Annotated in this window: 53 protein-coding genes, 1 tRNA gene and 1 riboswitch (2 of these 55 running past the window's edge); of the genes, 14 read left to right on the top strand and 40 right to left on the bottom strand. The window is 65.4% G+C overall.

Translation table 11 applies throughout. The features are described from left to right. The 6 genes from ARTH_RS12465 to ARTH_RS12490 form a co-directional block, all read right to left on the bottom strand. Positions 1-321: the 5' end (the start) of an IclR family transcriptional regulator gene (locus tag ARTH_RS12465; protein ID WP_011692301.1), read on the bottom strand. It extends 477 nt beyond the left edge of the window; 321 of the gene's 798 nt are visible here — the first part of the coding sequence; it begins with the start codon at positions 319-321; the stop codon falls past the left edge of the window. 323 nt (positions 322-644) lie between these two features. After that, entirely contained in the window at positions 645-935 is a 291-nt protein-coding gene (locus tag ARTH_RS12470) for a hypothetical protein (protein WP_011692302.1), read from the bottom strand. Positions 936-1,035: 100 nt separating this feature from the next. After that, positions 1,036-1,111 (bottom strand) — tRNA-Val (locus ARTH_RS12475). A gap of 110 nt (positions 1,112-1,221) precedes the next feature. Then, entirely contained in the window at positions 1,222-2,142 is a 921-nt protein-coding gene (locus ARTH_RS12480; protein ID WP_011692303.1) for an NAD-dependent protein deacetylase, read from the bottom strand. 4 nt (positions 2,143-2,146) lie between these two features. Then, on the bottom strand, positions 2,147-2,659 hold the full coding sequence (locus tag ARTH_RS12485) for a peroxiredoxin (protein WP_011692304.1): 513 nt from the start codon (positions 2,657-2,659) through the stop codon (positions 2,147-2,149). Beyond that, entirely contained in the window at positions 2,656-3,075 is a 420-nt protein-coding gene (locus tag ARTH_RS12490) for a DUF3052 domain-containing protein (protein ID WP_011692305.1), read from the bottom strand. The genes ARTH_RS12485 and ARTH_RS12490 overlap by 4 nt, the downstream gene beginning before the upstream one ends. 396 nt (positions 3,076-3,471) lie before the next feature. Between ARTH_RS12490 and aceE the strand changes: the two genes are divergently transcribed. From aceE to fabF, 6 genes are all read left to right on the top strand, one after another. Next, complete coding sequence (gene aceE, locus ARTH_RS12495; RefSeq protein WP_011692306.1) at positions 3,472-6,240, top strand: pyruvate dehydrogenase (acetyl-transferring), homodimeric type; 2,769 nt, start codon at positions 3,472-3,474, stop codon at positions 6,238-6,240. Positions 6,241-6,414: 174 nt separating this feature from the next. Then, complete coding sequence (locus ARTH_RS12500) at positions 6,415-7,659, top strand: PucR family transcriptional regulator (protein ID WP_043429848.1); 1,245 nt, start codon at positions 6,415-6,417, stop codon at positions 7,657-7,659. An 87-nt stretch (positions 7,660-7,746) separates the two neighbouring features. Next, positions 7,747-8,676, top strand: coding sequence for an ACP S-malonyltransferase (locus ARTH_RS12505; RefSeq protein WP_043429850.1), 930 nt, complete (start codon positions 7,747-7,749; stop codon positions 8,674-8,676). Continuing rightward, entirely contained in the window at positions 8,673-9,734 is a 1,062-nt protein-coding gene (locus ARTH_RS12510) for a beta-ketoacyl-ACP synthase III (RefSeq protein ID WP_011692309.1), read from the top strand. Before ARTH_RS12505 ends, ARTH_RS12510 begins: the two co-directional genes overlap by 4 nt. A gap of 122 nt (positions 9,735-9,856) precedes the next feature. Then, on the top strand, positions 9,857-10,102 hold the full coding sequence (locus tag ARTH_RS12515) for an acyl carrier protein (protein ID WP_011692310.1): 246 nt from the start codon (positions 9,857-9,859) through the stop codon (positions 10,100-10,102). A 159-nt stretch (positions 10,103-10,261) separates the two neighbouring features. After that, on the top strand, positions 10,262-11,500 hold the full coding sequence (gene fabF, locus ARTH_RS12520; protein ID WP_011692311.1) for a beta-ketoacyl-ACP synthase II: 1,239 nt from the start codon (positions 10,262-10,264) through the stop codon (positions 11,498-11,500). Positions 11,501-11,621: 121 nt separating this feature from the next. Here the strand turns inward: fabF and ARTH_RS12525 are convergent, their stop codons facing one another. The 17 genes from ARTH_RS12525 to ARTH_RS12605 all read right to left on the bottom strand — a co-directional run bounded on the left by ARTH_RS12525 (position 11,622) and on the right by ARTH_RS12605 (position 25,452). Next, a complete protein-coding gene (locus tag ARTH_RS12525; protein ID WP_011692312.1) occupies positions 11,622-12,125 on the bottom strand; it encodes a DUF3145 domain-containing protein in 504 nt (167 codons plus the stop codon). Positions 12,126-12,481: 356 nt separating this feature from the next. Beyond that, positions 12,482-13,408: a tyrosine recombinase XerC gene (locus ARTH_RS12530; protein WP_011692313.1), complete on the bottom strand. Its 927-nt coding sequence runs from the start codon at positions 13,406-13,408 to the stop codon at positions 12,482-12,484. Between the two features lie 125 nt (positions 13,409-13,533). Beyond that, on the bottom strand, positions 13,534-14,718 hold the full coding sequence (gene dprA / locus ARTH_RS12535) for a DNA-processing protein DprA (protein ID WP_011692314.1): 1,185 nt from the start codon (positions 14,716-14,718) through the stop codon (positions 13,534-13,536). 11 nt (positions 14,719-14,729) lie between these two features. Next, positions 14,730-16,274 (bottom strand): YifB family Mg chelatase-like AAA ATPase, encoded by a 1,545-nt coding sequence (locus tag ARTH_RS12540; protein ID WP_011692315.1) that lies wholly within the window; start codon positions 16,272-16,274, stop codon positions 14,730-14,732. Then, positions 16,275-16,631, bottom strand: coding sequence for a YraN family protein (locus ARTH_RS12545; protein WP_011692316.1), 357 nt, complete (start codon positions 16,629-16,631; stop codon positions 16,275-16,277). It lies immediately after the preceding gene. Between the two features lie 498 nt (positions 16,632-17,129). After that, positions 17,130-17,456: a DUF2469 domain-containing protein gene (locus ARTH_RS12550; RefSeq protein WP_003806068.1), complete on the bottom strand. Its 327-nt coding sequence runs from the start codon at positions 17,454-17,456 to the stop codon at positions 17,130-17,132. 54 nt (positions 17,457-17,510) lie between these two features. Continuing rightward, positions 17,511-18,176, bottom strand: coding sequence for a ribonuclease HII (locus ARTH_RS12555; protein WP_011692318.1), 666 nt, complete (start codon positions 18,174-18,176; stop codon positions 17,511-17,513). Beyond that, a complete protein-coding gene (lepB, locus tag ARTH_RS12560; RefSeq protein WP_011692319.1) occupies positions 18,177-19,091 on the bottom strand; it encodes a signal peptidase I in 915 nt (304 codons plus the stop codon). It lies immediately after the preceding gene. Next, positions 19,092-19,769, bottom strand: a complete 678-nt coding sequence (gene lepB, locus ARTH_RS12565) for a signal peptidase I (protein ID WP_011692320.1) — start codon at positions 19,767-19,769, stop codon at positions 19,092-19,094. A gap of 83 nt (positions 19,770-19,852) precedes the next feature. Then, positions 19,853-20,212 (bottom strand): 50S ribosomal protein L19, encoded by a 360-nt coding sequence (gene rplS, locus ARTH_RS12570; RefSeq protein ID WP_011692321.1) that lies wholly within the window; start codon positions 20,210-20,212, stop codon positions 19,853-19,855. A gap of 258 nt (positions 20,213-20,470) precedes the next feature. Next, complete coding sequence (trmD, locus tag ARTH_RS12575) at positions 20,471-21,295, bottom strand: tRNA (guanosine(37)-N1)-methyltransferase TrmD (protein ID WP_011692322.1); 825 nt, start codon at positions 21,293-21,295, stop codon at positions 20,471-20,473. Then, the gene (gene rimM / locus ARTH_RS12580) at positions 21,296-21,889 is read right to left on the bottom strand and encodes a ribosome maturation factor RimM (RefSeq protein WP_011692323.1); all 594 of its coding nucleotides are present in this window, start codon (positions 21,887-21,889) and stop codon (positions 21,296-21,298) included. A 121-nt stretch (positions 21,890-22,010) separates the two neighbouring features. Then, complete coding sequence (locus ARTH_RS12585; RefSeq protein ID WP_011692324.1) at positions 22,011-22,253, bottom strand: RNA-binding protein; 243 nt, start codon at positions 22,251-22,253, stop codon at positions 22,011-22,013. 1 nt (position 22,254) lies between these two features. Then, a complete protein-coding gene (gene rpsP, locus ARTH_RS12590) occupies positions 22,255-22,677 on the bottom strand; it encodes a 30S ribosomal protein S16 (protein WP_043429855.1) in 423 nt (140 codons plus the stop codon). Between the two features lie 184 nt (positions 22,678-22,861). Next, a complete protein-coding gene (locus tag ARTH_RS12595) occupies positions 22,862-23,299 on the bottom strand; it encodes a hypothetical protein (RefSeq protein WP_011692326.1) in 438 nt (145 codons plus the stop codon). Positions 23,300-23,410: 111 nt separating this feature from the next. Then, positions 23,411-24,286 carry a VOC family protein gene (locus tag ARTH_RS12600; RefSeq protein ID WP_011692327.1) on the bottom strand — a complete coding sequence of 292 codons (876 nt, stop codon included), beginning with the start codon at positions 24,284-24,286 and terminating at the stop codon, positions 23,411-23,413. An 83-nt stretch (positions 24,287-24,369) separates the two neighbouring features. Then, positions 24,370-25,452, bottom strand: coding sequence for an amidohydrolase family protein (locus ARTH_RS12605; protein WP_011692328.1), 1,083 nt, complete (start codon positions 25,450-25,452; stop codon positions 24,370-24,372). A gap of 85 nt (positions 25,453-25,537) precedes the next feature. Beyond that, positions 25,538-25,645, top strand: a riboswitch (TPP riboswitch). On the opposite strand from ARTH_RS12605, the gene thiC reads away from it, so the two are divergent. Then, entirely contained in the window at positions 25,640-27,520 is a 1,881-nt protein-coding gene (gene thiC, locus ARTH_RS12610) for a phosphomethylpyrimidine synthase ThiC (protein ID WP_011692329.1), read from the top strand. Its footprint overlaps the riboswitch before it by 6 nt. On the opposite strand, the gene ARTH_RS12615 is transcribed toward thiC, so the two are convergent. After that, positions 27,489-28,223, bottom strand: a complete 735-nt coding sequence (locus tag ARTH_RS12615; RefSeq protein WP_011692330.1) for a hypothetical protein — start codon at positions 28,221-28,223, stop codon at positions 27,489-27,491. The two genes, thiC and ARTH_RS12615, sit on opposite strands and share 32 nt — an antisense overlap. 96 nt (positions 28,224-28,319) lie before the next feature. Next, complete coding sequence (ffh, locus tag ARTH_RS12620; protein ID WP_011692331.1) at positions 28,320-29,909, bottom strand: signal recognition particle protein; 1,590 nt, start codon at positions 29,907-29,909, stop codon at positions 28,320-28,322. A 151-nt stretch (positions 29,910-30,060) separates the two neighbouring features. Here ffh and ARTH_RS12625 point away from each other — a divergent pair, with 151 nt between their 5' ends. Further along, the gene (locus ARTH_RS12625; RefSeq protein WP_011692332.1) at positions 30,061-31,449 is read left to right on the top strand and encodes a glucose-6-phosphate dehydrogenase; all 1,389 of its coding nucleotides are present in this window, start codon (positions 30,061-30,063) and stop codon (positions 31,447-31,449) included. Positions 31,450-31,517: 68 nt separating this feature from the next. On the opposite strand, the gene ARTH_RS12630 is transcribed toward ARTH_RS12625, so the two are convergent. Beyond that, on the bottom strand, positions 31,518-31,856 hold the full coding sequence (locus ARTH_RS12630) for a P-II family nitrogen regulator (RefSeq protein WP_011692333.1): 339 nt from the start codon (positions 31,854-31,856) through the stop codon (positions 31,518-31,520). Continuing rightward, positions 31,853-33,205, bottom strand: coding sequence for an ammonium transporter (locus tag ARTH_RS12635; RefSeq protein ID WP_011692334.1), 1,353 nt, complete (start codon positions 33,203-33,205; stop codon positions 31,853-31,855). The genes ARTH_RS12630 and ARTH_RS12635 overlap by 4 nt, the downstream gene beginning before the upstream one ends. A 354-nt stretch (positions 33,206-33,559) precedes the next feature. Between ARTH_RS12635 and ARTH_RS12640 the strand changes: the two genes are divergently transcribed. Continuing rightward, positions 33,560-34,705: an MFS transporter gene (locus ARTH_RS12640; protein WP_198011593.1), complete on the top strand. Its 1,146-nt coding sequence runs from the start codon at positions 33,560-33,562 to the stop codon at positions 34,703-34,705. Positions 34,706-34,750: 45 nt separating this feature from the next. On the opposite strand, the gene ftsY is transcribed toward ARTH_RS12640, so the two are convergent. Then, positions 34,751-35,965 (bottom strand): signal recognition particle-docking protein FtsY, encoded by a 1,215-nt coding sequence (ftsY, locus tag ARTH_RS12645; RefSeq protein ID WP_011692336.1) that lies wholly within the window; start codon positions 35,963-35,965, stop codon positions 34,751-34,753. A 63-nt stretch (positions 35,966-36,028) separates the two neighbouring features. Continuing rightward, positions 36,029-39,697 carry a chromosome segregation protein SMC gene (gene smc / locus ARTH_RS12650; protein ID WP_011692337.1) on the bottom strand — a complete coding sequence of 1,223 codons (3,669 nt, stop codon included), beginning with the start codon at positions 39,695-39,697 and terminating at the stop codon, positions 36,029-36,031. Positions 39,698-40,062: 365 nt separating this feature from the next. Between smc and ARTH_RS12655 the strand changes: the two genes are divergently transcribed. After that, a complete protein-coding gene (locus ARTH_RS12655; RefSeq protein ID WP_011692338.1) occupies positions 40,063-44,832 on the top strand; it encodes a DUF4082 domain-containing protein in 4,770 nt (1,589 codons plus the stop codon). A gap of 210 nt (positions 44,833-45,042) precedes the next feature. Here ARTH_RS12655 and ARTH_RS12660 read toward each other — a convergent pair whose 3' ends face one another. The 8 genes from ARTH_RS12660 to coaD all read right to left on the bottom strand — a co-directional run bounded on the left by ARTH_RS12660 (position 45,043) and on the right by coaD (position 51,382). Then, positions 45,043-46,071, bottom strand: coding sequence for a TolB family protein (locus ARTH_RS12660; RefSeq protein ID WP_043429858.1), 1,029 nt, complete (start codon positions 46,069-46,071; stop codon positions 45,043-45,045). Then, complete coding sequence (locus ARTH_RS12665) at positions 46,068-47,357, bottom strand: MFS transporter (protein WP_011692340.1); 1,290 nt, start codon at positions 47,355-47,357, stop codon at positions 46,068-46,070. The genes ARTH_RS12660 and ARTH_RS12665 overlap by 4 nt, the downstream gene beginning before the upstream one ends. Before the next feature lie 5 nt (positions 47,358-47,362). Continuing rightward, positions 47,363-48,079 (bottom strand): hypothetical protein, encoded by a 717-nt coding sequence (locus ARTH_RS12670; protein WP_011692341.1) that lies wholly within the window; start codon positions 48,077-48,079, stop codon positions 47,363-47,365. A 132-nt stretch (positions 48,080-48,211) separates the two neighbouring features. Beyond that, positions 48,212-49,192, bottom strand: a complete 981-nt coding sequence (gene mutM / locus ARTH_RS12675) for a bifunctional DNA-formamidopyrimidine glycosylase/DNA-(apurinic or apyrimidinic site) lyase (RefSeq protein ID WP_011692342.1) — start codon at positions 49,190-49,192, stop codon at positions 48,212-48,214. Between the two features lie 8 nt (positions 49,193-49,200). Then, the gene (gene rnc / locus ARTH_RS12680; RefSeq protein WP_011692343.1) at positions 49,201-49,923 is read right to left on the bottom strand and encodes a ribonuclease III; all 723 of its coding nucleotides are present in this window, start codon (positions 49,921-49,923) and stop codon (positions 49,201-49,203) included. Positions 49,924-49,941: 18 nt separating this feature from the next. Beyond that, positions 49,942-50,145 carry a 50S ribosomal protein L32 gene (gene rpmF, locus ARTH_RS12685; protein ID WP_009356569.1) on the bottom strand — a complete coding sequence of 68 codons (204 nt, stop codon included), beginning with the start codon at positions 50,143-50,145 and terminating at the stop codon, positions 49,942-49,944. Between the two features lie 36 nt (positions 50,146-50,181). Beyond that, a complete protein-coding gene (locus ARTH_RS23540; RefSeq protein ID WP_011692344.1) occupies positions 50,182-50,706 on the bottom strand; it encodes a YceD family protein in 525 nt (174 codons plus the stop codon). 196 nt (positions 50,707-50,902) lie between these two features. Then, positions 50,903-51,382, bottom strand: a complete 480-nt coding sequence (gene coaD, locus ARTH_RS12700; protein ID WP_011692345.1) for a pantetheine-phosphate adenylyltransferase — start codon at positions 51,380-51,382, stop codon at positions 50,903-50,905. A 43-nt stretch (positions 51,383-51,425) separates the two neighbouring features. Between coaD and ARTH_RS12705 the strand changes: the two genes are divergently transcribed. The 4 genes from ARTH_RS12705 to ARTH_RS12715 are packed head-to-tail and all read left to right on the top strand — an operon-like array spanning position 51,426 to position 54,295. Further along, the gene (locus tag ARTH_RS12705; protein WP_011692346.1) at positions 51,426-52,088 is read left to right on the top strand and encodes an SDR family NAD(P)-dependent oxidoreductase; all 663 of its coding nucleotides are present in this window, start codon (positions 51,426-51,428) and stop codon (positions 52,086-52,088) included. Further along, on the top strand, positions 52,075-52,302 hold the full coding sequence (locus ARTH_RS24480) for a hypothetical protein (protein WP_011692347.1): 228 nt from the start codon (positions 52,075-52,077) through the stop codon (positions 52,300-52,302). The genes ARTH_RS12705 and ARTH_RS24480 overlap by 14 nt, the downstream gene beginning before the upstream one ends. After that, the gene (locus ARTH_RS12710; RefSeq protein ID WP_011692348.1) at positions 52,299-53,507 is read left to right on the top strand and encodes an aminotransferase class I/II-fold pyridoxal phosphate-dependent enzyme; all 1,209 of its coding nucleotides are present in this window, start codon (positions 52,299-52,301) and stop codon (positions 53,505-53,507) included. Before ARTH_RS24480 ends, ARTH_RS12710 begins: the two co-directional genes overlap by 4 nt. Before the next feature lie 2 nt (positions 53,508-53,509). Next, positions 53,510-54,295, top strand: a complete 786-nt coding sequence (locus tag ARTH_RS12715; protein ID WP_011692349.1) for a spermidine synthase — start codon at positions 53,510-53,512, stop codon at positions 54,293-54,295. A gap of 1 nt (position 54,296) precedes the next feature. Here ARTH_RS12715 and rsmD read toward each other — a convergent pair whose 3' ends face one another. The 3 genes in view from rsmD to ARTH_RS12730 are tightly spaced (at most 39 nt apart) and all read right to left on the bottom strand, a layout consistent with a single transcriptional unit that may run on beyond the window. Continuing rightward, the gene (gene rsmD, locus ARTH_RS12720) at positions 54,297-54,875 is read right to left on the bottom strand and encodes a 16S rRNA (guanine(966)-N(2))-methyltransferase RsmD (RefSeq protein WP_011692350.1); all 579 of its coding nucleotides are present in this window, start codon (positions 54,873-54,875) and stop codon (positions 54,297-54,299) included. A 39-nt stretch (positions 54,876-54,914) separates the two neighbouring features. Then, positions 54,915-57,185, bottom strand: a complete 2,271-nt coding sequence (locus ARTH_RS12725) for an ATP-dependent DNA helicase RecG (protein WP_011692351.1) — start codon at positions 57,183-57,185, stop codon at positions 54,915-54,917. Further along, positions 57,175-57,671 carry the end of a DAK2 domain-containing protein gene (locus ARTH_RS12730; protein WP_043430791.1) on the bottom strand. The gene runs 505 nt beyond the window's last position, so only the last 497 of its 1,002 coding nucleotides appear in the window; the start codon falls outside the window, past its right edge; it ends in the stop codon at positions 57,175-57,177. The genes ARTH_RS12725 and ARTH_RS12730 overlap by 11 nt, the downstream gene beginning before the upstream one ends.

Below are 57,671 nucleotides of genomic sequence, written 5' to 3' on the forward strand. Positions count from 1 at the left end.
GGGAGCCTGCTCGCAGAAGCGGTAGAACTCCTGGACCTCGTCAAGCCGGCTGAGGTAGGCGGCACCAAGTTCCACAAGCTTGCGCCCGAGCGTAAAATCGGCTCCCTGGCGGTTGATGAGGCGCGCCTCTTCGAGGGCGAGCAAAAGGTTCGAGGTGGACGACTTGGGGATGCCGAGTTCGCGCGACAGGTCACTCAGCGTGAGCCTGCCCGTTGCGGAGGCAGCCAGGGCCTCCAGCACGGCGGCGGCGCGCGTCACAGCCGGAGCGGGGGACGCGCTCCCCAGTCCGTCGGAGGTGCGGGAAGCCCGGGAATCGGCCATGATTCTCCTTCAGTTAAAGCGCGTCCGTGATGCGCCGTTCATTCAAACCTGTTCATTCAGCTGAACAGTAACCATCATAATGTCTGGGGCATGGATTTGTTCCCCCTGCTCCCGCTTGCCGGGACGGGGGAAGCCGGCCGCCCTGACAACGGACTCCGGCAGCGCGGGACCTTTGGCTCTGGAGGGAACTGACGCCACGCCTCAAACTGTTTCACATTTCCAAAAATTCACTGTATATTCAATTCAAGCCTTCCACCGCGGCATCCCCCAATAGCCGCGGTGGAAGGCTTTTCCAATTCCCGGCAGCATCGCAAGGCCGGAAATCATGCGGCGTCGGCGATAGCCTCCCTCAGCCGCCAGCCTCCGCCGAGTCCGTCGCGGATCAGTTCCATGGTGGTCAGAGCCGAATTCTCGTTCCTGCCCAGCCTTGCCTGGACGCGCCACACCTCGATGTCCACCCTGCCCAGGCCCTTGGGCATCCTGCGCTCGGCCTCCCACCAGCTCACACGCTCAAACCACCGGACAGGTTCCGCGCCGATGGTCCATTCCCGGCCGCCGCGGAGTATCGAGAGCGGCCGGCCGTCCGGGGCCATCCTCATCATGATGTGTTCCATGCCGCCACACTATGGACGGGGTCCGACAATCACTCTGTGGCAGCAAACACAAAGAACCCCGCCATCGCGGCCTGGTCAGGCTGCAAAAACGGGGTTCTGCTGGTGGGTCCTACCGGGATCGAACCGATGACATCCACGGTGTAAACGTGGCGCTCTACCAGCTGAGCTAAAGACCCAAACGGTGATTTCCGCGCCTCAGCGCTTCAACCAACGAACAGCAACTGTACCGGATGTAACGTGCAGAAAGCCAATCGGCAACCACCCGAGCGGGCCGGTGAGGTGCACGTCACAGATCCGGCAGCTCGGCGGCGAGCCAGGTGAGGGATTCGCTAACGCCGGCCTCCAGTTTGATGGTCGCAAGGTCGTCTCCGCGCGTAGCTCCCCTATTGATGATGACCACCGGCTTCTCCTGCTTGGCGGCATGCCGGACGAAGCGAAGCCCGCTCATGACCGTCAGTGAGGATCCTGCAACAACCAGGGCGCCGGCCTCGTCGACCATGGCGTAGGAGCGTTCAACCCGGTCCTTTGGTACGTTTTCGCCGAAATACACAAAGTCGGGCTTGAGGGTTCCGCCGCAGGCCGGACAGTGCGCCACAACGAAACTGCGGATGAGGGCCGAATCCTCCACCGTGGCGTCGGCGTCCGGCGCCATCTCAACCACGCCGTCCGCAAGGGCCTGCTCCAGGAATCCGGGGTTGAGCTCCTCCAGCACTCCGGCCAGCAGCGTCCTGCTGTAGCGGCGGGCGCAGGACAGGCAGGCCACCCGGTCGAAGCGGCCGTGGAGGTCCACCACGTTCACGCTCCCGGCGTCCTCGTGGAGCCGGTCCACATTCTGGGTGATCAGGCCGGTCAACAGGCCGCGCTGCTCAAGCCGGGCTGCTGCCGCGTGGCCGTCATTCGGGTCGGCGCGCCGCAGGTGGGACCAGCCGATATGGTTCCGCGCCCAGTACCGTTGGCGGTTGCCGGCGTGCCCGATGAACTCCTGATAGGTCATGGGCGCCCTCGGGGCAGCATCCGGACCCCGGTAGTCCGGTATGCCGGAGTCGGTGCTGAGGCCGGCTCCGGTGAGGAGTGCGAAGCGTGTTCCAGCTATCGCGTCCCTGATGCCCCGGAGGACGCCGAGCTCGTCAGGGGCAGGGGCGGCGGCACCCACCGGCGGCAGACTGGCGAAGCCAGTCATGCCGAGCCCGGGGTGCCGCTGCCTCATGGGGTCAGTTCCCGCCAAGCTCCGACAGGGCTGCACGGTAGGCGGCCAGGTCACGGGCCTGGCCGCGAGGATTCACCACGACGTACCGAATGATGCCGTCCGCATCGATGATGAAAGTACCCCGTTGGGCCATGCCGCTGTTGGGGTCGAAGACGCCGTATTGGGCGGCAACTGCCCCGTGGGGCCAGAAGTCGGCCAGCAGGTCGAATCCGTACCCTTCCTTTTCCGCGTAGGCCCGCACAGTGAACTTACTGTCCACGGAAAGGGCCAGGACGGTGGCATTCGCGTCCTCAAACAGCGAAAGGTTGTCCCGGATTTCACAGAGCTCGCCCGTGCAGATTCCCGAAAAGGCGAACGGATAGAACACGACGACGACGTTGCGTCCCCGCAATTCCGACAGCCGGACGGGTTCGCCGTACTGGTTGACCAGTTCAAAGTCGGGCGCTAAGTCTCCGACCTCGGGAACAGCGGGGGCCTCACCGGCACCGTAAACCGTTTGCAGTTGCTGGAGCGTCACTTGTTCTTCCTGGTGACCAGGCGCGTTGCGCTCCAGTCCTTGGAAACGCCAGGTGAAGTGGTGAGGTGGAGCCCTGCCGTGGGTGCGGCTTCCTGGATCTCCGCCGGCGACACGTAGCCGTGCCTGCCCGACTTGGGAGTGAGTACCCAGACCACACCGTTCTCACTCAGAGTGGTGAGGGAATCCATGAGGGTGTCAACCAGGTCTCCGTCGCCGTCCCGCCACCAAAAAATGACGGCGTCAACAACGTCATGGTCGTCTTCATCAAGGAGTTCAGAACCGGTCAGGTCCTCAATATCGTCACGTAAGTCGAAGTCGACGTCGTCGTCGTAACCGAACTCCTGAATCAGATCCCCGTTTTTGAAACCCAATTTTTCCGCCACATTTACCGAAGTGGCGGCGTCGGCCTCGCTCACGTGTTCCTCCAATGCTTAGTCATCTGCATAAATCTAGTGATTTCCATTACTACAAGCCAACACCCTTTGTGTCTGCTCTTCAAGCTGTTGCCCCTGCGATCCCACTTATTCTGCGTCACATCAGGTCTTGGCGACGGACCGGCCTTGCGGCTTCCCGTCACACAACCAGTATGACGTCAAATACGACAGGCACGTCAGGCAGCGGCTACGCATCGGATAGCTCTCACGGCTAGAGTGGCTGATGACGACTATGCCGGCGGGGCGATCGCCCTGGTTTTAAGAGGCCATAGACGTGATAGGACCCTGCCCGGCGCACATGACCGGGCTGATGTAACCGATACGTCGCACACGTCGCGTTCACGCCAGGCAGTTACCCTGCCGGACCTGAGGGCGCCGATGCATGCGCGCAAAGAGAGGTTGGACGTGGCTGCAGGAGAAGATACCTCCCATATCCTCAGCGGGTTGACTAACCAGCTGCCTGATCGTGATCCGGAAGAGACCGCCGAATGGATTGAGTCCCTGGATACGCTGATCAGGGAACAGGGCACCGAGCGTGCCCAGTACATCATGCGCAGTCTCCTGCAGCGTGCCGGCGCCCAGAGCGTCGGGGTTCCGATGGTCACCACCACGGACTATGTGAACACCATTCCCGCGGACCAGGAAGCACCGTTCCCGGGCAACGAGGAATACGAGCGCCGCTACCGGGCGTACATGCGCTGGAACGCCGCGGTCATGGTGCACCGGTCCCAGCGCCCGAACATCGGGGTCGGCGGGCACATCTCCACCTATGCCGGGGCCGCGACCCTGTACGAGGTCGGGTTCAACCACTTCTTCCGCGGCAAGGACCACCCCGGCGGCGGGGACCAGGTCTTCTTCCAGGGCCACGCTTCCCCGGGCATGTACGCCAGGGCGTTCATGGAAGGACGCCTGACCGAGGAGGACCTGGACGGGTTCCGGCAGGAAAAGTCCAAGGCCGGCCACGCCCTGTCCTCCTACCCGCACCCGCGGCTGATGCCCGGGTTCTGGGAATTCCCCACCGTGTCCATGGGCATCGGGCCGATGAACGCGATCTACCAGGCCCAGTCCAACCGGTACCTGCACAACCGCGGCCTGAAAGACACCTCCGACCAGCAGGTCTGGGCGTTCCTGGGCGACGGGGAAATGGACGAGCCCGAGTCCCGCGGCCTGCTCCAGCTCGCCGCGAACGAGAACCTGGACAACCTGAACTTCGTGATCAACTGCAACCTCCAGCGCCTGGACGGGCCGGTGCGCGGCAACGGGAAGATCATGCAGGAACTCGAAGCGTTCTTCCGCGGCGCGGGCTGGAACGTCATCAAGGTCGTCTGGGGCCGGGAATGGGATGACCTCCTGGCCAAGGACAACGACGGGTCCCTGGTGAAGATCATGAACGAGACCCCGGACGGGGACTACCAGACCTACAAGGCAGAATCCGGCGGGTTCGTCCGCGAACACTTCTTCGGGAAGACCCCGCAGACCAAGGACATGGTCGCGGACCTGAGCGATGACCAGATCTGGAACCTCAAGCGCGGCGGCCACGACTACCGCAAGGTCTACGCCGCGTACAAGGCAGCCACCGAATTCAAGGGCAAACCCACCGTCATCCTGGCCAAAACGGTCAAGGGCTACGGCCTCGGCCCGCACTTCGAAGGCCGCAACGCCACACACCAGATGAAGAAACTCACCCTCGACGACCTCAAGTCGTTCCGGGACCACCTGCGCATCCCGATCACGGATGAGCAGCTCGAGGGCGATCCCTACCAGCCGCCGTACTTCCACCCCGGCAACGATGCGCCGGAAATCGCGTACATGATGGAGCGCCGGGCCGCCCTGGGCGGTTCCGTTCCGGAGCGCCGCAGCAAGCATGCCGCCATCACGCTTCCCGACGCGAAGTCCTATGAGGTGGCCAAGCGCGGTTCGGGCAAGCAGCAGGCTGCCACGACCATGGCGTTCGTCCGCCTGCTCAAGGACCTCATGCGGGACAAGGAGTTCGGCAAGCACATCGCGCCGATCATCCCCGATGAGGCGCGTACGTTCGGCATGGATGCGTTCTTCCCGACGGCGAAGATCTACAACCCCAAGGGCCAGAACTACCTCTCCGTGGACCGGGACCTGGTCCTGGCCTACAAGGAATCCGCCCAGGGCCAGCTGATCCACCCCGGCATCAACGAAGCCGGCGCCGTCGCAGCCTTCACCGCCGCCGGCACCGCCTACGCCACCCACGGCGTCCCGCTGATCCCGGTCTACGTGTTCTACTCCATGTTCGGCTTCCAGCGCACCGGCGACGCCTTCTGGGCCGCCGCGGACCAAATGACCCGCGGCTTCATCATCGGCGCCACTGCAGGCCGGACCACCCTCACCGGCGAAGGACTCCAGCACGCCGACGGCCACTCCCCCATCCTCGCCGCCACCAACCCGGCCGTCGTCACCTACGACCCCGCCTACGGCTACGAAATGGGCCACATCATCCGCGACGGCATCGAGCGGATGTACGGACCGGACTCCACTGACCGGAACCTGATGTACTACATCACCGTCTACAACGAACCCATCACCCAGCCGGCAGAGCCGGACGAGCTGGACGTTGAAGGCGTGATCAAGGGCATCTATCTGCTCGCACCGGCCAAGATTGACGGCCCCCGCACGCAGATCCTGGCCTCGGGCGTTTCGGTGCCCTGGGCGCTCGAAGCCCAGCGGATCCTGGCCGAGGACTGGGGCGTCTCCGCAGACGTCTGGTCCGTCACGTCATGGAACGAACTCCGCCGCGACGCCATGGCCGCCGAGGAAGAGGCCTTCCTCAACCCGGGCCAGCCGGCGCGCGTGCCGTTCGTCACCGCGCAGCTCGAAGGTGCCACCGGCCCTATCGTGGCTGTCACGGACTACATGAAGGCCGTCCCGGACCAGATCCGCCAGTTCCTCCCGAACGAGTTCGCCTCGCTCGGCGCGGACGGCTTCGGCTTCTCCGACACCCGCGCCGCAGCACGCCGCTTCTTCAAGAACGACATCCACTCCATCGTGGTCCGTTCACTGGAGATGCTCGCGCGCCGCAGCGAGGTGGACGCCCAGGCTCCTGCCCAGGCCATTGAGAAGTATCGCCTGCATAACGTGAATGCGGGTTCCACCGGAAACGCCGGAGGCGAATCCTGACGTTCCACCCCTAGCCAGGGAGATTGACGGCGGCGGTCCCCACCAAAGGCGGGGGCCGCCGTCGTCGTTCCCGCCCTGAGTTGGCCTGACCGGGCGGGCCTGTGACGCAGCGCAAATCGAGTTGTAGCCTTTGCACAAATGGAGCTTGGCCTGCGCGCACCGTATGCTCGATGCATGGCAGAGCCAACCCCAACCCCCGCAAAGCGCAAGCCGGCCTCGCGCGCCCTGACGCCGGAAAAAGCCCAGACGTTGAAGAAACTCCGGGCGAGCGTGGGACAGCTGTCCACCACCACGATGCGCCAGCTGGAGAAATCGCTGCCCTGGTACAGCCGGCTCAGTTCCGACGAGCGGTCCGCCCTCGGGATGGTCGCCCAGAACGGTATTGCCGCCTTCGTGACCTGGTACGAGCGGCCAAGCTCGCCGTCATGGATCCTCACCGACGTCTTCGGGACCGCGCCCACCGAACTGACCCGCTCCATCAGCCTGCAGAAGGCCCTCCAGCTCATCAGGATCGTGGTGGAGGTGGTGGAGGACCAGGTGCCCGTGATCGCCCCGGAGGCGGATCAGCCGGCACTGCGTGAAGCCGTACTCCGCTATTCACGTGAGGTCGCCTTTGCCGCCGCCGATGTCTACGCCCGGGCCGCAGAGTCCAGGGGCTCCTGGGACACCCGTCTGGAAGCCCTGATCGTCGACGCGATCCTGCGCGGCGAGAACACCGATGCCTTGCGGTCCCGCATTGCCGCCCTCGGCTGGAAAGCCCAGGAGCGTTTTACCGTGATGGTGGGCAATTCGCCGTCGGAACCCAGCGCCAGTTACGTCAGCGAGCTGCGCCGGACTGCCGGCCGGTTCGCCGAAGACGCGCTGGTGGGGATCCAGGGCGACCGCCTCATCCTCATCCTGGGAGGCGTCCAGGACCGGGAGAGCGCCTACCTTAAACTCAGCGAACTTTTTGCCCCGGGTCCTGTCGTCTACGGACCCGAAGCGGGTTCCCTGCTGGAAGCGAGCAGTTCGGCCCAGTCGGCTTTCGCGGGGCTCACGGCTGCACGCGCCTGGCCCTCGGCCCCGCGCCCGGTTGCTGCCGACGACCTGCTGCCGGAGCGTGTCATTTCCGGGGACGATGCCGCACGCAGGTCGCTCATCAAGAACATCTACCGGCCATTGATCGCTGCGTCCAACGGCCTGGTGGAGACCCTTGGTACCTACCTCGAACTCGGGCACTCGCTGGAAGCAACGGCCCGTGAACTCTTTGTGCACGCCAATACCGTCCGCTACCGGCTCAAGCGCGTCTGTGACGTCACAGGCTGGGATCCGCTCCTTCCGCGGGAGGCGTTTGTGCTTCAGGCAGCCCTCGTGGTGGGGCGGCTTTCCGTGCCGCCCAAGGCACCCGCCGAACGCCAGCCGTCCCGGAACGGCAACTGAACCGTTGTAGACTTCCTACAAACTGACCCAGTGAGCTTGGTGCATGAATACACCGAGAATCACGCGGTAATTTGGAAAGCTGGATACGTGCTTGCAATCGTCTGCCCTGGACAGGGCTCCCAGACCCCTGGTTTTCTGGCCCCTTGGCTGGAACTGCCTCCCGTCGCAGGCCATTTGGCCTCCCTCAGTGAAATAGCAGGCATCGACCTCACCGCACACGGCACCACGTCGGATGAGGACACCATCAAGGACACGGCAGTGGCCCAGCCGCTGATCGTTGCGGCCGGACTGGTGGCCGCCAAGTCGCTGTTTGACGTCGAACTCAACACCCTGCCCGTCATCCTCGCCGGACATTCCGTCGGTGAGATCACGGCGTCGGCGCTTGCAGGTGTCCTCACCGAGACCGAGGCAATGACCTTCGTGCGGGAACGTGCCAACAGCATGGCTGCCGCAGCAGCCGTCACCCCCACGGGCATGAGCGCCGTGGTTGGCGGCGACCCTGCCGAGGTCCTGGCGGCCATTGAGGCCTCCGGCGCCACGCCTGCCAACGTCAACGGCGCCGGCCAGACCGTCGCCGCGGGCACGTTCGAGCAGCTCAAGGCGCTGGCGGAGAACCCCCCGGCCAAGGCCCGCGTGATCCCGCTGAAGGTGGCCGGCGCCTTCCACACCTCGCACATGTCACCGGCGGTCGCTGCCCTGGAAGCCCTGAAGCCGTCGCTCAAGCCCCGGAACCCGCAGGTGCCGTTGCTGTCCAACTTTGACGGCAAGGAAGTGACCGACGGCGACGCAGCAGTCGGCAGCCTCATCGCCCAGGTCTCCCGACCGGTCCGCTGGGACCTCTGCATGGAAACGCTGGTGCAGCGCGGCGTCACCGGAGTCATTGAACTTGCACCGGCCGGAACCCTGGCCGGACTCGCCAAGCGGGGCATGCCCGGAGTGAAGACGGTCGCCGTCAAGACCCCGGACGATCTCACCGCTGCCCTTGCACTATTCGCAGAACTGGAGGGACAGGCATGAGCGCTCCCGTACTCAAGCAGGCACCGCTGCGGGAACACACCCGCATCCTCGGACTGGGCGCCTACCGGCCCAACGTCATCGTCACCAACGAGGATGTGTGCCAGTGGATCGATTCCTCGGATGAATGGATCCGGCAGCGTACCGGGATCGTGACCCGCCACCGCGCACCCGCAGACGTCAGTGTCATTGACATGGCGGAAGGCGCAGCCCGCGAAGCCCTGGCGAAGGCCGGCATCGAAGCCAGCCAGCTGGGCGCCGTCATCGTCTCCACTGTTACGCACCCGTATGCGACGCCCTCTGCTGCCGCAAGCCTGGCAGACCGCCTCGGCGCAACGCCTGCTCCGGCCTTCGACATATCGGCTGCGTGTGCCGGCTATTGCTACGGCATTGCCCAGGGCGACGCCCTGGTCCGCTCCGGAGCGGCTGAGTACGTGCTGGTGGTGGGAGCCGAGAAGCTCTCCGACGTCATCGACAACACCGAGCGCACCATCTCCTTCCTGCTTGGTGACGGCGCCGGCGCCGTGGTGATCGGCCCCTCCGACACACCCGGCATCGGTCCGTCGGTCTGGGGTTCGGACGGCAGCAAGTGGGATGCCATCGGCATGACACATTCGCTGCTTGATGTGCGTGAACTCGCCTTGGCTGCGAACAAGTCCGGAGCGCTGAGCGCCGAGGAGGCCGAGGTAACGGACGCTGCGATCTGGCCCACCCTGCGCCAGGACGGCCAGACCGTGTTCCGCTGGGCGGTTTGGGAAATGGCCAAGGTGGCCCAGCAGGCTCTCGACGCCGCCGGCATCACAGCGGAAGACCTAGTGGCTTTCGTTCCCCACCAGGCCAACATGCGCATCATCGACGAAATGGTCAAGAAGCTCAAGCTTCCCGAGAGCGTCAAGGTGGCCCGGGACATCGCTGAAGCCGGAAACACCTCGGCAGCTTCCATTCCGCTGGCCACCCACCGGCTCCTGCAGGAAAATCCCGAACTCAGCGGCGGACTCGCACTGCAGATCGGATTCGGCGCAGGTCTGGTGTTCGGCGCCCAGGTCATCGTGCTCCCGTAGCCGAACCTTTTACCCACAACTGAATACGTTCTGAACAGTACGGATTCGCGAACCAAGCCGTAATCGCGGCTTGAATCATTTCCGGCAGTACATGCCGGCAACAACAAGAAAAGGAGCCATCAATGGCTAGCAACGAAGAGATCCTGGCCGGCCTGGCTGAAATCGTCAACGAAGAGACCGGCCTCGCCACCGAAGCAGTCGAGCTGGACAAGTCCTTCACCGAGGACCTGGACATCGACTCCATCTCCATGATGACCATCGTGGTCAACGCCGAAGAGAAGTTCGGCGTGCGCATCCCGGACGAAGAGGTCAAGAACCTCAAGACCGTCGGTGACGCTGTCAGCTTCATCGCAAACGCACAGGCCTAGTCCTGGCTCCTGCCGGCAACGGCCTGCACTGGTATCCGGTCCGGAGCGCTGATGAAGCGCCCCGGACCGGGCACCGCTGAACGACCTCAAGTTTTCCCCACGCATCCCCGGCCAGGCATCTCCCCGGATACGGCATGCGCACCGATAGAGAGTGATCCCATGGCACGCAAAGTAGTCATTACCGGTCTGGGTGCCACCACGCCCATTGGCGGCGATGTCCCCACAATGTGGAATAACGCGCTGAAGGGCGTCTCCGGCGCACGCACGCTTGAGGATGACTGGGTGGCAAAGTATGAACTGCCCGTTCACTTCGCTGCCCGCGCCTCCACCCCCGCACTGGATGTCCTGAGCCGTGTGGAAGCAAAGCGGATGGACCCCTCCACGCAGTTCGGCGTCGTCGCCGCACGCGAAGCGTGGGCCGACTCCGGCATCACTGAAGTCGACCATGACCGCCTGGCAGTGGCCTTTGCTACGGGCATCGGCGGCGTATGGACCCTGCTGGACGCCTGGGATACCCTGCGCGAAAAGGGTCCGCGACGCGTTCTGCCCATGACCGTGCCCATGCTCATGCCCAACGGAGTGGCTGCAGCGGTAAGCCTTGACCTTGGTGCCCGCGCAGGCGCCCACACCCCGGTGTCCGCCTGCGCTTCCGGCACTGAGGCCCTGCACCTCGGACTGGACCTCATCCGCTCAGGCAAGGCCGACGTCGTGGTCTGCGGCGGCGCCGAAGCGGCGATCCACCCGATGCCCATTGCCGCGTTCGCCTCGATGCAGGCGCTCTCCCGACGCAACGATGATCCTGAGCACGCGTCCCGCCCCTATGATACGGGCCGCGACGGCTTCGTCATGGGCGAAGGCGCGGGAGCTTTGGTCATCGAGGCTGAGGAACACGCGCTTGCCCGTGGAGCCCGGATCTACGGTGAGCTCGCCGGAACGTCTGTGACAGCAGACGCGTACCACATCACCGCGCCGGACCCCCAGGGCCTGGGCGCCACCCGTGCCCTGAAGGCGGCCATGTTCGACGGCCGTATCCAGCCGGAGGAAGTCGTGCACGTCAACGCGCACGCGACGTCCACGCCCGTAGGTGACAAGCCCGAGTACACCGCCCTTCGCGCCGCCCTGGGATCTCACGTGGACAACGTTGCGGTCTCCGCGACGAAATCCCAGATGGGTCACTTGCTGGGGGCTTCGGGCGCCGTAGAGGCCGTGCTGACCGTTCTGGCTGTGTACGAGCGCAAGGCTCCTGTAACCATCAACCTGGAAAACCAGGATCCGGAGATTCCGCTGGACGTCGTCACGAAGACGGCCCGCGAGCTGCCCTCGGGCAGCATCGTGGCGCTGAGCAACTCGTTCGGCTTCGGCGGCCACAATGCCGTCATCGCAGTCCGCAGCGTCTAGCGTCCCCGGTTGCACAGCAAGAGGCCCCTGCCGTCCGGCAGGGGCCTCTTGCGTTATGGAGGGTATTGCTGAGCGGCCAGGTTGTGTCCGCCCGCGCTGTGCCGGCCGCGCGGAGGCCCGGTCAGCCCACCTGGTGCAGCCAGCGAACGGGAGCGCCCTCGGCGGCGTGCCGGAAAGGCTCCAGCTCTTCGTCCCAGGCCTCACCGAGGGCAAGGGACAGCTCATGGTATACGGCGGACGGGTCGCCGGCGCCGGACTCGTAGGCGTAGCGGATGCGGTCCTCGGAAACCATGATGTTTCCGTGCACGTCCGTGACGGCATGAAAGATTCCGAGTTCCGGCGTGTGTGACCATCGGCCGCCGTCCACGCCCTGGCTCGGCTCCTCGGTGACCTCATAGCGCAGGTGCGCCCAGCCACGGAGGGCAGACGCCAACAGCGCACCGGTCCCCGGGCTGCCGGTCCAGGACAGCTCCGAACGGAACATTCCGGGCGCAGCAGGCTGAGCAGTCCACTCAAGGTCCGTACGCTTGTCCACGACCGACCCGATGGCCCACTCAACGTGGGGGCACAGGGCGGTCGGGGCCGAGTGAACGAACAAGACACCGCGGGTCATTGCAACAGACATTCCATCCTCCATAGCTGTAGGTACGTCTTCCCCAACGACCTCTGCCTGGATGTGTGTCTGCCGCGCCGGGTCCGCATGCTGCCGGTGGTCCCTGCAAGACTATGAAATTAGTGCCCGGCGAAACTTGAAGCTGCTTGAGGGCGAGCTTCAAGCCTGACTTGAAAGTTGCCGGGCGTGATTCTTATTGTGCCGTACCCCGCCTAATTACGCCAGTGCAATTCGGCGCGCCGGAGGTCATCAAGAAATCCTGCTCTCCGGTTGACAGGGCCTTGACCGCGGGCCGGCGGGGCCTCGTCCCCGGCCGGAGGGGCCTAGTCGGCGAAGGGCGGGACCGAACGGCAGCCGTTGGATGCGTTTCAGGCTCGGGGGTGCGCCTGCTGGTAGCTTTGCCGCAGCCGCTCGACCGAGACGTGGGTGTAGATCTGCGTGGTTGCCAGGCTGCTGTGACCGAGGATTTCCTGCACTGCCCTAAGGTCGGCTCCGCCGTCCAGCAGATGGGTGGCGGCGGAGTGCCGGAGAGCGTGGGGTCCGGTGGCAGCGGTGTCCCCCAGTGCGTCCAGTACGTCTTTAACCACCGTGCGAACCTGCCGCTGGTCCACCCGCCGGCCCCTTGCGCCGAGGAAGAGCGCCGGACCGCTCCCGTCCACAGCCAACACCGGGCGTCCGCGGCGCAGCCAGTCATCCACGGCGACCGCCGCCGGCAGCCCGTACGGAACTGTCCGCTCTTTGTTGCCCTTGCCGACCACCCTGAGCGTCCGCCGGTCGGGATCAAGATCGTCCACGTCCATCCCTGCCAGTTCTCCGACACGGACGCCGGTGGCGTAGAGCAACTCCACCATTGCACGGTCCCGGAGGGCGAGCGGTCCGCCGTCTTCAGCTGCCGCCTTCAGATGGTCGACGACGCGCAGTACCTGTTGCTGGTGCAGGACACCCGGCAGGGACCTTTCCCGTTTTGGCGCCTTGAGTCGCAGCGCCGGGTCGGACCCCAGGAGCTCTTCCCGTACCGCCCAGGAGGTGAAGGACCGGGCCGTAGCAGCACGCCGGGCCAGTGTGGACCGGGACATGCGCGCCTCGCTCTGCGCGCCGAGCCAGCGTCGCAACGTGGCCAGTTCGATCCCGTCGAGGTCAGTGGCGCCGTCTGCTGCCGCCACCGTTAGCAGGCTGTGGACGTCGGACAGGTACGCGCGCACGGTGTGGGGCGACCTGGCACGTTCACCTTCAAGGTAGCGGCCGAAGCCGCGGGCGGCGTCAGCGAGGGCCGGCGGGAGGTCAGGAGTGTCCACGGTCCAACTTTCCCATTATTTGACTGCCAATCAAGGAACCACGCAGCCAGGGCAGCCAGTTGGAGGAAGTCGCAGGCCTGACGGCAGCGAGTGCCGCGGCCAACGGGCGGGCAGGAGGGCAATTGTCAGCCGGCTTTCCGGGACCGTTTCCAGCCGCCGCGTTCGGATTCGGCAAGCCCCAGCAACCCCAGCCTGCCCAGGCCGGCCCTGACCGCGTCAGTACTCAGTCCCGCGACCGACGTCAGCTTTTCGACGGAGCTGGTGGATCGGAGCGGCAGTGCGTCGAGGAGGATGAGGTCCTCCAGGGTAAGGCCGTCATGATCGGCACTCTGTGCCGGGGCCTCGTCTGCCAACGATTCGCCGCTGGAAGAGGCAAGTTCCGCGATTTCGCCGGCGTCCGTGACGCAGACGGCTCCCCCTTCCCGAATCAGCCGGTGGCACCCGGCGGAATTTGCGGAATGCACGGACCCGGGAACGGCACCGACGGCCCTGCCCAGGCTCTCCGCGTGGTGGGCCGTGTTCAGTGCACCGGAGCGCCACCGGGCCTCCACCACAACGGTGACTGAGGACAGCGCGGCGATAAGGCGGTTCCGTTGCAGGAACCGGTACCTGGTGGGGGCGGAGCCCGGCGGTACTTCAGCCAGGACTGCACCCTGGTTCGCGACGGTCCTGAGCAGTTCTTCGTTGCCGGACGGGTAGAAGCGGTCCACTCCCCCGGCCATGACGGCTATTGTGGGCATCGCGTCGCCGGCACCGGCCAGCGCGGCCCGGTGGGCGTGCGCATCGATCCCGTAAGCCCCGCCCGACACGATGGTAAAGCCCCGCTGCGCCAACGAATAGGCCAAGTCACCCGTGACGGCCGCGCCATAGCTTGTGCTGTCGCGGGAACCGACCAAGGCAATGGACTTGGCCGCCGCAGGCAGTGGGTGTTCCGTTCCGCGCCACCATAGGCAGATGGGCTCATGAAGGTCCAGGTCGGCCAACTGCCCGGGCCATAGTGAATCGGACGGCATGATCATCCGGCCGCCCAGCCGGTGCATGGTGGCGAGATCCCGCTCCGGAGCGAGGTCCGGGATTCGCGGGGCCCAGCGCCTCAGCGAAGCGCTCATTCCGGGCCAGCTCGCTGTCCCGTTCTCCGCAAGCAAAGCCGTGACCTCCTGTTCAAGCTGCGGACCGGACACCAGTTGGCCTGTGGCGATTCGGAGCCCGTCCACTGCCCCGGCGGTCCTGACAAGTGCCAGGCCGACGGCGTCCTGCGGCTCCATTAGGCGCGACAGGGCGGCACGGGCTATGCGTTCATGATCAGTCATCGGATTTCCTTTCAGGCCGCGGCCGGGACAGCTTGCCGGAGTCCCAGCGCCTGTCCGATATCGTCGGGATCCGGGGTGCTACGGCATGCGAGGTCCGCCAGCGTCCAGGCAAGGCGCAGAACGCGGTCGTATCCGCGGGCAGTAAGGACACCGCGTTCGAGCGCGTGGTCCAGGATCCGTGTGGTGGGTGATGCGAGGCGCAGTGCCCCGCGAAGGACACGGCCGGGCACCTGGGAGTTGGTTTCCAACCCAAGGGGGCGGAGTCTCTCCAGCTGGCGCAAACGGGCGTCACGGACCCGTGCGGCAATTTCCTGAGTGCCTTCCTCAGCCCCGGTCCGCCCGAAATCGGCAAGCGAAACCCGCTCCACCTGCAGCTGGATGTCCACCCGGTCCAGGAGGGGCCCGGACATCCGGGCGAGGTACCGGCGCCGCATCATCGGGGTGCAGGTGCAATCGAGCCCCTTCCCCGAGGCTTTGCCGCAGGGGCAGGGGTTGGCGGCCAGCACGAGTTGGAATCTTGCAGGGTAGGCAGCTGTTCCGGCGGACCGGTGGATCACCAGTTCGCCACTCTCCAGGGGTTGCCTGAGCGCATCGAGGACCCGCCGTTCGTATTCCGGGGCCTCGTCCAGGAACAGCACGCCGCGGTGTGCCCTGGAGGCGGCGCCCGGCCGCGGCAGCCCTGATCCGCCTCCGATGATGGCTGCGGCGGTGGCGCTGTGGTGGGGATTCTCAAACGGCGGCCGACGGAGGAGCTGCACGGCGGCTGACGGCAGGGCACACAAGGAGTGGATGGCCGTCACCTCCATGGCCTCGGTGTCAGCCAGGTCAGGCAGCAGGCCCGGGAGCCGTTCGGCGAGCATTGTCTTTCCGGCGCCGGGCGGACCGGACAGGAGCAGATGGTGGGCACCGGCGGCCGCGACTTCGAGCGCCCTCCGGGCGTCCCCCTGGCCTGAGACGTCGCACATGTCGGGTGCCTCCAGCTCTCCGGCCGCAGCATCGCCGGAGGGTTCCTCGTCCTCGGGTTCGAAGTCGAGCGCAAGCTCCGCCGGATCAGCCCCGAAGTCACAGGCGAGTCGGGCCAGGGTCTTGTATCCGCGGACCCGGGCTCCCGCTACAAGTGCCGCCTCAGCCGCATTCGCCTGGGCCACCACTATGTCCGGGTAGCCTGCCTGCACGGCGGCCATCACGGCCGGGAGGATTCCGCGGACCGGCCTGAGCCTGCCGTCAAGGCCCAGTTCAGCGATGAAGACGGTCCGTTCAGTGGAGTGGATGTCATTTGCGGCCCGAAGGACCGCCATTGTGATGGCCAGGTCGAAACCCGAGCCCCGTTTTGGCAGGGAAGCGGGTATGAGGTTGGCGGTGATCTTGCGCCTGCTCAGCGGGATGCCGGAGTTTTGCGCCGCGGACCGGATCCGTTCCTTGGCTTCGTTCAGTGAAGCGTCCGGCAGGCCGAGAATGACGAAGGCCGGGAGCGTCTGGCCGATGTCAGCTTCAACCTCCACGATGTATCCATTGAGTCCCACGAGCGCCACGGAGTACGTCCTGCCCAGGGCCACCTACCCCACCCCCCTCAGATGCTCTACGCGCGGCTGGCCGGCTCCGTCGTCCAGGACGGCAACCACGTCGACGCGGCGGCAGGGCATGCGCAGTTCGTGGTCCCGGCACCATGCCGATGCAAGCCTGTGCAGGCGCGCCAGTTTGGCAACGCCGACGGCTTCAAAAGGATGCCCGTAGGCGAGGGATTTCCGCGTTTTCACCTCGGCGATGACGAGCGAGTCGCCGTCAAGGGCCACGATGTCGATTTCACCTTCGGAACAGCGCCAGTTGCGGTCCACGATCCGCATGCCCTGTGATTCCAGATATCCGGCGGCTAGTTCTTCTCCGCGCCGGCCAAGCAAGTCTTTGGCTCTCATTCTTACCTCCGCCACCAGCCTGCGGGAGGGCGTGGAGGCGGGCATAGCGGCGAAGGCCGCTATGTGGGAAAGCGCGCTAATCGGGGCATGTGGAGGAGATGTTGGATCCGGGAAGTACGGCTACGCGCGGGTTCCGCATCTCATGCAGTGGGCAGACTGGTGCGGCCGCTCATCGTAGAAGCCGGCATGGCTGCTCCAGATGTGCCCTAGGAACCAGCAGAGTATTTTCATGGTGAGATCTTCTCTGATTTCAGCCGGGTAGGCAGTGCCAGTATGAGCCCGCGGTGCTCGACTCAAGCACCGCCAGTATTTATCTGCAGGACGCGAGACCTCTCCGCATCGCGGTAAGCCGTCGGAACAGAACTACGAATCAATCCCATACAGTAGTCTCGCGCCAAGGATGGCAGGGATGCCAGACCTCGGGCAAAAAACGAGTAGTGCAATCCGCTGAACCGGTGGTCAGGGGCGAAGGGCAGGTGCCCGCACCGTCCGGCCGCGTCAGTTGCCGAGATCCACGTCCTTGGGAAGGGCCAGTTCCTCGTTGCGTGGCAGCTCTTCGACGTTGACGTCCTTGAAAGTGATCACCCGGACGCTTTTGACGAACCGGGCCGAGCGGTAGACGTCCCACACCCAGGCGTCCTGGAGGGTGAGGTCAAAATAGACTTCGCCGTCGGCGCTGCGCGCCTGAAGGTCCACGTGGTTGGCGAGGTAGAAACGCCGCTCGGTCTCGACTACGTAGCTGAACAGCCCGACGACGTCACGGTATTCGCGGTAGAGCTGAAGCTCCATGTCGGTTTCATAGTTCTCAAGATCCTCGGCACTCATGGTTCCATCTTGCACTATTCCGCGCTGCCCCGCGGCCAGGGCGGGGAGCCGGGGTTAGAGAATCTGCCAGCTGACCCGGTGGTAGGGCGACGGGCCCGCTGCTCTGAGCGCTTCCTTGTGTGACGCCGTTCCGTAGCCTTTGTTCTCATCCCAGCCGAAGGCAGGGTATTCCCCATGCAGCGAACGCATGATCCGGTCCCGTTCCACTTTGGCCAGGATGCTGGCAGCGGCCACGCTCAGGCACTGCATGTCCGCCTTGACGAGGGTGTGGACCGGCGCGTCGCAGCCCGGACCCGCGGGGGCGTCGTCGAACAGGGAGGCCTGCGTCTCCGGTGAGAGCCAGTTGTGGCTGCCGTCAAGCAACACCACGTCGGGGGTGACCCCGGCGGCCAGGATCTGCAGCCAGGCCCGCGTACCGGCAGTACGCAGGGCAGCGATGATACCCAATGCGTCGATCTCGCCGGCGGAGGCGTGCCCCACCGCCGAGGCGACGCTCCAGTTCCGCACCAGGGGTTCCAGCCGCTCTCGGTCGGATTCCTTCAGGAGCTTGCTGTCCCGGACGTCGTCCAGCAGCACCGGACGGCTCAGGTCCACGACGGTGATCCCGACGGTCACGGGACCCGCGATGGCGCCCCGGCCTACTTCGTCGATGCCCGCCAGCAGCCTGGCGCCGGAACTCAGGAACCGGTGCTCGTAGTCGAGGGTGGGTGCAACGGACATCTATTTTCCAGCCGGTGCAGGGACGTTCCGGAACACGTCGGGATAATTGCCCAGGCCGGTCAGCCGGTTGAGGGGCCAAGCGATAACGGCCGCCTTGCCCTCAATATCGGGCATGTCAATGAAGCCGCCGTTGCTGTCCTGGTGGGCGCGGGAATCGGCCGAGTGGTTCCTGTTGTCCCCCATCACCCAGATCTTGCCGTCCGGGACAACGACGTCGAAGTTGCGGATGTCCGGCACCTCGGCGGGGTTGACGTAGGTCTCGTCCACGGCGGTGCCGTTGATGGTGAGCTTGCCGCCGGCGTCACAGCACACCACATGGTCGCCCGGGAGGCCGATCACGCGCTTGACCAGGTGCTGCTCCGAATTGTCCGGCAGCAGTCCGACGAACGTCAGGCCGTCCTGGACCCAGGTATACGGGCCGTCGGCCTTCTCCGGCGAGGGCACCAGCCATCCCTTGGTGTCCTTGAAGACCACCACATCCCCGCGCTCAAGGGCGAAGGGTTCAGGCACGAGCAGGTTGACGAAGATCCGGTCGTTCACATCCAGCGTGTTGACCATGGATTCGGATGGAATGTAGAACGCCCGGAACAGGAAAGTCTTGATCAGGAAGGACAGCACCACGGCGATGGCCACCACCGTGAGCACCTCCTTGATCCAGAGGTACACCGCCCCGTGGGCTTTGCCTTCTTTAGCCGCTTTCGACGGGCCGGATTTCGAATGTGCGCCGTGCGAACCGGCCGCCCGGCTCCCGGCTCCGGCGGGCAGGCCGGTTTCGGCCGAAGGATCATCAGGCGTGCCTGCGGACGGAGCAACGGTGTCCCTGTCCGTGGCAGTTCCCGTTTGGTCGCCTCCGGCCGAGGCGCGTCCGGCGTCGTGCTTGAACGGATCAGGAGTCCGGGGGTCGGTCTCGGGCATCTACTGTCCGTCCTTCGTCGTCGTGCTAATTTCTGCTGGCCGGGGAACGGCCGCAAATCTGTCAAGTGGCCAGATGATCTGGACCGGCCTGCCAATGACCCGGTCCAGGGGCACCATGCCGCCGCCCGGTGCGCCCAGGAGGCTCCGGGAATCGGCGGACATGGAGCGGTGGTCTCCAAGCAACCATAACCGTCCCGCCGGAACGATCACGCTGAACTTCTGCTTGCTCGCAACGTCTCCGTCATAGAGGTATGGTTCCTCAAGCGCCTGACCGTTCACTGTGAGGCGCTGCTGGTCGTCGCAGCAGACAACATGATCTCCGGGCAACCCGATAACCCGCTTTATGTAGGTTGTATCACTGCCCGTAACGCCAAGCCAGTGACCGGCCGCCGCGGCGGCGTCCTGGAGCGGGCCGTTGCCGCTGTTGAGCGGGGCGAACGTCCCGCGGCCGTCAAAGACTACGACGTCACCGCGCCGGACCGGCTCGGACTGGAAGTCGGTGCGGGACACCAGAATCCTGTCCCCCGCGCCGAAAAGCGGCTCCATGGAGGCGGAAGGTATGTAGTACACGTCCAGCCAGAGTGTGCGGACAAGTCCGCTGACCAGAACGGCCAGCGCCAGTGCCAGCAACACAAAACGCCAGCCCAGTTTCCTGGGCTGGCGTTTTGACTGGTCCATGATCCGTATCCTGTGGCGCTGTTGCGGAAGGCTCCGGCGCGGGCCGGATCCGGGTTCTGGACCCGCCGTGGAAGTCCGGGGACTTACTTGGCGGTGCTGAAGTCGCGCTTTTCCTTGATCTTCGCGGCCTTACCGCGCAGTGCACGCATGTAGTAAAGCTTGGCGCGGCGGACGTCACCCTTGGTGACGACCTCGATCTTGTCGATGATCGGGGAGTGTACCGGGAAGGTACGCTCTACACCGACACCGAAGGAAACCTTGCGGACCGTGAAGGTTTCGCGGATGCCGTCGCCCTGGCGGCCCAGGACGAAGCCCTGGAATACCTGGACACGGGAGTTCTTGCCTTCGATGATGTTCACGTGAACCTTGAGGGTGTCACCCGCGCGGAACTGGGGAACATCGGTGCGCAGCGACGCTGCGTCTACGGTATCGAGGATATGCATTGATCCACTCCTGGTGAACGCCACAGGTCATCCACTTTGGGTCACGGCAGCCAAGCCCGGGACTGTGCCCGGAAATCACTGCCGAAAATTTTCTGATCCGGCTCCGTCACTGATTGGCGGGACCGGGGTGCCGGGCTGTTGGTGGCGCTCCCCCTGTGGCAGGTGCGCACCCAGCAGGCACAAGGACTAATTTTGCCACATTCGGAGGATTCCGGCGAATCCGGAGACGCCTGACGGCGTCGGCGGTCCCGCGGGACGTCAGCCGTCCGCCGGCGCGCCATTCCCGGGCTCCTCCGGGCGGTGCCGGAGATGACCGTCGACGACGTCGTACCCCAGGTCGCCGAGCGCGGTGCGGTCCGCGCGGGGAAGATTGCCGGCGTCGAACTCTGCGAGCAAGTCGGGCCGGCGTTGGGCGGTCCGGCGGTACTGCTGATGCCGGCGCCACTGGGCAATCTTGCCGTGGTTGCCACTCAGCAGAACCGGGGGAACCTCGCGGTCACGCCAGGAGGAAGGCTTGGTGTACACGGGGTATTCCAGCAGGCCGTCCGAGTGTGATTCCTCCACGAGGGATTCCGGATTGCCCACAACCCCCGGAAGGAGCCGGACGATGGCTTCCGTCATGGCCAGAACGGCCACCTCGCCGCCATTGAGGACGTAGTCCCCCAGGCTCATGGGCCGGACCGTGAAGTGCTCTTCCGCCCACTCGATGACGCGTTCGTCAATGCCCTCGTAGCGGCCGCAGGCAAAAACCAGCTGCTCTTCCCCGGCGAGCTCGTGTGCCAGCGCCTGGGTGAACCGTTCCCCTGCAGGGGACGGTACGATCAGCACCGGCTTACGGGCGGCGTCGCCGGCCCTGGCTGCCGCTACGGTACTAAGCGCCTGTGCCCACGGTTCAGCCTTCATCACCATGCCGGCTCCGCCGCCGTACGGAGTGTCATCCACCGAGCGGTGCTTATCGGTGGTGAACTCACGGAGATCATGGACGTTCAAGTCCAGGATGCCGTCCTGGCGGGCCTTCCCGATCAACGAAAGTTCCAGGGGCGCAAGGTACTCGGGGAAGATGCTGACGACGTCGATCCTCATTTAGGCGTTGTCTCCGGCCTCAGCCTTGCCCGGCTCCGCCTCGCCCGGCCCGGATTCGCCGGCGTCCGACGTTTCGCCGGAATCTTCAACGTTGATTTCGAAGAGGCCGGGCGGCGGAGTGACCAGGATGTACTTCTCTCCGACATTGACCTCAGGCACGATTTCCTCGACGAAGGGAATCAGGATTTCCTTGCCGTCCGGCGACTCCACCACGATAAGGTCCTGGACCGGAAGGGTGCGGAGACCGGAAATCGTGCCTACGACGGCATCGCCAACGCGGACGTCGAGGCCGACGAGCTCGTGCTCGTACCAGCCTTCGTCGTCTTCCTCCTCGAGTTCTTCAGTCTCGATGAACAGCTTGGCGCCGCGCAGGGCTTCGGCCTGGTTGCGCGTCTCGATGCCTTCGAAGCCCAGCAGCAGGATGTCCTTGTTCCAGCGGGCACTGTCAACGGTGAGCGGCCCCGCCGACGCGGGTTCAACCACGAACCGGGTGCCCGGAATGAATCGGTCCTCCGGCGCGTCGGTCAGGACCTGGACGGTCACTTCGCCGCGGATGCCGTGCGGTTTGCCGATTCGTGCCACCTGAAGCTGCATCTGTTCCTCTGTTCCGGGATTCGTTCTGTTGTGGTTCTACTGCGGCCGGGCCGAAAACAGTCCGGCCCCTCCACCATAATCTGGTGAAGGGGCCGGACTTGAGACAAGTATTGCGGGGCGTTTACCGGCGGCGGTCGGTGTCGACGACGTCGACCCTGACCTGCTCGCCGCCGGCCAGCGCCGCCACGACAGTGCGCAGCGCGCGTGCCGTGCGGCCCTGACGACCGATCACCCGTCCAAGGTCGTCCTGGTGAACCCGCACCTCGAGGGTGTCCCCGCGGCGGTTGTTCTTGGCGCTGACCTTGACGTCCTCGGGACTGTCAACGATCCCGCGGACAAGGTGTTCGAGCGCTTCTGCCAGCAATTTACTCAGCCTCGGTGGTCTCTGCTTCAGCTTCGGTGGAAGCGTCGGCTGCCTCGTCCTTCTTGGCCTTCTTGGTGATGGCTTCCGGGATGATCACGGAACCCTTTTCCGGGGTAACGAAGGCAGCCTTGGGAGCCTTGGTCTTCAAGGTGCCCTCCTGGCCGGGGAGACCCTTGAACTTCTGCCAGTCACCGGTGATCTTGAGGATCGCGGCAACCTGCTCGGACGGCTGTGCGCCGACGCCGAGCCAGTACTGGGCACGGTCCGTGTCGACCTCGATGTATGAGGGCTCTTCGGTGGGGTGGTACTTGCCGATCTCTTCGATGGCACGGCCGTCACGCTTGGAGCGTGCGTCCATGACGACGATGCGGTAGTACGGTGCGCGCATCTTGCCAAAGCGCTTAAGGCGAATCTTTACGGCCACTTTTGTGGTCACTCCTGTTTCTGAAACGGGGTCGAGCCCGGCGTTCTGCACCCGTGGGGCGGGCCGTACTAGGGGGTTCTAAAAGGACAGGATCCGGACGCGGAGAGAGGGGCCACGCAGATCGAGTACCTGTTTATTGTGCCAGATCGGCGGCGGGATTTCGACTTGACGCCCGGCGGGCCGTTCAGGAAGACCAGACATACAGCCCGGTCCGGGCGTTCGGATCCACACTGCCGGCCATCTGTGCGAGCCGCTGGACATACCCGCGGGCCTCTTCGGAGCCAAAAGGCATGTCCTCCTCCGCCGCCCACCTGGCAGCCACGTCCTCCAGGACATCGCCCTCGCCTTCGGTCTCGTAGCTGAGGAGTTCGGCGAGCGCACGCACCATGGCGGCCGGCACGCCCAGGAGGGAATCGCTGGCCACGTCCACCATGGCGAGCTCGTAGTCCGCTCCCGAGGCGTGGACGGCCGCTCCAGCGAGGTCGCCCAGCTGTTCAATCTCAAAATCGCTGATGTCCGGAATCCGAAGCGCGTCCGGCGCAGCGGGGCCTCCGCCGTCGAGTGCCGCCGCGCGCTTGAGCGCCTCATCGTGGGTGGAAACAAAGATTTCGGTGAAACCCATGAAAATCATCCTCATTCCGTCGGCGGTGCGATGGTCCGGCGGGCAGCTTCGCAGCCTTCCCGGACTTCCGGCTTCAGCCTAACCCAGAAGAACGCGCAGCTCAGCGCCGCCTCAGCGGACGGCGACGCGGATCCGGTTGCGCCACGGATCCTCAAACCGCAGCTCGGCTCCCGTGTGGTGCGACGCGACGCCGGCAACCCGCAAACGGTCGGCGAGCGCGCCGACGTCGTCCGTTTTTGGCACTTCGATCAGGACTTCTCCCAAACCAAGGGTGTCCCGGCGGGGTCCCGCGCCCCTGCTGTTCCAGACGTTCATGGCCATGTGGTGGTGGTAGCCGCCGGCCGAGACGAACAGGGCCTGCCCGTGCCATCCGGCAGTCTTTTCGAAGCCAAGAGTGCCCACGTAGAAGTCGTGCGCCGACTGGACGTCGCCGACCTGCAGGTGGATGTGCCCGACGCCGGCCGCAGCGTCGCGCTGACCGCTCACCGCGTCCTCAGTCAGGTAGTCCTGCAGGAACCGCTGCGGCGGCAGGGCAAGGCTGTCCATCACCACGTTGGCACCTTCCCACGACCAGGCGGTCCGGGGGCGGTCCCAGTAGAGTTCGATGCCGTTGCCCTCCGGGTCGTTGAAGTAGAAGGCCTCGCTGACGAGGTGGTCTGCGCTTCCCGTGAAAAGCCTCGGTTCATACCGGGCAGCAGAGGCCACCGTGGCAGCGAGCGACGGGCGGTCCTTGAACAGCAGTGCCGTGTGGAACAGCCCCGCCTCGCCCTTCGCCGGGAGGTTAAGCCCGGGGGCCGGCGCCAGATGGACCAGGGGCGCTCCGCGCCGTCCAAGGTACACGCCGCCGTCCTGCTCAGCCACGACGTCCAGCCCGAGCGCGCGCTGGTAATAGTCCGTCATCAGCTTCGTGTCGCCCACCTTGAGCATCACCGTGCCCATGGCGAGATCGGCGGGCAGCAGGTCATTGCTGCTGGATTCTGTGGTCATGCCAACTCCAAACTCCGGAAGCTAGGCCGCCGATGTCCGGCGACGCTTACATATAGTAAATTACTTGAAGGTTCAATTTATTCCTAGCGGAGATGCCGGCCCCGAAGAACGATGTGCTTGAGGTGCCGAAGTGTGGCCGGATTGACCCTGGGGTCCAGTTCGCACAGCACGACGTCGGCGCTGGCACCTTCCGCGATGCCGTCCGCTCCCAGCCACTCCCGCGCCGCCCAGGACGCGGCGTCCAGGGCTGACGCCGCTGGCAGGCCGGCGGCGTGGAGCGCCTGGATCTCGTCCACGATCCTGCCGTGGCTGATGACACTGCCCGCATCAGTCCCGGCGTAGATCGCCACGCCCGCTTCGAAGGCCTCGAGGATGCGCTCGTTCCGCCGTTCCCAGAGCGCCTGCATGTGCGCCGCGTACACCGGAAACTTCGCTTTCGCACGAGCCGCGATGTCCGGAAACGTCGCGATGTTGATGAGCGTGGGAACGATGGGAACGCGCTGGTCCACGAACCGGGGGATGTGGCGCGGCAGCAGGCCGGTTCCGTGTTCGATGCAGTCGATGCCGGCGTCGAGCATGTCATCCAGGGTGTCCTCTGCGAAACAGTGGGCGGTCACCCTGGCGCCTTCGTCGTGGGCGGCGCGCACAGCGTCCCGCACCACTGCGGCCGGGAACGACGGCGCAAGGTCGCCGGCGTCCCGGTCGATCCAGTCCCCTACGAGCTTGACCCAGCCGTCACTCGCCAGCGCCTGCTTGCGTACGGCCTCGACCAGTCCTTCCGGTTCCACTTCGATGGCGAATCCCCGGAGGTAGCGGCGCGTCCTGGCGATGTGGCGGCCGGCGCGGATGATGCGCGGCAGCTCCGGCCGCTGCTGGAGCCAGCGCGTGTCGTGGACGGCGCCGGCATCACGGACGAGCAGCGTGCCCGCGTTCCGGTCCGTGACAGCCTGCTCTTCGGCGACGGAATCCGGAACGTCACCGGCTGGTCCTAGCCCGATGTGGCAATGCGCATCGACCAGGCCCGGCAGCACCCAGCCGCTCAACACCAGGTCAGGCGGAGCGGCCGGCCGTGTGAATGTCAGCCTGCCGTCCACGGCCCAGAGGCCCTGCCGTTCCCGGTCCGGGGCGGTGAGCACGGTCCCGCTGAATTCGATGACGCCACGCATGCTTCCAGCCTAGACCGGCCGACTGCCCTCCCCAGTTGTGACCTGCATGTTACACGGACCCGCCCCGGCCCTGTGGTAGCTTCGTCTACGACCACACGGGTGCCCTTGCAAGGGCTGAGATCGGGCTGACGCGGCCTGCGACCGTTGAACCTGTCCGGGTAATGCCGGCGAAGGAAGTGAGTATTCCGTGAATACACAAGAAACACAGCTGATCCCTGCCCAAAACGAGGCCGCCCCCGGCAATTCGGCACCTGCCGAAGCGCAGTCCCTGAAGTCGCACTCGCTGGCATTCATCACCGATGAAGCCACCGGGATCCGGGTGCCGGTGACCGAAATCGCCCTTGAGGACTCACCGGGCGGGGCAGCCAACCCGCCGTTCCGCGTGTACCGGACTGCCGGGCCCGGCAGCGATCCCGTGGTGGGCCTGGAACCGTTCAGGACCCGGTGGATCGAGTCGCGGGCCGACACCGAGCCTTATGGCGGCCGGGAACGGAACCTGCTCGACGACGGCCGGTCGGCCGTGCGCCGCGGCGCCGCATCCGCGGAGTGGAAGGGCGCGCAGCCCGTGCCCCGCCGCGCCGTCGAAGGCAGGACTGTCACGCAGATGCACTACGCCCGGCAGGGTGTCGTGACGCCGGAGATGCAGTTCGTTGCCCTCCGCGAAAACTGCGACGTGGAGCTGGTCCGCAGCGAAGTGGCTGCCGGCCGCGCCATCATCCCCAACAACATCAACCACCCGGAGTCCGAACCGATGATCATCGGCAAGGCCTTCCTGGTGAAGATCAACGCCAACATCGGCAACTCGGCCGTCACGAGCTCCATCGCGGAGGAGGTCGACAAGCTGCAGTGGGCCACACTGTGGGGCGCCGACACCGTGATGGACCTGTCCACCGGCGATGACATCCACACCACCCGTGAGTGGATCATCCGCAACTCCCCCGTGCCGATCGGCACCGTTCCCATCTACCAGGCACTGGAAAAGGTCAACGGCGAGGCCAACAAACTGACGTGGGAAATTTTCCGCGACACCGTGATCGAGCAGTGCGAGCAGGGCGTGGACTACATGACCATCCACGCCGGCGTGCTGCTGCGGTATGTGCCCCTGACCGCCAACCGGGTGACCGGCATCGTCTCCCGCGGCGGCTCCATCATGGCCGGCTGGTGCCTTGCCCACCACCAGGAGAACTTCCTGTACACGCACTTCGACGAGCTGTGCGAAATTTTCGCCAAGTACGACGTCGCGTTTTCGCTGGGCGACGGGCTGCGGCCCGGTGCGACGGCGGACGCGAACGACGCCGCCCAGTTCGCCGAGCTGGATACCCTGGCCGAACTGACGCAGCGCGCCTGGGAGTTCGACGTGCAGGTGATGGTGGAAGGACCCGGCCACGTGCCGTTCCACCTGGTCCGTGAAAACGTGGAACGCCAGCAGGAACTCTGCAAGGGAGCACCGTTCTACACGCTGGGGCCGCTGGTCACGGACATAGCCCCGGGCTACGACCACATCACCTCCGCCATCGGCGCCACGGAAATCGCCCGCTACGGCACGGCCATGCTCTGCTACGTCACGCCCAAGGAACACCTGGGGCTGCCAAACAAGGACGATGTCAAGACAGGCGTCATCACCTACAAGATCGCCGCCCACGCCGCCGACCTCGCCAAGGGCCACCCCGGCGCGCACCAACGCGACGACGCCCTGTCCAAGGCCCGGTTCGAATTCCGCTGGCGGGACCAGTTCGCCCTCTCGCTGGACCCGGTCACCGCCGAATCCTTCCATGACGAGACGCTGCCCGCGGAGCCAGCCAAGACCGCGCACTTCTGCTCCATGTGCGGGCCCAAGTTCTGCTCAATGCGCATCAGCCAGGACATCAGGGACGAGTACGGTTCCGCCGAGGCACAGTCGGCACTCGCCGAGATGGCGGCAGGCATGCGTGAAAAGAGCAACGAATTCCTCGCAGCCGGCGGCAAGGTCTACCTACCCGAGCTGCAGCTTCCAGACCCGGAACGACCGGGCCGGCACGGTGCAGCGACGGGCGACGCTACGACGCCCGTGAGTGCTGACGCCTGCTGACTTCCGCGATGAACGACCGGATAACGCGGTCTCCCTCCACCGAATCCTGAGGCCGGTGTCCGCCCGCGGCAACGCGGTGCTGGGCACCGGTTTCACGCAGGTAACCGGCTATCTCTTCGTAGAGCGGCTCCCAGCCGCCGGTGAGCACGAGCGTGGGGACTCCCGGCACGATCTGCAGTGGCGCCTCCCACGGAGGCGCCTGCAGCCGCAGCCGGCGGGCGGCGTTGAGTGCTTCCGGCGTGGCCGGCCCATCACTGTGCACGGAAAATGCCCGACGGACGAACTCCCGCTGGAAGTCGTCGTCGCCGAGCTGGTGCCGCACGTCAAAAAGCGGCTGCATCAAGGCGCGGTGCGCAGCAGTGGCCGGCAGTTCGGCGGTCAGTGACAGGCACGCGGGCTCCACGAGAGTGAGGGAATGCACCAGGTCCGGGCGTTCCACGGCCGCCATCATGGCCGCAATGGCGCCCTGGGCATGGGCCACGACGTGCCCGCCGGCAGCGCCCCGGCCATCGTCCGCCAAGGCCCCCAGCACAATCCCGGCGTCCGCCTGGAAGTCCGATTCGACGGGCTCCGCAGACGCGTCGAAACCGTGCCGGCGCAGGAACAGTGCGTCGTAGGCCAGGGCCATGCCGTGCTGCTTGGGCCACGCGGCAGACCCGAAGGCTCCCGAACCATGGACGAACACTACGCGCTGCTTAAACATGCCCCAACCCTATGGCAATGGCCGGACAATTCGGCCGGTCGACATCGAACCTGCCGGCAGCCACGTTGACCGTTCGTAAAACCGCGCCGCCAGTAACTACTTGCTCCCGCCGAGGAACTTGTCGAAGCCCTTGGGCAGGTTGAGCTGTGACGGATCGAAGTCCGCTCCCTGCTGACCGAAAGCCGCTCCGGTCGGAAGCGCCTTGCCGGCGCTGGCGCGCCGGGCCTCGGCGTCGCGGAGTTCCTGCGCTGCCTTGGCCGGGTTTCCGGACTTGGCCTTCTTCTTTGGTGCGTTCTTGGCGCCCTTGCGGGCTCCTCCGCCGCCGCCCATGCCCGGCATCCCAGGCATGCCCGGCATTCCGCCGCCGGCTGCCATCTTCTTCATCATCTTCTGTGCCTGGGCAAACCGCTCCAGCAGCCCGTTGACATCCGACACGTGCATGCCCGAACCCTTGGCGATGCGTGCCCGGCGCGAGCCGTTGATGATCTTGGGGGCAACGCGCTCATGAGGGGTCATGGAGCGGACGATCGCTTCGACGCGGTCGATTTCGCGTTCGTCGAACTGCTCGAGCTGCTGGCGGATGTTCTGCGCGCCCGGCATCATCATGAGCATTTTCTTCATGGAGCCCATGTTGCGGATCTGCTGCATCTGGGCCAGGAAGTCGTCCAGCGTGAAGTCTTCCTGGTCGGCGAACTTCTTCGCCATCCGGGCCGCTTCGTCCTTGTCCCAGGACTTTTCAGCCTGTTCGATCAGCGTGAGAACGTCGCCCATGTCGAGGATGCGGGACGCCATGCGGTCCGGGTGGAACAGCTCAAAATCGTCGACGCCTTCACCCGTTGAAGCGAACATGACGGGCTTGCCGGTGACCGACGCAACGGACAGGGCGGCGCCGCCGCGCGCATCGCCGTCGAGCTTGGAAAGGACGATGCCGGTGAAGTTAACACCTTCGTCGAATGCAAGCGCCGTGTTGACGGCGTCCTGCCCGATCATCGAGTCGATGACGAAGAGCACTTCGTTGGGCACGATCGCCCGGCGGATCTGGCGCGCCTGCTCCATCATTTCGGCATCCACGCCGAGTCGTCCGGCGGTGTCCACGATGACGACGTCGTGGAGCTTCTGGCGCGCTTCCTCAACACCGGCACGGGCAACTGCCACGGGGTCGCCGGCCGGGTGGTCCAACTCCATGGAGGTGGCACCCGGGTGCGGGGCGAAGACGGGCACCCCGGCGCGCTGCCCGACAACCTGGAGCTGGTTGACAGCGTTGGGCCGCTGGAGGTCGCAGGCCACGAGCATGGGGCTGTGGCCCTGGGACTTCAGCCATTTGGAGAGCTTGCCGGCGAGGGTGGTCTTGCCGGCACCCTGGAGACCCGCGAGCATGATGATGGTGGGGCCCGTTTTGGCCAGGCGGATACGCCGGGTCTCGCCGCCCAGGATTTCGACGAGTTCCTCGTTGACGATCTTGACGATCTGCTGGCTCGGGTTCAAGGCACCGGACACCTCGGCGCCCAAGGCCCGCTCGCGCACCCGGCCCGTGAACTCGCGGACCACGGGCACGGCAACGTCAGCGTCCAGAAGGGCCCGCCGGATCTCGCGGACCGTGGCGTCAACGTCCGCCTCGGTGAGGCGGCCCTTGCCGCGGAGATTCTTGAAGGTTGCTGTCAACCGGTCAGAGAGTGAATTGAACACGCGCCGTGCACTTCTTTCAGTGGATCTACAGCTGGCGGCCGGTGCGGCTCGCCAGAGTCGTGACTGTTGTTGGCCTGGACCAACTGCCTCGACAACGGGACTCGACTATCTAGGGTACCAAGACAGCCCTTCAAGATGGCATGCTGGCAGGATGGCCGCCCAAACCACTGTAAAAACACTGCTCATCCTCGGCGCGTCCGGGGACCTCACCGGCCGGCTGCTGCTGCCTGGACTCGCCCGCCTTGCTGCCCGGGGGCGTGCCGACGGGCTGACGCTCGTGGGTGCCGGCTCGGATCCCTGGACCCAGGAACAATGGCTGGAACGCGTCGAGACGTCCTTTGCCGATTCGAACTCCCAGGCAGACGCCGCCGGCAAGCGCGAGCTCAAGCGCATTGCGGGATCAACGGCGTACCACCAGCTTGACGTGACCGCAGGCGGGGAGCTGGCCTCCCTGCTTTCCGGCCTGGAAGCCCCGGTGGCCGTATACTTCGCCCTGCCGCCGCACGTCAGCCAGAAGGCCTGCGAGGTGCTGGCTCCGGAGGAAGTACCCGCCGGCACCCGGCTGGTCATGGAAAAGCCCTTCGGATCCAGTGAGGATTCCGCCCGCCACCTCAACCGGACCCTCGCGGCCCTGGTTCCCGAGGACCACATCCACCGGGTGGACCACTTCCTGGGCAAGGCAACGGTACTGAACATCCTCGGTCTCCGCTTCGCGAACACCTTCCTGGAGCCGATCTGGAACCGCGATTACATCGAGAAGGTGGAGGTCATCTTCGACGAGGACCTCGCACTCGAAGGCCGTGCCCGCTACTACGACGCCGCCGGCGCGCTCAGGGACATGATCCAAAGCCACCTGCTGCAGATCATGGCGCTGATGGCCATTGAGCCGCCGGCTTCCGTTGACGAGCGTGACCTCCGGGACGCTGTAGCCACGCTCCTTCGCGCCAGCAGCGTCAAGGCGCCCTACCGGTCAAGCACCCGGCGTGCCCGGTACACGGCAGGGTCCATCGACGGGCGGGACGTGCCGGACTACGCCAAGGAAAAAGGGGTGGACGCGTCCAGGAACACCGAGACACTCGCGGAGGTACAGGTGGACATCGGCAACTGGCGCTGGGCGGGAGTGCCTTTCATCCTCCGTTCAGGCAAGGCACTCGGGGCAAAACGCAAGGAGGCCGTGGTCACCTTCAAACCGGTGCCCCATCTTCCCAAGGGATTCACCGGCGTCGATTCGCCGAATCAGCTCCGCATCGGATTCGGGCCCGACACTCTTCAGTTCGACGTCGACGTGAACGGCCCCGGCAATGTCCTAAGCCTTGACCGGGCCACCCTGAACGCCGAACTCAGCGCATCCGAGCTGCTTCCCTATGGCGAAGTACTCGAGGGCGTCCTCACCGGTGATCCGTTGCTGTCCGTCCGGGCGGACACCGCAGAGGACTGCTGGCGGATCATTGAGCCGGTCATCAAGGCATGGGGCCGCGGCAGCGTTCCGCTGGAGGAGTACGCTGCAGGAACATCGGGGCCCGGGGGCTGGCCCGTCTAGGGTCTTCCGAACGCACAAAGCGGGCCGCTACCAAAAGGTAGCGGCCCGCTTCACGCGTTGTGCGTGGGCTAGATAGCGGCCGAGCCGCGTTCTCCCGTCCGTACTCTTACAGCTTCGAAAACGTCCACCGTCCAGACCTTGCCGTCGCCGGCACGCCCTGTGTTGGAGCTGGCGATGATGACATCCAGGATGTCGTCCGCCTGTTCGTCCGTGGCCAGGACCTCAACGCGGATCTTGGGAAGCAGGTCCACGTTGTACTCAGCCCCGCGGTACACCTCGGTGTAACCGCGCTGCCTGCCGTATCCGCTGGCTGCGCTGACCGTGAGGCCCTGCACACCGTAGGATTCGAGCCCCTCCCGGATGGAGTCGAGCTTTTCCGGCCGGACGATTGCTGTGATCAGTTTCATGCCCCCACACTTTCCTTACCTGTTGCTGCGTCAGTCTTCTTGCCGTTTTCGGTTACCGGAGCGGACTCCTCGGCCTGCTTGCCGGTGATCAGTTCATGCAGCGGCTGGAAGCTTCCGCCGTGGCCGCCGACGCCGAACTCGTAGGCAGTTTCTGCGTGCAGGCTGAGGTCCACACCCACCACCTCCTGCTCCTGGGAGACGCGGAAGCCCATGGTCTTGTGGATGGCCAGTGCGATCACGGTCGTCAGGATGGCCGAGTAGGCGATAGCGATGCCTGCTGCTGCGAGCTGTGCCCACAGCTGGGTCAGGCCGCCGCCGTAGAACAGGCCGCCGCCGACGCCCTCAACCGGGAGGGCGATGAAGCCCAGGGCGACAGTGCCGATGATGCCCGACACGAGGTGGACGCCAACGACGTCCAGCGAGTCGTCGAAGCCCCAGCGGAACTTGAGGCCGACTGCCAGGGCGGAGGCCACACCGGCGACGACACCGAGGCCAAGTGCACCGATCGGGCTGACGTTGGCGCAGGCCGGGGTGATGGCGACCAGGCCGGCAACAACACCGGAAGCTGCACCCAGTGAGGTGGGGTGGCCGTCGCGGATGCGTTCGGTGATGAGCCAGCCGAGCATGGCAGCTGCAGGTGCGGCAAGGGTGTTGACCCAGATGAGGCCGCCCTGCTCCGCAGTGGTTGCCGCGCCGCCGTTGAAGCCGAACCAGCCGAACCACAGGATGGCCGCGCCGAGCATCACGAACGGGATGTTGTGGGGGCGGTGGTTCGGGTCCTTGCCGAAGCCCTTGCGGTTGCCGATGATCAGGACAAGGATCAGGGCTGCAACGCCGGCGTTGATGTGGACCACAGTGCCGCCGGCGAAGTCGATTGCCGGACCGAGAGCCTGGCCCACTGCGCCTTCGGGCCCGAAGAGGCCGCCGCCCCAGACCATGTAGGCGATCGGGCAGTAAACCAGCGTGACCCAGACGGGGACGAACACGGTCCATGCGCCGAACTTTGCGCGGTCCGCGATGGCGCCGCTGATCAGTGCCACCGTGATGATTGCGAACGTTGCTGCGTAGCCGACCTTGATAAGTCCGTCCGGAGTGGTGATGCCTTCAAGTCCGAACGTCGCGAACGGGTTGCCGACGATCTGCATGAAGCCCTCGCCGGAGCTCATCGATGCGCCCCAGAGCACCCACACCACGCCCACCATGCCGATGGAGATGAAGCTCATCATCATCATGTTCAGCGCGGCCTTCGCACGTGTCATGCCGCCGTAGAAAAATGCCAGCCCTGGTGTCATGAACAGCACAAGTGCCGCCGCAACCATGAGCCATACGTGACCTGCGGTAAGTTCCATGGTGCACGTCCTCCCTTGCCTAGATGCTTAGTTGATCCTGCGGACTGGTCCGCTTGCCCAACGCCTTTTGCGTTCTTAGACGATTTTTGCCGGGCAGTGTTTCGCCGGCGGAGGAATTAGATGTCCGGGTTGTTACAACAACCTCCCGGAAGTAAATGGTGCATATCCTGCTTGTTACGGATATGTTTCACCAGTCCCAAACCGCACATCCCAGCACCCTGCAAGGACAACGGCACCATGACCGATCGATTCCACTCCGGTAAGGCCCTGCCCCGCCGGAATGGTGGCCAAACCGACCATCCCGACGCTGCGGTGCAGCCTCCTTCCCCGCGGCTCCCCCGCGACATTAAAGTGATGCTGGCCGCTGCGTTCCTGATCGCGCTGGGTTTCGGGCTCGTGGCGCCGGTATTGCCCCAGTTCGCGACCACGTTCGACGTCGGGGCAACGGCCGCCGCCGTGATCGTGAGTATTTTTGCCTTCATGCGGCTGCTGTTCGCGCCCGCCGGCGGCGCGCTGATCGTAAGGCTGGGCGAACGGCCGGTCTATGTGGCCGGCCTCTTGATCGTGGCAGCCTCAACGGCGGCCTGCGCCTTCGCCCAGGATTATTGGCAACTGCTCATTTTCCGGGGCCTGGGCGGCGCAGGCTCGGTGATGTTTACGGTTGCTTCCATGGCGCTGGTGGTCCGGCTGGCGCCGCCGGAGAGCCGCGGCCGGGTCTCGGGCGCCTACGCGTCCGCATTCCTCATCGGCAACGTCTGCGGCCCTATCGTCGGCGGAATGCTTGCCGGTTTTGGCCTCCGCATCCCGTTCCTGGCGTATGCCGCTGCTCTGGTCCTGGCCGCGCTGGTGGTCCAGACGCAACTCAGCCACGTGCCCGGCAAATCGCGGAAGGATGGCAGCCTGGAGCCGGCGATGAGGCTCGGCGAGGCGTTGCATGACAGCGCCTACCGTGCGGGGCTGTTCTCCAGCTTCGCCAACGGCTGGGCAACCTTCGGTGTCCGTATGGCCACGGTGCCGCTTTTCGCCGTGGCTGCGCTGAATGCCGGACCGGCTGCGGCGGGTTGGGCGCTGGCGGTCTTTGCCGGCGGCAATGCGGCAGCCCTGACGGTCTCGGGGAAACTTGCCGACAGCCTCGGCCGCAAGCCTTTGATGATCTCCGGGCTGGTGCTCACCGGTGTGGCCACCGCAGGCATCGGTCTGACCCACGACATGCTTTGGTTCCTGGCGGCCTCCGCCGTCGCCGGAATAGGTTCCGGCCTGCTGGGTCCGGCCCAGCAGGCCGCCATTGCCGATGTGATCGGCAACGGACGCTCCGGCGGCCGTGTGCTGGCGGTCTTCCAGATGATGTCCGACGCCGGCGCCATCATCGGCCCGGTCCTTGCCGGCCTCCTGGCGGACCGGCTCGGGTACGGGTGGGCGTTCGGCGTGACCGGCGGGGTGCTCATCGTGGCCGCGGCCGGCTGGCTACTCGCGCGGGAGACCCTCAAACGGCCTGCCTAGCTCAGTAGCCTGCCCGGTCCAGTAGCCAGCCGGGTTGGGTATTGCTCAGTTCAGCAGGGCGTCCACGAAGCTCTCGGCATCGAACGGGGCCAGGTCATCCGCGCCTTCGCCCAGCCCGATCAGCTTGACCGGAACCCCGAGGGTCTTCTGGATTGCCACCACGATGCCGCCCTTCGCGGTGCCGTCCAGCTTGGTGAGCACAATGCCGGTGATGTTGACTACTTCGGAAAACACGCGCGCCTGGTTCAGGCCGTTCTGTCCGGTGGTGGCATCCAGCACCAGCAGGACTTCATCCACCTCGGCCAGCTTTTCGATGACACGCTTGACCTTGCCAAGCTCGTCCATCAGGCCCACTTTGTTCTGGAGCCGGCCAGCGGTGTCGATCATCACTACGTCGACCTCCTGGTCGATGCCCGACTTGACCGCTTCATAGGCGACGGAGGCAGGATCGGCGCCGTCGACGTCGGACTTCACCGTGGGGACGCCGACGCGCTGGCCCCACGTGGCGAGCTGCTCCGCGGCGGCCGCACGGAAAGTGTCCGCCGCGCCCAGCAGAACGTCCTTGTCTTCGGCCACGAGGACGCGTGCGAGCTTGCCCACCGTGGTGGTCTTACCGACTCCGTTGACGCCCACCACCATCATGACAGCGGGCTTGTCGGCGTGGCGATCAGTGCGGAGGCTGCGGTCCATGGTCGGGTCCACGAGCTTGATGAGTTCTTCGCGAAGCAGGGCTTTGACCTGTTCGGGGGTCCGCGTGCCCAGCACCTTGACGCGCTCCCGGAGGGCGTCAACCAACTGCATGGTCGGCTCGGTGCCAAGATCCGCGAGAAGGAGGGTTTCCTCGACCTCGTCCCAGACGTCCTCATCGATCTTGTCGCTGGACAGGAGCGCCAGCAGGCCCTTGCCGAGGATGTTGTTGGACCTGACAAGGCGTTCCCTCAGCCTTGTCAGCCGTCCCGCAACGGGCAACGGCGTCTCTACTGCAATGGTTTCAAGCCCCGCCGCGTCGTCGGGTACCTCGGCGGTCTCCAGCCCTTCGAGGTCGACGCCGCCGGGCGCCTTGCGCTCGGGTGTGACCGCCGGGCGGTCCTCCACCAGGGTTCCGCCGCCGCCGCGCAGGGGTTCGACGGGATCGTTGGCGTCCCGGGTGCCGGGGTACTTGGTGATGTTCCTGCGGGTCTTCAGGAGGACCGGGATCAGTCCGCCGATGACCACCAGGGCAGCGAGGATGGCAAGAATAATGGGGAGGATGTCATTCACTCCCCTAGCTTCTCACACACGTTTCACCCATGAGACACACATGAAATGCCGCGGTCCGGGCCGCTATACGTCCGCGCCGAGCCGTTGACTGATGACGGTCGAAACCCCGTCGCCCCGCATGGTGACGCCGTAAAGCGCGTCGGCAACCTCCATGGTCCGTTTCTGGTGCGTGATGACAATCAGCTGGCTGGACTCGCGGAGTTCCTCGAAAATCGTGATCAGCCGGCCCAGGTTGGTGTCGTCCAGGGCGGCCTCCACTTCGTCCATCACATAAAACGGCGATGGCCTCGCTTTGAAGATGGCCACCAGCAGGGCCACTGCGGTCAGCGAACGCTCGCCCCCGGACAGCAGTGAGAGCCGCTTGATCTTCTTGCCGGCCGGACGCGCCTCCACTTCAATTCCGGTGGTGAGCATGTCTGACGGGTCGGTCAGGATAAGCCTGCCTTCACCGCCCGGGAAGAGCCGGGCGAAAACGCGGACGAACTGCGCCGAGGTATCTGCGAACGCTTCGGCGAACACCTTCTGCACACGGTCATCCACTTCCTTGATGATGTCCAGCAGGTCCTTGCGGCTGGACTTGAGGTCCTCGAGTTGGCTGCTGAGGAACTGGTGCCGCTCCTCCAGCGCGGCGAATTCCTCCAGTGCCAGCGGATTCACCCGTCCCAGCGAAGAAAGGTCCCGCTCTGCTTTGCGGAGCCGCTTTTCCTGCTCATCGCGGACGAAGGGCTTGCCTTCCACGACCGGGGCGCCTTGCTCGTCCACCGGTGCCCGGAGCGCAGCCCACTTGTCATCGGACGTCCCCGCCGGCACCGGCACCAGCTGGTCGGGACCATAGTCTGCCACGAGCTGGTCCGGTGATAAGCCGAGTTCCTCGACGGACCTCAATTCGAGGGCTTCGATCCGCAGCCGCTGCTGGGTGCGGGCAAGCTCATCGCGGTGGACCGAATCCGTCAATTCCGCTAGCTCGCGGCCCAGGGAATCGTTCTGTGACCTCACTTCGACCAGTTCACGGTCCCGGAGCTCCCGCTCTTCCTCTGCAAGGTCCCGCGAATGCCGGGCTAGCTCCACGGAGACGTCCATGAACCCGATGACCTGCTCCACCGCAGCTGAAACGGCCGCCGCCCGACGCGCCTGGAGCCTGCGGCGGCGGGCGCGCTGAGCGGCTTCTTCCCGGGCCCGGCGCTCCGCCGCCGCCGCCCGTTCCAAAGACAGGGCGCGATTGCGGGTGGCGGTCAGTTGCTCCTCGGCGCTCCGCAGCGAAAGCCTGGCTTCCATCTCGGCCGCCCTCGCACCAGCGGCCGCCAAGGCCAGCTCATCCCGGAGCTCAGCCGACGGTTCCTCATCCTCAGGGGCCTGCCGGGCTGCCTCCAGGCGCGCGACTGCAGCCTGCAGGGCCTCCTCCCCGGCCGCAATATTGGCCTCTGCCCTGGCCAGCGAGGCACCAAGCCGTTCGCTCTCGCCCACGGCGCTCCGCAGCACCGAGTTCAGATGGCCCAGCCTTTCGGCCACGGCCGCCAACCGGGCATCCGATTCGTGGAGCCGCTCCAAGGCGGCATCCGCGCGTTCCTGGGCTTGGGTCCTGCGTGCCTGGGCGGCGGCGAGTGCAAACCGGTTCCGCTCAAGATCAGCGCTTACTTTGGCGAGCCGCGTCTCGGCGTCGTCGACGGCGGCCTGCACCTCCAGCAGCGACGGTGCACTCGCCGAGCCGCCCCGGACGGTGAATGCAGTGAAGACATCGCCCGCCCGTGTCACGACCGTCAGGCCGGCCTGCGCGCGGATGAGCGCCGACGCCGACTCCAGGTCCTCGGCAACGGCAGTTCCAGCCAGCAGCCTGCGCAGAAGGACCTGCACCAGGGCGCCCGCTTCGGAGGCGTCGCCCTCCGGCGTTGACGGGAACCCGTTCAGTCCGGCGGCAGAAGTGGTGACAAGGTCCGCGGCCCAGCGGGCACCCCCGGGCAGTGGCCGCCATGATGGCGCGGCTCCGCCGCCGGACAGCGGGTCCGCGGCGTCTTGCCCGGCCGGCACCGCCAACAGCAGCGAGGCAAGGCCGGCGTCGTCGGCCTTGAGTAGCTCCAGGGCCTCGACGGCGGTCCGGGCATCCCTGACCACGACAGCATCCGAGCAGTTTCCCAGCGCGGCTGCGATTGCCGCCTCATACCCCGACTCGACGGAGAGCATGGATGCCAGGGGCCCCATGATCCCGGGCAATCCCGAATCCGCCACCCGGCCTGACCCGTCCCTGCGGTTGAGCCCAAGCTGCAGCGCGTCCCGCCTGGCCAGCAGCGAATCGCGCTCCCGTTCCCCCTCGCGTTCGGCAGACTTCAGCGCCTCGATGTCCGCCAGGATTGCGTCCAGTGAAGCGCTGGCGTCCTCGTAGTCAGCGTCCAGGGATTCCTCGCCGTCTTCGACGCCCGCGACCTGCGATTCCAGCGCCGTGAACTCGCTCTGGGCGCGGCGTCGGCGCTCATCGCCAGCCGTTTGGGATTCCCGGAGCCGGCCAAGCTCGGCCTGTGCAGCTTCCACTCGTGAACGCGCCGCACCCACCTGGCCAGCCAATTTTGCCAGTCCTTCACGGCGGTCGGCGGCGGCACGAAGCACTGCAGCCAATCGTTTGTCTTCGGCACTTGCAGCACTTTCGGCCTCCTGCTTGGCTGCCGACGCGGCTTCAAGTGCCGTGCGCTGCCGCAGGATCGCGTCCTCCAGGGCGGCCTGCTCTTCGCGGACCCGGGCGGCATTCCTTTCGAGCTGCTCCGGATCCCTCCCGGAATCCGGTATCTCGTCCGCAGCACCCAGCAGCCGGCGGCGTTCCTCTGCAAGCGACCCAAGAGAGCGGAATCTTTCCCTGCCCGCCGATAACTGGTACCAGGTGTCACGCGCAGCATTGAGCCGGGGGGTTGCCTCGGCCGCGAGTTGTTCCAACGCCGCCTGCCGCTGACGACCGTTTTTGAGGCCCTCCTCCACAACAGCCCGGCGCGCCTTCAGCGCCGATTCGTCGGCCACGTCCTGGGCAAGGGCGGACTGCAGCTGCACCAGGTCGTCCGCCAGGAGCCTGGCACGGGCGTCCCGGACGTCAAACTGGACGCTTTGGGCCCGTCGCGCCACTTCCGCCTGCTTGCCAAGAGGGGTCAACTGTCGCCGGATTTCACTGGTGAGGTCGCTCAGTCTCTGCAGGTTTGCCTGCATCGCTTCCAGCTTCCGGACCGTTTTTTCCTTGCGCCGGCGGTGTTTGAGAATGCCTGCCGCCTCTTCAATAAACCCACGCCGGTCCTCCGGGGTGGCGTGCAGGACCTTGTCCAGCTGGCCCTGCCCCACGATCACGTGCATTTCCCGGCCCAGGCCGGAATCGGAGAGCAGTTCCTGTATGTCCAGGAGACGGCAGCCCGCACCGTTGATGGCGTACTCGGACCCGCCGGTGCGGAAAAGCGTCCGTGAGATGGTCACTTCGCTGTACTCGATCGGCAGGGCGCCGTCAGTATTGTCGATGGTCAACGAGACGTGGGCCCGGCCCAGCGGCGGGCGGCCGGACGTGCCCGCAAAGATGACGTCCTCCATCTTGCCGCCGCGCAGGGTCTTGGCACCCTGTTCCCCCATGACCCAGGCCAGTGCATCCACAACATTGGATTTCCCGGAACCGTTCGGACCGACCACTGCAGTGACACCCGGCTCGAAGTCGAACGTCGTGGCTGACGCGAACGACTTGAATCCGCGGACGGTCAGGCTCTTGAGGTGCAAGGTGGTTCGGATCTCCTGAATGGCTGAAGCGGGCTGTTCCCGGCTTAAATCTACTGCGTGCCAATGACAAAGCCCGGATTTTGGCACGTTGCGGCATCCAGACCCTTGCCACACCTCGTTGCCAGCCCTTAGACTCGCGGCTAAAGGTTGCTTGACGCTGCTCGACCCGGTGGTCTCACACCGGATCGACTTGGCAGGATCCAGCGGAGCTGGACTGGCCATGATGCAGTGAGGGGCGTTTACGACGCGACCTTTTGCTGGACGACAACTGAATATCTTGGTTTGGCTGCGCCGGGGGGCGGCATGCAGGGCAGTGCACAAAGCACCGCCTGATTCGCAACTGCGCACTCACTCCAGGAGTTCACATGTCTGTACCCTCAGCCGATCGCACGCTCAAAGCCTTCAAGCAGGTCATCTTCCTGCTGGCATTAGCCATGGTGGCCGCGCTCCTGCCGGCTGCAGCACCTGCCGGGCTCCTACCGTTCGCATACGCGGCGGACCCCTGTGCTCCCGTTGTGAACGCCATTGCCTGCGAAAACTCCAAACCGGGAAGCCCGCCATCAGAGTGGGACATCACCGGGGCGGGTGATTCGGACATTCAGGGATTTGCCACCGACATCAGTGTCAACGCCGGTCAGCCGATCAACTTCAAGATTGACACCAACGCGTCCAATTACACCATCGCCATCTACCGGACCGGCTGGTACCAGGGCCTCGGGGCCCGCAAGATCGCCAACGTCACGCCCTTGGCCTTCCGGCAATCACAGCCGCAATGCCGGTCCGACGTGACAACGGAACTCTACGATTGCGGAACGTGGGCTGTTTCGGCCACGTGGCAGGTCCCGGCCACGGCCGTCTCCGGCGTCTACGTCGCCCTGCTGACCCGGCCGGACACCGGCGGCCAAAGCCACATCACTTTCATAGTCCGCGCCGACGGCAGCCATTCCGACGTGGTCTTCCAGACCTCCGACACCACCTGGCAGGCCTACAACACCTATGGCGGGGCCGATTTCTACCAGGGGGCTGTTAACGGCAGGGCCTACAAGATCAGCTACAACAGGCCGTTTGCCACCCGGGGCGAATCTTCGGGCCGGGACTTCTACTTCGGTAACGAGTACCCCCTGGTTCGTTTCCTGGAGAAAAACGGCTACGACGTCAGCTACATCAGCGGCGTGGACACCCACCGTGACGGCGCGCAGCTCCTGAACCACAAGGTCTTTCTTTCCGTGGGCCACGACGAATACTGGTCAGGTCCCCAGCGGGCCAATGTGCAAGCCGCGCGCGACGCCGGCGTAAACCTTCAGTTCCTGTCCGGTAACGAAATGTATTGGCGCACGCGCTACGAACCGTCCCAGGTGGACGGAGCAGCGTACCGGACCATCACCTCCTACAAGGAGACCTGGTCCAACGGCAAGATTGATCCAAGCACCGAGTGGACCGGAACGTGGCGCGATCCCAGGTATGCCTCACAGGCCAATGGAGGCGGCCTGCCCGAGAACGGACTGACCGGCACCCTCTACATGTCCAACTTCACGGATCTGCCGGTCACCGTAAGTGCCGCAGAGGGCAAGGCGCGCCTTTGGCGCAACACACCGCTCGCGTCGCTGGCCACCGGAAGTTCTGCGCAGCTGGCACAACATACTGTCGGTTACGAGTCCAATGAGGACCTCGACAACGGCTTCCGGCCGGCGGGCACAATCAGGCTGTCCACCACCACGGGCGCCGTTGAACAGTACCTCCAGGACTTCGGCAATACGGTGAAACCCGGAACCACAACCCATAACACCACGCTGTACAAGGCAGCGAGCGGAGCGCTGGTCTTTTCCGCCGGCACCGTCCAGTGGACCTGGGGCCTCGATCAGGAGCATGACGGGAACGGTGCCGCTGCGGATCCGCGGATGCAGCAGGCCCAGATCAACCTGCTGGCAGACATGGGCGCCCAGCCGGGGACGCGGGATCCCGCGCTGACTGCGGCAACTGCCAGCAATGATGCGGCAGCGCCAACAGCTTCCATCTCCTCCCCTGCGGAAGGGGCCGTCATCGCGCACGGCAGCAGCGTCACGGTGTCCGGCACAGCCAGTGATACCGGCGGTATCGTGGCCGGCGTGGAAGTCTCCACCGACGGCGGGACCACCTGGCATCCTGCCCAGGGCAAACAAAGCTGGTCCTACACGTATATCCAGAAAGGGCTCAACACGGCGAGCATAAAGGTGCGCGCCGTGGACGACAGCGCCAACATCGGCGCCGCCGCAACGCGCAACCTGCAGCTGAGCGGCCCCTACACCGTTTTCGGCCAGCAGGTCCCCGCGGTGCCGGATTCCCAGGACGGCGGCGCCTACGAGCTCGGTATGAAGATCACGCCGAGCGTGGACGGCTTCATCACCGGTGTCCGCTTCTACAAGAGCACCGGAAATACCGGAACACACACCGGTTCCCTCTGGAACTCGGCCGGACAGCGGCTCGCAAACGCCACGTTCACGTCCGAATCATCCTCAGGATGGCAGAAGGTCCTATTCAGCCAGCCGGTAGCGGTTTCGGCGGGGCAGAAATACACGGTGTCCTACACAGCCCCGAAGGGCCACTACGCCATCAAGGACTACCAGTGGGCCAGCTTCGGGTTCACTGAACCGCCGCTCACGGTGGTGGGCGGATTCGGGAGCGAGCCCGCCGGCGTCTATGGCGGCCCTGATGCCTTCCCGCAGAACAGCTTCGGCAACGGCAACTATTTCGTTGATGCGGTCTTCGACACCGTAGACAACACCCCCCTGACAGCTTCGGGGCAATGGCCCCTGGGCGGATCATCCAGTGTGCCGCAGGCCACCACTGTCGGAGCTGTTTTCTCCAAACCGGTCACGACATCCAGCGTGCAACTGACGCTGAAAGCGGCCGACGGCACCGCTGTTGCCGGCACAACCGCCTACGACTCAACCACACGCAAGGTGACGTTCACGCCGGGCGCCGTCCTGGCGCTGGCAACGACCTACACCGCGACGCTCAGCGCCACTGCCGCCACCGGCGGATCCCTGACGGACGGCGGAACGTGGTCCTTCACGACAGTGGTCTCACCGCCGACGCCGGGAAGCTGCCCGTGCAGCTTCTACGATGACTCGGTCCTCCCCGGCATCCAGGAGATCAGGGACGGCGTCCCGTTGACATTGGGCATCCGTTTCTCGAGCACCGCTGACGGTACAGTTACCGGCGTCCGCTTCTACAAGTCCGCCGGCAATACCGGTACTCATACCGGCACACTGTTCACGGCCGCCGGGCAGCAACTGGCAACGGTGACCTTCGCAAATGAAAGCACCGCCGGCTGGCAGACCGCGTACTTCAACCAGCCAGTGGCGATGTCCTCGAACACGGAGTACATCATGGCCTACAAGACCTCGACCGGAGCGTACTCTGCGACGGTGAACGGCTTCGGTGCCGGTGGCCTCAGCGTCGGAAACCTCCGCACGGTCTCCGATGCCGGCGCCTACTCCTACACGGGCGACTTTCCCAACGTCCGCTCCACAACGAGCTACCTCGTCGATGTCGTAGTGCAGTACCCGGAGCCGGCATTTGTGGCAACTGCCCAGACACCGCTTCCCGGTTCATCCAGTGTTGCATTGGACACGACCGTCGGGGCCACCTTCTCCAAGGCGGCCATCGCATCGAGTGTCCGGCTGACCCTGGCCGGGCCCGACGGCACTAACATTTCGGGAACCACGAGCTACGACTCGGCATCCGGCAAAGTGACCTTCACACCATCTGCGCCACTCGCTTCAGCTACCAGCTACACAGCCACGCTGACCGCCACGTCCACAACTGACCAGGTGCTCAGCGCTGGCGGCACCTGGACCTTCACAACCGTTCCGCTCCCACGGGCCGACGGCACGTGCCCCTGCACCCTCTACCAGGACACGGTGACGCCGTCTGTACTGGAAATCAAGGATGGAGCCCCCGTGGCCTTGGGCGTCCGCTTTGCGAGCTCGACCAGCGGACAAGTCACCGGTATCCGCTTCTACAAATCCGCGGGTAACACCGGGACACACACGGGTAGCCTGTTTAGCATTACGGGCCAGCAGCTCGCGACCGTGACGTTCACGGCCGAGTCCACTGCCGGCTGGCAGACTGCAACCTTCAGCCAGCCGGTCGCCATAGCTGCCGACACAGAATACGTGGCAGCCTACAAATCACCCACCGGCACGTACTCCGCTACCCCGGGCGGATTCTTGACTGGCTTCACGAGCGGACCCCTGCGGACCACTCAGGACTCCGGCGGATTTTCGTACAGCGGAGACTTCCCGGGATCGTCTTCCAGTTCGAGCTATCTTGTGGACCTGGTCTTCCAGACCTCGGCGGTTGCGCCTCCCCCGGAGCCGCTGACTGTGACTGCACAGTCGCCGGCCCCGAATGCAACCGGGGTGGCGCTCAATGTTCAGCCCAGCCTGACACTCTCGTCGGCTGTTCAGCCGGGTGCTTCGCTCGTTCTCGCTGGCGGCGGCACCTACATCGCAGGGACATCCGCATTGTCCGCAGATGGCCGCACCGTGACGTTCACCCCGGCACAACAGCTGCCGGGTAATACCGTCATCACCGCGAGCGCCGCGAATGTCACCTCGCTGGCCGGCGCAGCGCTTGCCCCCACCTCCTGGCAGTTCACGACCCTTACTCCGCCGCCGCCCACGCAGTCCCTCTTCGCCTCCCTGCTCCCGCAGTTCGCAGCGTCGACGGACGTCCGGTCGGTGGAGCTCGGCGTGGCATTCAGCGCGTCAGTCGCCGGTTCCGTCACGGCCGTCCGCTTCTACAAGGGCACAGCCAACACAGGAACGCATACCGGTTCGCTCTGGACAGCATCGGGGGTGCGCCTGGCCAAGGTGACGTTCGCGAATGAAACGGCAAGCGGATGGCAGACTGCCACACTCCCGACACCGATAGCACTGACGGTAGGAACCACCTATATCGTGTCCTACAACGCGCCGGCGGGCCGTTATTCCTATACGCCCAATTTCTTCACGAAGGCGTGGACAAGCGGTTCCCTGACCGCGAGGGCGAACAACAACGGACTATACCGTTATGGTTCGGGGACGGCGGTCCCCAACCAGTCGAGCAACAGGACGAACTACTTCGTGGATGTGGTGTTCGCTCCCCGGTAAACCTGACTATGCGCCACCCGGGCCAGGGCCCCTTGGTTGTCTCCAAGGGGCCCTGGCAGTGTCTTCGGGGCCTGGCTGTGCTTCCCCGGGGTTCTCGCTGTGCTTCCCGGAGCCTGGCCGTTTTCCACGGGCCCGTCGCTGGCGGGCAGGTGGCAGCACGCGCTATTTAGTGTGCTCGTGGTCCCTGGCCGCCGGTACTGCGGCGGGCAGTTAGCGGACCACGGACGGCGACCAGGCGTGCTCTATGTACAGGGACGCCTGGGCGGAAGGGTCAGCCGTGATTTGCCAGATGTCGCTATCGCCCTCGGCACCGTCACGGGGCAGTCCGTAGAGCAGTGTCCCGTCATCCAGCCATTCGATCTGGTCGTCAACGCTGCGGGTCTCCGACAAAACTGTTTCTTTTCCGCCGGCCAGGTCCAGGATGGCGATCTTCCAGTGAGCGGCCAGAGGTGTGCCCGTGTTCTTTTTGTAGGCCACGCGCGTACCGTCCGGCGACAGCGAGGGGCATTCGACGCCGTCGTGGATTGCCGTAAGGGTCCTGGCCGAGATGCTTCCTTTGACAAGCCAGATGCGCCCCGACGACGCCGCCGTTGCATAGAACGCGTCCGCCTCCCCCGGGACGAAGGTCACGCCCCAGATGTTCCGGTCGGCCGCCGTCACCTGAGCTCCGTTGACCAGGAGGGCAAACCCTTCCAAGGTGCCGGTTACGGGGCTTCCGTCAGTCCGGCTGATGGACGTTTCCGTCGAGAAACCCGATGCGCCGTAAGAGTGGCCGGTGACAAACACGGTTGTGGACACCAGCGAGCCGTCCGCACTCATCCGCGTTCGGCTGGGCATCCCCGGCACCGCCCACCGGCTGGTGGGTTGCCATTCCCGGTTCAGCAACACCGCCTCGAAGTTGGTAACGAGGCCTCGGTTTGTCTTCAGGCAAACGATATTCCGGGCGGTGCCGTAGACCCGGTCGCAAGCCTCGGATGCCAGGTCCCGCTGCCCGGCGGGCTCCCCCAACGGGACAGTGGCGGCCATGCCATACCCCTGGCCCGGCGCGGTATTGCGGAACAAGACAAAAGCAGCCGCAGGAAGGGCGCCTCCGGAGGCCACGCTGACAGCGGACGCTGCCGAGCGGCTGTCCTGGAACCGCTGAAAAGCGTTGGCAGCATAGGAACCGGCCCCCGCGAGAACCACCACCGTGATCACCAACAGGATGATCCAGCGTTTCCTGCCGCTCCCGGGGCTCAAGCTGTGTGCCTTTGGCGCGTTCCCGCCCGCAGGATCAGCAGGGCGGCCGGGACGGCAGCCGCGAGGCAGCCGCCCACCACCACCATTGCCGTGGACGGGCCAAGTGTGAACCACAGGACACCAAAGCCGGCCGAAGCAGCCATGCGGCTCAAGGCCACAACGGTCTGGGCTGCACCGATGCCCGTGGCCAGCTTCTCCGGCGGTGTGAGCTGGCTTGCCAGAGCGGCGAGCACACCATCGGTTGCAGCGTAGAAGGCTCCGAGCAGGACAAGGCAGGCCAGCGTCGGACCGAATCCGCCAAGCGGTGCCGCCGCGAGGAGATAGCACAGCAGGAGGGCCACATGCCCCGCAACAAAGACTTTCGCTTTTCCCCAGCGGTCGGCCAGTTTGCCAAGCGGGATCGCGAGAACGAGGAATACGACATTCGTGCCCACATACAGCAGCGGGAACCACTGCACCGCAAAGGAGTCCCGGTTCTGCAGGACCAGGTAGATGAATCCGTCGCCGACGGTCAGCAGTCCGAGGAGCCCCGAGGCGATAAGCAGCCGGCCAAGTCCGGGCTCGCGCAAAAGGCTCCAGCGAAAGACGAAGACCGGGCCGGGGCGCCGGCCGGGCGCCGGTCCTGCCGCGGTTCCCGTTTTCACGTTGGGTACCAGCAGTGCGAGGGCGGCTACTCCGATCACCGCGAACGCAAGGGACACCACAAAGAGGGTGCCGTAGCCGTTGGGGATGAGCATCAGGATGAAGAACGCCAGCAACGGTCCGCCTGCGGCACCGATGTTGTCCAGCATCCGGTGCACGCCGAAGTGGCGCGCCAGGTACTCGGGCTGGGCGGACACGGTGATGAGTGCGTCACGCGGTGCCGTGCGGATGCCCTTACCGATCCGGTCACCGGTAACGATGGCCGCCAGGGCCCAGAAGCCGCCGGCGAACAGGAATCCGATCCTGGCCACCATCGACAACCCGTAGCCCGCGAGTGCGATGCGTTTGGGATGTCCGCTCCGGTCCGCTGCCCACCCCGCGGCGATCCTGACAATGGCGCTGGCACCTTGGTTGATCCCGTCAAGTATCCCGAAGGCAATGGCTGACAGGCCGAGGAATCCGGTGATGTAAAGGGGAAGGACAGCGGATACCGATTCGGAGGAGACATCGGTGAACATGCTGACAACACCCAGCCACAGGATGACAGGCGACAGGCGGAAAGCCCCCCGGGGCACCATGGGATCGTTCGTTGCCGGCACCGCGTCCTTCTTGCCGCCGTTCCGATCTGAGACCGAGATGTACATGGCCGCTACCCCGCCGTCGTGTGAAGGTTGCCGAGCAACATAAAACGGGTACTGCCCGTACCGGTGGTTGACGTCGTCAGCGTCACCGAATCAGTGCCCCTGACGAAACGGACCGATCGCTGGCCGTCCGCGGCGGGTGCCGGCTCGGACCAGAAACTGAGTGCGGCGAGCTTCTGCTGGAAGTGGCCTACTACTGAGTCCTGGCTGGACGCCGAGATGGCATCCGCCGTCACTTGGAGGACGGCATCCGCGGAAGATACACCTGTGGAGACCACCACGCTTCCGTCAGGGAACGGCAGCGCGGCCGCGGGGAACCCGGCGACGATTTTTCCCTGGGCGGAAGCTGTGGGCGGCAGCGGCGTACTGACCAAGGCTACCGGCGGGGATGGCAGCGGAAGCCCCGCCGGTGCCGCGGCTACGGGGGGAAGCACTTCCCGCTTCCCGGATGCTGGTGCCGCGCTTCCCGCTGACTCCTGGGTTCCGGAGGCCGGCCCGCTCCCTCCGCCTGCCTCAGATCCCGGCGCGGCGGATGTGTCGTCTTCAGTGGCCGAAGCTCCCGGCGGCAGGGTGCCGCCGCTGCCGGCCGAGGCCGGGGGGACGCTCGTTGACGGAGCGGCCGCTCCCGTGTCCGTGACTCCGGCCAGCTGATCGAACACAACAGCGGTGCCGCCCAGCACTGCCGCGACGCTCACCCCCACGATGACAAGCCTCTTCGCTATCATTGGGCCCCCGCCTCCCGTTCAGGCGTTGGAGACCAACGCGCCTGCGATTCCGGCAGCCCGGGCTGCCATGGGCACAGTCTGACACCGGAAAAGACGGCTTCGATAGAGTGGCGGTACCTGCTTTTCCCTGCCTCACCACCGGCCGTTGCGGGGACGGGGCTGGCAAACGGGGCAGGTATAGGAGGACCGGTTCATGAATTGTTCGCGCTTCATCAGGCTTACGATGCCTGCAGCGGCGCAGCGTTTGCACTCCTGGTTTTCCCTGCCGTACGCGTTAAGCGACCGGTCAAAGTACCCGGAGGCGCCGTTTACATTGACGTAGAGGGAGTCGAAGCTTGTCCCGCCGGCGGCAAGGGCGTCCAGCATCACCTCACGGGCGGCGTCGAGAACCCGCAGCGCATCGGCGCGGCGGAGTGTTTCGGTGGGCCGGGCGTAGTGGAGGCGCGCCCGCCACAGTGCCTCGTCTGCATAGATGTTGCCGATCCCGGAAACGAGTCCCTGGTCCAGCAGCGCACGTTTGAGTCCAGTCTTACGGCTCCGCAGCCGGCGGTAAAAGGAATCGAAGGAAAAATAGGGATCCAGGGGATCCCGGGCGATGTGGGACGCCTCTTCGGCAATAAACGGCTCCGGGACCTCCCCAAGGCCGCCGGGTCCGCCGTCGGCCGTTGGCACCAGCGACGTGACAAACAGACCCCCAAAGATGCGTTGGTCCACGAATCTGAGTTGTTCCGGCATGCCGTGGGCGGGGCTCAGCCGCAGGCGGACTTTTAGGTGCTTTTCATCCGGTACCACGGAATCCTGCATCAGCAGCTGGCCGCTCATTCCCAGGTGGGCCATGAGCGCCACTCGCGGCCGGGACGTGCCTGCGGCCGGAATGCCGTCAGTACCTGGCTGGACTGCTGCCGCCTCCTCCAGCGGTAGCCAGAGGAATTTTCCGCGACGCACCACATCCAGGACCCGGGAGCCTTCGAGGTTGCCGGTGAAGTCCTGGGCGCCGAGGGCGTGCCGGCGGATTGAACGCGGATCCAGGACGTCGACAGAAGTGATCGTCCTGCCGCGGACCCAGCTCACCAGGCCGCGGCGGACAACTTCGACTTCCGGCAGTTCGGGCACGGAAAGACCTAGAGGCCGGCTTCGGATTCCGCCGGAAGACCTGACGTCGCGGTAACCGACAGCTTCCGCCAGGCGTCAGCGGCAGCTTCCTGCTCGGCTTCCTTCTTGGACCGTCCGGCACCCTGTCCGTAATCGGTCCCGCCGATCCGGAGCACGGCGACAAACGTCCGCGCGTGGTCCGGGCCGGAACCTTCCACCGCATAGTAGATGCTGCCCAGCTGACGGCTGGCCGCCAGTTCCTGGATGCTGGTCTTCCAGTCGGTGCCTGCACCAAGGGCGGCGGCGTCCTGCAGCAGCGGGCCGATCAGCCGCATGACCAGTTGGCGTGCCGTCTCGATGTCGTTGGACACGTAGGTGGCTCCGATCAGCGCTTCCATGGTGTCCGCAAGGATCGAGGCCTTGTTCTTGCCGTCGGTGAGCTTTTCGCCCTGCCCGAGGTAGATGTACTCTCCGATGCCAAGGCTGCGGCCGATTCCGGCGAGTGCCCTGGTGCTGACCACAGCTGAACGCCGCTTCGCGAGGTCACCCTCAGGCAGTGCAGGGTTGTCGCGGTAGAGGGCATCCGTCACGGAAAAGCCCAGGATCGAATCACCCAGGAACTCGAGGCGCTCGTTGGTGGGTATGCCGCCGTTTTCGTAGGCATACGAACGATGTGTCAGAGCAAGACGAAGCGTCCCGGCATCAATAGAGACACCGAGACGCTTCAAAAGCTCTTCAGTTGAAGACGTCATGTTCAGCCAGTGGGCCGATTAGACGTCCGCGACCTTGCGGCCCTTGTACTCAAGGAACAGCGCAGTGCCAGCCGAGTCGGTAACGACCTTTGCCTGGTGCGGCAGGCTGTACGTAACCTGGCCGTTCTCGACGGTCTTCACCAGGTGGGGGGCGGTTGCCTTCCACTGGGAGCGGCGGGCGCGGGTATTCGAGCGAGACATTTTCCGCTTCGGGACAGCCACGGCTAACTCATTTCTCTCTAGAAAAACACTTACAAATCAATTTTGCCGGTCAGGCTTAGCCAAGTCAGCTAGGGCAGCCCAGCGAGGATCTACGACCTCGTGGTGATGCCCCGGCTCGTCTTCCAGGCGTACTCCGCATTCGGAGCAAAGGCCCTGGCAGTCTTCCCGGCACACCGGCTGGAACGGCAGCATGGTTACAACCGCGTCCCGCAACACCGGCTCAAGATCGATTAAATCGTGCTCGATTCGATATTGCTCTTCTTCGTCTTCTTCGGCGGAGAACTGGGCGTCCTCGTAGAAGAAAAGTTCTTGCACATCGACCTCGAGGTCATACGCAAGGGGATCCAGGCATCGGCCGCACTCGCCGGTTACTTCGACGTGAACAGTTCCTGATACCAGAATTCCTTCGTGTACGGCCTCCAGCCGCAGATCCAGCCCGACATCCGAGCCTTCCTGCACGCCAATGAGTGCCACACCAAGCTCGCTTGGTGCGGGTACATGTTCTTTCAGCGTCCGCATGCTCCCCGGGCTGCGCCCGAGGTCCTTGACGTCGAACGCCAAGGGCGAACTAGCATCTCGTTTAATGAGAACTCCTGTTGAACATATGACCGACGTACTATCTTAGCCTGATCTTCCGGGCGGACTCAAACCGGCTGAATGCCACACAGTTGAGCACCGCGGGACGGACAGGGATTGGGCCGCAAAACCGGCAGGGGCCGTTGCGTACCGATCAAGCCTACCCTCTGCCGGGCCGATCCTAGGACGACTCGCCCGCCAGCAGCCGTTTCAGCACCGATCGTGGCACATAATCGGACACGTTGCCGCCGAGGGTGAAGACTTCCTTAATGAGCGTGGACGACAAGTGGAGATAGTGGCCTTCGGTGGGAAGAAAGACCGTTTCCACGCCGCTCAGCTGCCGGTTCATCGTTGCCATCGGGAGCTCGTAGTCAAAGTCCGACGACGATCGAAGGCCCTTCACAATTGCGGACACACCCCGCTGCCTGCAGTATTCGGCCAGCAGGCCTTCGCCCACCGGCTCCACTACGATGCCGCGCAGGGACGCGAGGGTCTCGCGGGCCATGTCGATCCGTTCCTCCAGCGGGAAGCGGTACTTCTTGGCGTAGTTGGTGGACACCGCCACGATGACTTCGTCAAAGAGGCCTGCGGCCCTGGCGATGACTTCCAGGTGGCCATTGTGGATCGGGTCAAAGGAGCCAGGGCATACGGCGCGTCTCATGCTCCGAACCTACCGTATCCCCCAAGCGGGATAACATGACTGGATGCCCGAGTCGAACATTCCCTTCACCGTTGCAGGGGGCGTGGTGCTGGTCACCGGCGCAGCCATGGGCATGGGCCGGCTGCACGCGCTCCGCGCCGCCAGGGAAGGCGCGACTGTGGTGATCCTATGGGACGTGGATGCCGGCGGACTGGAAAGCGTTGCCCGCGAGGTGACTGCGCTCGGCGCCCGAGCCGTAGCCCGCGCCGTGGATCTCGCGGACCGTGACGCCATCGCCGAGGCCGCGCGGGAGTGCCGTGCTGAAGGCGCCCTTACCCTCCTCGTTAATAACGCGGGAATCGTGCGCGGCGCGTACTTTTGGGAGCACCGGCCGGGCCCTGACATTGCCTTGACCATGGACGTCAACGCACTGGCGCCGATGTACGTCACCCTCGCATTCCTTCCGGACATGATGGCCGACGTCGGGCGCGCCCGACGGGTCCTGAACATCGCCTCCGCCGCCGGCACGGTTTCCAACCCCAGGATGAGCGTGTATGCAGCCTCCAAATGGGCTGTAGTGGGCTGGAGTGACTCGCTGCGGCTTGAATTGGAACAGGAAGGCTACCGGCATCTGCGGGTCACCACCTTCTGTCCGAGCTACATCTCCACCGGTATGTTCGCCGGCGCCCGCGGCCCCCCTGCTCACGCCGCTCATGACTCCCGCTAACGCCGTCGACCGGGCATGGCGGGCAATGGCCGCGGGCCGCCCGCTCCTCATTGCTCCGGCGACGGCGAATCTTGGCAAAGTCCTGCGGGGGATTCTTCCCGTCCGCGTATGGGACTTCATCGGCGGTAAAGTCTTCCGGATCTACGCCGGCATGGAAAAATTCACCGGACGCGCAGAGGACGCCACCTCCAACCGACAGGCAGGCAAACAGTGAACGCAACAGCTCCGGCACCGTGGCAGCGGGCAGCGTCGGGTGCCAATCTCCTGGCAGCCAACGGAACCCTCGGGGTCACGATCTTCGAGGAGATGACCACCCTCGCGGTCCGGACCGGCGCCATCAACCTTGGCCAGGGCTTCCCCGACGAGGACGGTCCGTTGGAAATCAAGGCGGCCGCCCAGGCTGCGATTGCCTCCGGCGCCAACCAATATGCTCCCGGCAAGGGAATCCTTCCCCTCCGGGAGGCCGTATCGGCGCACCAGCAGCGGTTCTACGGGCTCACGCCGGACCCGGAGACTGAAATCATCGTCACCACGGGAGCCACCGAAGCCATTGCTGCCTCGTTGCTGGCACTCGTGGAGCACGGAGACGAGGTGCTCACGTTCGAACCCTTCTACGACTCCTACGGCGCCATGATCGGACTGGCGGAAGCCACGCATGTGACGGCTCCGCTGCTCGCTCCGGATTTCATGCCGGACATGACAGCCCTGGAAGCGGCCTTCAGCAGCCGGACCAAAGTGGTGCTGATCAATAATCCGCACAACCCCACCGGCGCGGTCTTTCCGCGTGAGGTTCTTCAGCGCGTCGTGGAACTTGCCGCCAGGCACGACGCCGTCATCATCACCGACGAGGTCTACGAGCACCTGACGTTCGGGGAACAACACATCCCGGTGGCAAGCCTGCCCGGTGCCGCCGGCAGGACCGTCACCATATCCTCCGCAGGCAAGACGTTCTCCTTCACCGGCTGGAAGATCGGCTGGCTGAGCGGACCTGAACACCTCGTGTCTGCCATCAGGACGGTGAAACAGTTCCTCAGCTACAGCTCCGGCACGCCGTTCCAGGGCGCCATCGCCGTAGGGCTCGCCCTGCCCGACGACTTTTACACCGGGATTTCCGAGACACTCCGGCGCAAGCGGGACATCCTCAGCGACGGGTTGAAGGCCGCCGGCCTGGACGTCTTCACCCCGCAAGGAACCTACTTCGTGAATGTGGACACGGCTCCCCTGGGGATCTCCGACTCCGTGGACCTGGCCCGGAGGCTTCCGGAACTGGTAGGGGTGGCCGCCATCCCGGTGCCAGTCTTCTGCCATCCCGAGGGCGCCGAACGAACCCGCAGCCTGCTCCGCTTTGCGTTCTGCAAGAAGACCGAGGTCCTCGAGGAGGCCGCATCGCGGCTCGCCACCCTCCGGGACCGGCTGTGACGATGCCTGCCCGGACCCCGGCAGGATCACGTTTCCTCCGGACCACCGGACAGCACGCCACCATCGAACCGGATGCCTTCACCGCAGGGTCCTATGTGCTGAGCATCGGCGGAGCGGAGCAGTCCCACGTAAACCTCGCCGAGCCGGTCGAAATCTTCTACGAGTACCTCCGCCGGATCGGGCACGTCGTGGATCTCGCGGCACCTGCCGGCGAGCCGGTCCACGCGCTGCATCTTGGCGCCGGGGCGCTGACGCTGGCCCGCTACATTCAGGCGACCCGCCCGGGGTCCCTACAGTACGCCGTGGAGCTCGAACGCGAGCTGCTGGACTTCGTCCTGCAGCAGTTGCCCATGCCGGACGGAACGGTTCTGCACACGCTGATCGGCGACGCACGGGACGCGCTGGCGGAACTGCCGGCGGAACTGCGTTTCGACGTCGTGATCCTGGACATTTTCTCCGGCCCGGAGGCACCGGAGCACATCGCATGTGCCGGTTTCTACGAGGAGGCTGCGGCCAGGCTGACGCCACGCGGGGTGTTGATCGTCAACGTGGGCGATGAACCGGGGCTGACCCTGGTACGGAGCCAGGTGGCAGCCATGCGCCAGGTCATGGGCGGTGTTGCCGCTTTCGCCGAGTCCGGGATGTTCGCCGGGCGGCATCCCGGAAACATTGTCCTTGCCGGCACAAGGGGTCCGTGGCCTGCGGAATGGACCGTGGAGCTGGCGGCACGCGGCCCGCACCCGGCAAAAGTACTGGCCGGCGTGGACCTCGACGCGATCTCGGACTAAGTCAGCTGCCGCCGCCCACAGGTTCGGCAAACCACAGCTTGGTTTCGCCGTATTTCTTCTCGGCAAACCGCTCCAGCGACGCAGGCCAGGACGGCTCCGGGCTGCGGGACGAGCGCTCCACCACCACGACGGCGGACTCTGCCAGGTAAGGCGACAGTTCCTCCAGTACCGCGCCCATGGCGGGCTCGTCCAGCGGATACGGCGGGTCCAGGAACACGAGGTCCCACAGTGTGCCCGGCACGGTCCTTTCCAGGAAGGACTCCACCCGGGAGCGGTGGACCGACACCGCCTTGTGACCTACGGCCCCGTTGACGAGGTCCGCGTTGCGCTGGCAAACCTCACTGGCCTTTCCGTCGAACTCCACGAGGTCCACAGTCTCCGCCCCGCGGCTGGCGCTTTCCACGCCGAGCGCGCCGGAGCCCGCATAAAGATCCAGGACGCGGGCCCCTGCCACCACATTGAAGGCCTCAAGGCGGGAGAAGAGTGCTTCCTTGACGCGGTCGGTGGTGGGACGGGTCATGGACCCGGGCACACTGACCAGCGGCATTCCCCCGCCGGCCCCGGCGATGATGCGGCTCACGCCGGATCCGTCCCGTCATGTCCCGCCACACGCCATGTCCTAGCCACGCTCAAGGAATGCCTCCTTTTCCGGGTTCAAATACTCATCGATTGCCTCCGCGAGTGCGGAATGGTCCGTCAGGCCGGGATCCGCGGCCACGATTTGTTGCGCGTCCTGGCGTGCCTTTGCAATGACGGCCTCGTGCTCCAGCACGCGCAGCAGCTTGAGCGTGGAACGTCCGCCGGACTGTGAGGCGCCGAGGATGTCGCCCTCGCGGCGCAGCTTCAGGTCCTCCTGCGACAGCTCGAATCCGTCCGTCGTGGCCGCCACGGCGTCCAGGCGGCGGCGGCTGGGATGCCCGGGCTCAAGCGTGGTCACCAGAAGGCAGGTGCCGGGCAGCCCGCCCCGGCCCACCCGTCCGCGAAGCTGGTGCAGCTGGGAGATGCCGAACCTGTCCGCATCCAGGATCACCATCAGTGTGGCGTTGTGGACGTCAACACCCACCTCGATCACGGTGGTGGACACCAGCAACTTGGTTTCATTCGCCGTGAAGGATGCCATCGTTGCGGATTTCAGGACGGGATCCTGCCTGCCGTGCAGCGGCGCCAGCGGAACGCCGGCCAGCGCGGGTTCATCCTGCAGGTGTTCGACGACTGAAGTGACGGATGCGAGCTCGCGGGCCGGGCCGTCACCTTCCAGGTCCGCCGCCGAAGGCTCCGCTTCCCCGGGGCTGAAGTCGCCGTCGTCGTCTTCTCCGATCTTGGGGCACACGACGTAGACCTGGTGCCCGGCGTCGATCTCTTCCCGGGACCGGGACCAGATACGTCCGGCCCAGCCGGGGTTTTCGGCGAGGCCAACAACATGCGTGGAAATGGGGGCACGGCCCGCGGGGAGTTCGTCCAGCACTGATGTTTCGAGATCGCCGAACACGGTCATGGCGACGGTCCTGGGAATGGGCGTGGCAGTCATGACGAGCAGGTGGGGCGGCTTGCTGGCTTTCGCACGCAGGGCGTCGCGCTGCTCCACCCCGAAGCGGTGCTGTTCATCCACAACGATCAGGCCGAGGTCGTAGAACGAGACATTGTCGCTCAGCAGGGCGTGCGTCCCGATCACGATCCCGGCAGTGCCCGACGCGGCATCCAGCATGGCCTGTTTGCGGGCAGCAGTGGGCATCGATCCGGTAAGCATCGTGACCTGCACTGTGTCGGGACCTGATCCGCCCAGCAGGCCGTCCCGGGACAACGGGCCCAGGGTCCTGCGGATGGATTCGAAGTGCTGCGCGGCCAGGACTTCCGTGGGCGCCAATAGGGCGGCCTGACCCCCGGCGTCAACCACCTGGAGCATTGCGCGCAGGGCGACGATGGTCTTGCCTGACCCCACCTCGCCCTGGAGGAGCCGGTTCATGGGGCTGTCCTGCGAAAGCTCCTCCGCAAGTGTTTTCCCGACGGCGGACTGGCCGGCCGTGAGCGTAAAGGGCAGCTGGCGGTCGAACGCGGTCAGGATTCCGTCGGTGACAGGCCGGCGGGCCGTGGCCTCCTCGGCGGCCAGCTGGGCGCGGCGCCGCGCGAGGGCAGCCTGCAGGACCAGGGCCTCCTGGTACCTGAAGCGGTCCCTGGCCCGCTGCCAGTCGCCGGGCACCTCCGGGGTATGGATCAGCCGGTAGGCCTCCGGAGCCGGCAGGAACTTCTCCCGGGCCGAGACCCCGGCCGGCACCGGATCGTCCAGGACATCCAGGTCGACGGTGTCCAGGAGGGTGGAGATGACTTTCTGGATGGACCAGCTGGTGAGCTTGGCCGTTGCCGGGTAGACCGGGATGGGCATGGCGGCGAGCTTCTCCGGGTCCATGCCCGGGGTGTCCGGGTCCTCGTCCAGCAGCAGGAAGTCAGGGTTGGTGAGACTCAAGCTGCCGCCGTACCTGGTGACCTTGCCCGAGAACATCGCCCTGCGCCCCGGGAGCAGCTCCGCTTTGGCCCGGTAGCCGTTGAAGAAGCTCACCTTCAGGGTGCCGGGCACGCCGGCGCCGGGAAGCCTGCCGGCGCTTCCGTGGCTGTTGTGGTTCGTCGCGGAATCGTCCGTAATCACGACGTCGGTCAGTGTGCCGCGGCGCGCCCGCATTGCCCTGGTGCTGTTGGACACGACGCGCGCGATCAGGGTGACCTCTTCGTCCAGCGGCACCTCGCTGATGGGGGTCAGCTCACCCCGGCTGAGGTACCGGCGCGGAAAATAGTTGAGCAGGCCGCCGACGGTGGTGATGCCCAGGTGTTTCTCAATGACGGCTGCGGACCGTTTGCCAATGCGGCGTTCCAGGCCCAGTTCCAGCTCAGTGTTCATGTCCGTCGGGGTCCCGCGGCAGGGCGAGCTGGCTGACCGAAATGTCCGTGGGTTCGCCGAGTGAGCCGATGAGCGCCACAGCCGGTTCCGGGGCCGGCACGTGGACGTGCACTCGCCAGCGGTACTTTCCGTCGCCGTCGATTGCACCGCCAACCTGGCTCATGATCACCGAATCGCCCATTTCGTCCAGCCGTTGCCGCAGGGTGGCCGCATCCAGGGGAGAAAGTTTGATGGTGCACATGACTTCCACGCCGTCGTCGTCGGGCATGTCTGCATGAATGTGGGGGTCCTGGACGTTGTAACCGTGCAGGCCGTCCAGCATGTCGCCTTGGAGTTCTTCGCCGAGCACCGCGGAACGCAGGCAGTCAAGGATCAAGAGCATCCCGACGCCGCCGGCGTCCACGACATGGGCCTCGTGCAGGGCTGCCAACTGGTCTTCGGTGCGGACCACCGCTTCGAGGGCTGCCTCCACCGCAGCGTCCAGGG

The sequence above is a fragment of the Arthrobacter sp. FB24 genome, assembly GCF_000196235.1.
Classification (GTDB): domain Bacteria; phylum Actinomycetota; class Actinomycetes; order Actinomycetales; family Micrococcaceae; genus Arthrobacter.

Coding starts and splice junctions, on each gene's coding strand:
- ARTH_RS12470 (WP_011692302.1), bottom strand. CDS start 935: ATGGAACACATCATGATGAGGATGGCCCCGGACGGCCGGCCGCTCTCG.
- rnc (WP_011692343.1), bottom strand. CDS start 49,923: ATGACGTCTTCAACTGAAGAGCTTTTGAAGCGTCTCGGTGTCTCTATT.
- ARTH_RS12545 (WP_011692316.1), bottom strand. CDS start 16,631: ATGAGAGCCAAAGACTTGCTTGGCCGGCGCGGAGAAGAACTAGCCGCC.
- ARTH_RS12705 (WP_011692346.1), top strand. CDS start 51,426: ATGCCCGAGTCGAACATTCCCTTCACCGTTGCAGGGGGCGTGGTGCTG.
- ARTH_RS12600 (WP_011692327.1), bottom strand. CDS start 24,286: ATGACCACAGAATCCAGCAGCAATGACCTGCTGCCCGCCGATCTCGCC.
- ARTH_RS12725 (WP_011692351.1), bottom strand. CDS start 57,185: ATGAACACTGAGCTGGAACTGGGCCTGGAACGCCGCATTGGCAAACGG.
- ARTH_RS24480 (WP_011692347.1), top strand. CDS start 52,075: ATGACTCCCGCTAACGCCGTCGACCGGGCATGGCGGGCAATGGCCGCG.
- dprA (WP_011692314.1), bottom strand. CDS start 14,718: ATGACTGATCATGAACGCATAGCCCGTGCCGCCCTGTCGCGCCTAATG.
- ARTH_RS12655 (WP_011692338.1), top strand. CDS start 40,063: ATGTCTGTACCCTCAGCCGATCGCACGCTCAAAGCCTTCAAGCAGGTC.
- ARTH_RS12605 (WP_011692328.1), bottom strand. CDS start 25,452: ATGCGTGGCGTCATCGAATTCAGCGGGACCGTGCTCACCGCCCCGGAC.
- aceE (WP_011692306.1), top strand. CDS start 3,472: ATGCATGCGCGCAAAGAGAGGTTGGACGTGGCTGCAGGAGAAGATACC.
- ARTH_RS12625 (WP_011692332.1), top strand. CDS start 30,061: ATGGCCGCCCAAACCACTGTAAAAACACTGCTCATCCTCGGCGCGTCC.
- ARTH_RS12670 (WP_011692341.1), bottom strand. CDS start 48,079: ATGATAGCGAAGAGGCTTGTCATCGTGGGGGTGAGCGTCGCGGCAGTG.
- ARTH_RS12665 (WP_011692340.1), bottom strand. CDS start 47,357: ATGTACATCTCGGTCTCAGATCGGAACGGCGGCAAGAAGGACGCGGTG.
- ARTH_RS12635 (WP_011692334.1), bottom strand. CDS start 33,205: ATGGAACTTACCGCAGGTCACGTATGGCTCATGGTTGCGGCGGCACTT.
- ARTH_RS12595 (WP_011692326.1), bottom strand. CDS start 23,299: ATGGGTTTCACCGAAATCTTTGTTTCCACCCACGATGAGGCGCTCAAG.
- lepB (WP_011692319.1), bottom strand. CDS start 19,091: ATGCCCGAGACCGACCCCCGGACTCCTGATCCGTTCAAGCACGACGCC.
- trmD (WP_011692322.1), bottom strand. CDS start 21,295: ATGAGGATCGACGTCGTCAGCATCTTCCCCGAGTACCTTGCGCCCCTG.
- rplS (WP_011692321.1), bottom strand. CDS start 20,212: ATGCATATCCTCGATACCGTAGACGCAGCGTCGCTGCGCACCGATGTT.
- ARTH_RS12525 (WP_011692312.1), bottom strand. CDS start 12,125: ATGTCTGTTGCAATGACCCGCGGTGTCTTGTTCGTTCACTCGGCCCCG.
- ARTH_RS12550 (WP_003806068.1), bottom strand. CDS start 17,456: ATGAGTGCCGAGGATCTTGAGAACTATGAAACCGACATGGAGCTTCAG.
- ARTH_RS12630 (WP_011692333.1), bottom strand. CDS start 31,856: ATGAAACTGATCACAGCAATCGTCCGGCCGGAAAAGCTCGACTCCATC.
- ARTH_RS12480 (WP_011692303.1), bottom strand. CDS start 2,142: ATGAGGCAGCGGCACCCCGGGCTCGGCATGACTGGCTTCGCCAGTCTG.
- lepB (WP_011692320.1), bottom strand. CDS start 19,769: ATGGACCAGTCAAAACGCCAGCCCAGGAAACTGGGCTGGCGTTTTGTG.
- ARTH_RS12615 (WP_011692330.1), bottom strand. CDS start 28,223: ATGTTTAAGCAGCGCGTAGTGTTCGTCCATGGTTCGGGAGCCTTCGGG.
- ARTH_RS12715 (WP_011692349.1), top strand. CDS start 53,510: ATGCCTGCCCGGACCCCGGCAGGATCACGTTTCCTCCGGACCACCGGA.
- ARTH_RS12510 (WP_011692309.1), top strand. CDS start 8,673: ATGAGCGCTCCCGTACTCAAGCAGGCACCGCTGCGGGAACACACCCGC.
- ARTH_RS12515 (WP_011692310.1), top strand. CDS start 9,857: ATGGCTAGCAACGAAGAGATCCTGGCCGGCCTGGCTGAAATCGTCAAC.
- rimM (WP_011692323.1), bottom strand. CDS start 21,889: ATGCAGCTTCAGGTGGCACGAATCGGCAAACCGCACGGCATCCGCGGC.
- fabF (WP_011692311.1), top strand. CDS start 10,262: ATGGCACGCAAAGTAGTCATTACCGGTCTGGGTGCCACCACGCCCATT.
- ARTH_RS12500 (WP_043429848.1), top strand. CDS start 6,415: ATGGCAGAGCCAACCCCAACCCCCGCAAAGCGCAAGCCGGCCTCGCGC.
- ARTH_RS12555 (WP_011692318.1), bottom strand. CDS start 18,176: ATGTCCGTTGCACCCACCCTCGACTACGAGCACCGGTTCCTGAGTTCC.
- ARTH_RS12640 (WP_198011593.1), top strand. CDS start 33,560: ATGCTGGCCGCTGCGTTCCTGATCGCGCTGGGTTTCGGGCTCGTGGCG.
- coaD (WP_011692345.1), bottom strand. CDS start 51,382: ATGAGACGCGCCGTATGCCCTGGCTCCTTTGACCCGATCCACAATGGC.